This is a genomic window from Streptomyces sp. NPDC015532, from assembly GCF_043078065.1.
Classification (GTDB): domain Bacteria; phylum Actinomycetota; class Actinomycetes; order Streptomycetales; family Streptomycetaceae; genus Streptomyces.
The window spans coordinates 881,513-938,995 of the sequence record NZ_JBIBSY010000002.1 but is presented as its reverse complement, the minus strand read 5'-3'; the positions used below and the strand labels follow the sequence as shown (position 1 = coordinate 938,995).

The following is a 57,483-nucleotide window of genomic DNA, read 5'->3' as shown; positions in this document are numbered from 1 at the left end:
ATCTGGTCGAACTGATCGACCGTGCCGCGTCGCGCGGGGTCCGCGTCCTGCTCGACGGCGTCTTCAACCACGTCGGACGGTCGTTCGCGCCCTTCGTCGACGTGGCCCGGCGCGGTACCGCCTCCCCGTACGCGGACTGGTTCGTTCCCGAGGGCGACGACTTCCGGACCTTCGAGGGGCATCGTCATCTCGTCACGCTGAACCACGCGTCCCCCGCGGTCGCCGACCATGTCGCCGACGTCCTCGACCACTGGCTCGACCGGGGCGTCTCCGGCTGGCGGCTCGACGCGGCCTACGCGGTTCCGCGGCCCTTCTGGCGGACCGTCACGGACCGGGTCAGGTCGCGTCACCCCGGCGCGTGGTTCAGCGGCGAGGTGATCCACGGCGACTACACGGCGTACGTCGTCGAGGGCGGACTCGACACCGTGACGCAGTACGAACTGTGGAAGGCGATCTGGAGCTCCCTCAACGACCGCAATCCGCACGAACTGGCCTGGGCGCTCAAGCGTCACAACGCCATGATCGACACCTTCGCGCCGCAGACGTTCGTCGGGAACCACGACGTCACCCGCGTCGCGAGCCGGCTGGAGGAGCCCGGTCATCTGGCGCACGCGCTCGCCGTGCTCTTCACCGTCGGCGGGACGCCGTCCGTCTACGCGGGAGACGAACGGGCCCGCAGGGGCGTCAAGGAGGACCGGCCGGGCGGGGACGACGCCATCCGTCCCGCGTTTCCCGGCTCCCCGTCGGACCTGGGTGCCGAAGGGCTGGACGTGCAGCGACTGCACCAGACCCTGGTGGGCGCGCGTCGCCGCCATCCCTGGCTGGTCCGTGCCCAGACCCGGGTCCACACCCTCGGCAACACCGTCCTCAGCTACACCCTCGCCGCGCCCGACGCCGGCTCCACTCTCGCGGTCGCCCTCAACTTCGGCCCCGCTCCGGCCACCGCCGGTATCCCGGCCGCCCGGTGGACACCGGTCGCGGGCGACGGCTCCGTCGATTCCGCCACGGGTACCGTGTCACTTCCTCCGACGGGCTGGTTCATCGCCACGGCATCGGGACGTCACAACTGATACCGGGCGGCCGACGCTGATTTTCCGGCGGCGACCATGGCGAGGAATCGTTGGTGGTGCGCCCGTCATGACATCAGGGCGCACAGAAAACCGCCGACGTACCAAATCCGTCCTGTCGAAAAAGCTTCCGTGATGTTCAGTGCCCTGGCGATTTCATATCATTGAAATGTTCGCGGACGTTGATTTCGGACACTTGAATCACGCGGCGTCCGCGCCGAATGCGCGAGCCCATGCGTTGCGCCAGAGCGTGAGCCGGCGCCCCTGTTGTCCGCATGCCTGGACATAGGCGACGAGCAGTTCCTCCGACGGCATGCGAAAACCGGCCAGAATGTCGGCGACCGTACTGCGCGGTAATGGTCCGGCCCCGAGATCGCGGGCCTTCTTCTCCATTTCGCGCAGCGACGGCTGGCCGGCGGCGAGCCGTGCCTGGTGCATCGCTTCGAGGAGATGGGCCGGGTGGTACACGAGTTCCAGTCTCCGTTCACCGCGTGGCGCGGCCGCGACCTCGCGGCCGTCGGGACTGTGGCCCGACTGTCGCGCCGCCTGCTCCCAGCGCAGTCGGGCCTCGCGCCGGGTGGCCCCGCAGACCTGCGCGTACGCTTCCACGACATGGCGGCGGGGCAGGAAGGTGCCGCGGTCGGCCCGGGACAGGGTGACGGCGGAGCAGGCGGGATCCGCGAGCCGCAGACTCTCGGTCCGCTCCGCCATCTGTCGGTAGGTGAGTCCGGATCGTTGGCGCAGTGAGCGTAGCCATTGAGCCAGTTCATAACATTGCGCGGATTGCGGGATGGGTGTTCTGCTCCGACCCACCACTGCCCCCTGGATGTCGAGACTGCCGGACGCTTTGACGCGTTCGATGGTATGTCGATCGACGACGCCCACTGATTCTGTCGATGCCGGGGCCCGGGCATTGCGTACCACTACGAGGGCCCGTTTTGGACTTTTCTTGGGCTCACATAGATCGACGCTATGGACGGCCTCGATGAAGAGTCAAGGAGGCTTTACTTTACTTTACTCTGCATGGGGATCCCTTTCCTTTCGGTGGACTTTTGGTTCACTTTGTCCGGGAAGTGGAGTGATGGGATCCGTGCATCCACGTGGGCTTTTGCGTGAGCACCGGCTGAGCGGCCCAGTGGGTGTCCCGAATCCTGCTGCATAACGGCCTTGCTGGCCCATTCGCCGCTCTGCTGACATGGATTTGCCCGGCCGGACGTGCCGGCCGGTCCTGCCCCTGTCACCTCTGTGGAGGAATGCGATGACCACCGTGTCCCATGCTGCCCAGGCCGAAATCATCGAGCTGCTCAAGGAGATCAAGCCCGGCACAGCCGATCAGGCGATCGAGCCCGGACACTCCGTGGTCGAGGACCTGGGCCTCGACTCGCTGGACCTGCTCCAGCTCGCCCGTCGCATCAACCGCCACTTCGGCGTCGAGTTCGACCTCGACCAGTGGAACGCCGAAGCCGACGAGCACCACCACAGCATCGCCTCGATCGTGGCCGTCGTGGCCGCCGGCGATCGTGCCTGAGCCGGCCGCGGACGCCCGCGTCGCCCTCGTCACGGGTGGTTCACGGGGGATCGGCGCCGCCGTTTCGTACCGCCTCGCCGCCGACGGACACACCGTGCACCTCGTCTGCCGCAGTGCCGTGGACGCCGGACGCCGTGTGGTGAAGGAGATCGAGGCCGCGGGCGGCCGCGCGGTCCTGCACCAGGCGGACATCGGCGAGGAGGCCGACGTCGAGGACCTGGTCGAGCGGGTGACCGCTCAGGAGGGCGCACTGCACGTGCTGGTCAACAACGCGGCCGTGATCGACGACCAGCTCCTCGCGGTGACCCGCACCGACCGCTGGGAGAACGTCCTGCGGACCAATCTCACCGGCCCCTTCCTCACCAGCAGGGCGGTTCTGCCGGCGATGCTGGACCAGGGCTGGGGCCGGATCATCAACATCTCCTCCAACTCGGCGCGCACCCCGGGACCGGGTCAGAGCGCCTACGCGGCCTCCAAGGGCGGCCTCGAAGCCCTCACCCGCGCCCTGGCCGTGGAGGTCGGACGCAAAGGCATCCGGGTCAACTGCGTGGCGCCCGGCAAGGTCCGCACCGAGATGACCGCGGCCGTCGCCGACCAGCTCGGCCCGGACGGCGACGGCACCCGCTGGGGGCTGCCCGAGGACATCAGCGGACTCGTCGCCTTCCTCGCCCGTGACGAGGCGGACTACATCCAGGGCCAGACGTTCACCGTGGACGGCGGCCGCATGGTCATGCGCGGCCCGGGCCGGCGATCCCGGTGAACCGGCGGCGAACGGAGGAACAGTCATGGGGACGGTGAAGTACTGGGAGGACCTGGCGCACGCACCGGTGCGCCGGTTCGGCCCCGTGGTGTTCGGCGGCGCGCTCCTTGACCAACTCCTCGACCTGATGGGGGAGAAGCACCCGGTGCACGACAGCGACGACTTCGCCCGGGGCACGGACCGCCGGCGCCGCATCGTGCCCGGAGGCTTCATCCACTCCATCACCTCGGGCTGGGTGGTCCAGCACGGCTCCCCGGCCGCCATCGTCGGGATGCGGAGGCTGAGCTGGGACTTCGTCAGGCCGCTGTACCCCGACACCCCGTTCTGGTTCACCACCGCCACCGACCGGGCGGAGGAGATCGACGACCGGATCGGCCTGGTCGAGACCACCCGCCGGGTGTTCGACGAGAACGACCGCACGTACGCCATCGGACGCATGGGCGTCGTCCTGCTGCGGCACGCCGCGCGGCCGACCCCGACAGAAAGGGTTCAGTGATGGACAGTCGGTATCAGCCCCTCAAGGGGCGGGTGGCCCTGGTGACCGGTGGCTCGCGCGGGATCGGCGCGGGCATCACCCGCAAACTCGCGGCCTGGGGAGCGACCCTGGCCGTCAACTACGTCGACCGGGAGGGCCCGGCCAAGGAACTCGCCGAAGAACTCGGCGAGCAGGGTACGGAAGTGACCCTGCACCGCGCTGATCTGAGCGAGCCCGCCGAGATCGAGAACCTGATCGCGGAGATCGGCGAGATCCACCAGGACCTCCACATCCTCGTCCAGAACGCGGCCGCCACCAAGTTCGCCCGGCTCGCGGAAGCCTCGCTGGGCGACTGGCAGTTCGTGCAGGACACCAACGCCCGGGCCACCTGGCTGCTCGCCAAGCACGCGCTTCCGCTGATGCGTGAGCGCGAGGGAGCCCGGTTCATCACGATCACCAACTCCACGACCACGCGCATCATCCCGCGCGCCGGACTGTTCGCCGCGGCCAAGGCGGGACTCGAGGCGCTGACCGACTACCTCTCCTACGAGCTGGCGCCCTACGGCATCGTCGCCAACTGCGTGCGTCCCGGACTCGTCCAGACCGGGGTCTTCAAGGTCCGCCCCGACTTCGCCCACGGCGTCACCAAGGAACTGTCCGTCTCCCCGTGGCCGGGTGACCGCATGACCACGCCGGAGAACAGCGCGGACGTGGTCGCCCTGCTCTGCCTGGAAGAGGCGTCCTGGATCGCCGGACAGACGATCACGGTGGACGGTGGATACCGCCTGTGGGGCGGCATCAGCGGCGGAGGCCGGCGTGCCGAGTGAACGCCCCGGACGGCAGGACCGTCCCGACGTCGTGGTCACCGGTATCGGCGTGATCTCCCCGGCGGGCGTCGGTACGGGCCGGCTGTGGGAGGCCATGGCTGCGGGCAAGACCTTCTTCGACACCGGCGGCCACGACGGGCCCGCCCCCGCCCTCCCGTGGCCGTCCGCCTCCGTCGACACCACGGAGATCACCTGGCCCGCCGGCCGCGACTGGGCCGATGCCGGCAAGTACGCCAACCAGTCGGCCCGTTGGGCCGTCGCCGTCGCGGGTCAGGCCCTGGCGCAGGCCGGGATCACCGGTGACACGGAGGACGTGCGCGGCGGCACCGTGATGGCGGTGGGCAGCAGCAGCGACGAACTGAGCGACGTCATCCCGCGACTCGCCTCCCGCTTCCGCGACGACCCCAGGCCTCTCGCGAAATTCCTCCACGACGAGGTTCCCGACTACTCCTACATACGCGGCATCCCCTCGCAGCTGGGCCAGTTCGTCTCGATGGCCAGCGGATTCCGGGGCTCCAACGTCGCGGTCTACGGCGAGTCGGCGGCCGGCGGCACCGGCGCACTCGCCCTGGCCGTACGGCTGCTGGAGAGCGGCGAACTCGACCGGGTGCTCGTCGTGGGCGTCGGAGCGCCGCTGACGACCACCGCGATGGCCGCCTTCGACCAGGACGAGCCCCTCGGCACCCGCGCCACGGCCGGCGCCGGACCCTTCGACGCCGACAGGTCGGGGACCCTGCTCGGCCAGGGTGCCGCCGCCGTCCTCCTGGAGCGTGCCGACGCCGCGCGCGGCACGGCCCGCGCCCGGCTCGCCGGCTGCGAGGTGCTGGTCGCCGCCGACGTCACGGCCTCCGCCGAACGCGTCGTCGACGCCCTGCTCGCCGACGCGGACACCACACCCACCGTCTGGTGGGCACACGGCGCGGGCTCCATCCGTCTCGACCGCGTGGAGACCCGGGCGGTACTGCCCCGCGCGGGCAGCCTGCCCGTCACCGGCTCGAAGGGCACCATCGGCAACGCCTTCGAATGCTCGGCGCTCATCGACACCGCACTGGCCGTGGAGAGCCTCGGCCGCGGAGCACTACCCCCCGTGGGCCTGCTGCGCCGCCCCGACCCCGGACTCGGGGGTCTCGATCCGGTCATGGGGGAGACCCGCCTCCTGGGGCCGGCGCCGACAGCGCTGATCACGGCCTTCAACCAGGGACAGCACTCGACGGCGGCGGGAGCCCTCGTCATCGCATCGACGCACGGGACCTCGGCCGACGACGGGAAGGCACGGACATGAGCGACGCCATCGTCATCACCGGCATGGGAGTGATCACCCCCATCGGCGGGGACGTCGAGACGTTCTGGTCGGCCAACCTCGAAGGCCGCTCCGGAGTGGTCAGGGAAGAGCGGATGGACACCAGCGGACTGCCCTGCGGCTGGACGGCGGGGCTGATCCCCGAGGACGTCAAGGCCAAGGTCGCCGCCGAGCACGGCGCACCCGACAGGTCCTGGGGCGACTCCCTCATGCTCGCCTCGGTGGACCAGGCGCTCGCCGACGCCCGCCTCGGCGAACTGCCCCCGCGGGAGGGGCCGGCGGCACTGGTCTACGCGCGCGTGTGGCCGGGCCCCACCGGCTCGTTCCCGCAGGACTACGTCACCCACATGGAAGACCTCGCCGAACGCTACGACCGGATCGGCAACGAACCCGCGGCCGTCCTCGAATCCCTGCGCGCCAGGCATCTCCCGCCCGAGACACGGGACTTGTCGGCGTATCCGACCGAGATCGCCGACCGCCTCGGGACGGCCGTCATCCCCGTACGACTGGAAGCCACGTGCTCCGGCGGCCTGCGCGCCATCGCCGAAGCCGCCCGGCTCCTCCGCTCGGGACGCGCGCGGTACGCGGTGGTGTCGGCGGCCGTCTCCCGCAACACACCGTACGTACTCTCCCAGTACGGCCAGCTCATGGCCCTCTCGCGCTGGAAGGGCGACCCCGCCCTGGCCTCCATGCCCTTCGACAGGCGCCGCACGGGCATGGTCATCAACGAGTCGGCGGGCGCGCTCGTCCTGGAGACGGCCGGGCACGCCGCCCGGCGCGGGATGACCGAGCCGTACGCGGTCATCCGTGGCTGGGGGCTCGCGGTGGACACCCGCCACATGACCGCTCCCAGCGTGGACATGATCGAACGGGTCATGCGGACCGCCCTCGAACAGGCCGGCGCGCACCCGGACGACGTGGACGCCATCAACGCCCACGGCACCTCCACCCGCCTCAACGACGTCACCGAAGCCCGGGCGCTGCACCGGCTCTTCGGCGAACGGACGGCCGATCTCGACGTCAGCGCCGTCAAGTCACTGACCGGGCACGGCTCCGCGGCCTCCGGCGTGGTGGAGACCGCGGCGGCGGCTCTCACGATGTGCCGGGGGATCATCCCGCCCGTCGCGACCTCCACCGAGCCCGACCCCGCCTGTGCCGTGCGCACCTCCCTCACCCCGGTACGGCGACCGGTCGCGACCGTGCTGAAGAACTCCTTCGGTTTCGGCGGTCAGTACGCGTCGATGCTCTTCCGCCGACCGGCCACGCCCCGGCCGGCACCCCAGCCGGTGTGAGCACGATGGATGGGCTGGAGTACGAGACGAGCGACCCCACCCGACCGCACCGCGGCACCGTCGTGTGGCTGCACGGCATCGGCCAGGCACCGGGCGACCTGATGGCCGTGACCCAGCGGTTCCGGCTCGCCGAGGCGGGAGTGCGCGGGGTGTTCCCGCGCGCGCCCGTCGCGGCGCCCAGCCTGCTGAGCGGGCTGGCGGTGCCGTGCTGGTTCCCGCAGAACCTCCTCGCGCTCGACCGGCTCGACGTCGAGGGCCTGCTCGCCGCGCACCGGCCGCTCGCGAAGCTGCTGGAGGCGGAGGCCGAACGGATCGATGCCGGGCGGATCGTGCTCGCGGGTTTCTCCCAGGGCGCCACGGTCGCCCTGACCATGGCCCTCACCTACCCCCGACGACTGGCGGGCGTGGCACTCTACGCGCCCTTCATGCCCCCCGATCTGCCCGCACTGCTGCCCACCGGCCGTCCGTCGCCCGCCAACAGCGCTCTGCCGGTCTGGATCGGCCACGGGGCACGGGACTGGGTCGTCCCCGAACGCAGCGGAGCCGGGCTGAGGGACCTGCTCACCGGCTGGGGACACCCGGTGACCTGGCAGCGCTATCCCGGCGGACACGAACCGTTCGCCGGAGTACGGGCATCGCTTCCCGTCTACCTGAGCGACGTCCTGGACGTCCACGTGCCGAGGGTCCCCGGGGCGGGACCGGCGGCACGCGCCCGCTGACCGGGGCCCCAGGCGCGCACCCTCGCACCGCCCGGACGTCCGGGGCCCGACCTGACGCGCGCGGAACGGCGCCGGTGACGACATCACCCGAGCCGACAACGTCCGGGACAGGGACGGGAGTTCGCATGGGAGTGCGGTGGCGCGGGGATCGCCAGACCTGTCCGTGAGGGGGAAGGTCATGGCAGACTGCTCGGCGTCCAGGGGGTCGATGAGGCGTGAGACGTGAGCGCACCGCGGTCTGCTCCGACCGCTCGCGATGCGGTGCCGGGCGTACGACTGTGCCGTCCGTGCCGGATGAACGGCCGAACCTCCGCGTCTTACAGGTGAGTCGGGCCCGCGTTGCCCGGCCGCACCCGAGAAGGTCCGGGTCCCTCTCCCGCCTGCCACCCCCTGCTGTCCGGACACCGTCGGCGTCACCGGCCTCGCCTGCGCCGGTACGGCGAGGGCCGAGCGCGCGTGGCCCTGTGCGGATCGGAGTCGCGTCGCACCGCGACGAAGTCCGCCTGTACCGCGCGGTGTCCGGCCGGACGACCGCCCAAGCCATACCCACACGACGTACCGGGGAGTTCCTGGTGGACGTCCGCAAGGAGACAAAAGCGATGAAGCACGCCGTGAACGCCGCCGAGGAACTGGGACCCCATGGGTGGAGCAAACCCTGGAGCGCCAGCGACGGCGGTTGCGTCGAGATCAAGAAGCTCGGCGGCGGCATCGTGGCGGTCAGGCAGGCGACGGACCCGCACGGCCCCGCCCTCATCTGTGCCTCGTCGGTCATCGCCGAGTTCGTGGGCGGTGCCAAGGAGGGACGAGCGGACTTCCTCGTCGCCTGACACGGGTCCGCCTGACGGCAGTTCCGGCCACCACCCGATCAATCCCTACGATCACGCCCGTACGGGCGGAGGACCGAAGTGACAGACGCAGGAACAGGCGCGGACGCGATCGACACCAGCAAACCCCAGTCGGCGCGCATGTACGACTACTTTCTGGACGGCAAGGACAACTATCCCGTCGACTGGGAGGCTGCCGAGCAGGTCATCTCCTTCTTCCCCGCGGTCAAGGAGATGGCGCGGACCAACCGGGACTTCATGCATCGTGCCGCCCGTCTGCTGGCACGGCGGGGCATCCGCCAGTTCCTGGACATCGGCACCGGAATTCCCACCGCGCCGAACCTTCACCAGATCGTCCAGGCCGTCACGCCCGCCGCGCGCGTGGTGTACGCCGACAACGACCCCATCGTCCTCCGGCACGCGGAGGCGCTGCTGCACAGCGACCCGCAGGGACGCACCGCCTACATCCAGGCGGATGCGCAGGAACCGCAGAAGATCCTGGCGGCGGCACGGGAGACCCTCGACTTCGATCAGCCGGTCGCCCTGTCCATGATGGCCCTCCTGCACCTGGTGGGGGACGAGGACGACCCGTACGGCATCGTGACGGAACTCCTCGGATCCCTCGCTCCCGGAAGCTACGTGGCCCTGTCCCACGCGACCGGGGACTTCGACCCCGAGGCGTGGGAGCGGGTCGTGGAGGTCTATCGCAAGGGGGGAACAACGGCTCAGGTCCGATCACGCGCTGAATTCGCCAGATTCTTCACCGGACTTGAGCTTCTCGACCCCGGCATCCAGCTCGCCGCCGAGTGGAATCCCGAGGGAGAGCGCGTGCACACCGGGGGCGATCGGATCCCGCTGTACGTGGGCGTCGCCCGCAAGGCCTAGGGGCAACGTCCGACCCCTGAGCCGGGGGTGACCGGGCCCGCGGCAGACAGGGAGAGGCCGAACACGTCTGCCGCGGCCGGGGCGGCCTGGCGCGGTCCGTTCCGCCGACGCCTGACAGCCTCTCCCGAAAGGCTTCGGAATCGGGCATGATGGGGCATCCGTACCGGTCAAGCGGCTCTACGCCGTTCTCGCACTGAACCGTTCACCGTTCCCGTACGTCGAGTGAATGTCGCCCCGCCCTGCCCGTGGGCACGCCGCCCGGTCACGTCCGCCAGACGTGGGCACGGAGGCACCGCGACAGCGGCAATGTCGTCAACCTGGGAGGAAGTCCAGTGGCGCCGGTGCTTGTCGGACGAGAAGGATTACTGGCCGGAGAACGGATACCGGTGATCGGCACCCGGGTCACGTTCGGACGCAACCCCGAGAACACCGTCGTCGTCTCCAGTCTGAGCGTCTCGCGCTTCCACGCGGAGATCGTCCTCGACGACACCCAGGGCTACGTCCTGCGTGACTGCGGCAGCAGCAACGGCACGCTGGTCAACGGCGAGGAGATCGACTCCCGGCTCCTCGCACCCGGGGACGACATCACCATCGGTGACCAGGAGTTCCGCTTCGAGGTCGCGGACGCCATGGAGACGATCATGGCGCTCTCCCTGCCCAGGTCACTGACCCGCGGTGACGAGGAGGTCGAGCGTGGGCCGGTGCTGCGGGTCACCATCGCCGGCGGCGGTCCCGTCGGCCTGTCGCTCGCGTTGCTGCTGGAGCACTTCCTCGGCGCCCAGGTGAACATCACCATCTATGACGGCCGTTGGCGCAAGCAGGGTCGCAAGATCGTCTGGAAGGACGCGAGCCAGGGCAACGTGCGGCGCCAGCAGGTGGTGACCGTACAGAGCCGCCAGTACCTCAGCCTGCCCGACGAGGTGCAGGCCCGGCTCTTCGACCCGGACAGCTACACCGAGATGTGGCCGTCGGGCCCCGACTCCATCGGCGATCACCATCCGCGCAACATGCGCATCGCCTACATCGAGGACCGGCTCCTCGAGGTGGCGAACGAGAAGCGGGGCCGCATCCAGCTCGTTCCGGCCCGGTTCGGCGTCGATGAGCGGCAGGAGGCGCTGGCCACCCAGCACGTACTGGCGATCTGTGACGGCGGGCGGTCGCACACGCGCGAGCACTTCGCCGCCAAGTTCGGCAAAGCGGACGAGTCCATCTACTCGCTGAACGACCGTCATCTTCAGGACGTGGTCCTCGGTCTGCGGGTGAAGTCGGGTCTGGCCGACCCCATGGCCGTTCTGCTGACCGTCGGGCAGAACCGCTTCCTTCTCAACTCCCTGCGCGGTGAGGGCTTCCTCAACATGCGCCTGACGGACGCGGAGGCCGCGGAGGTCGTCGGCATCGATCCGGTCCGCCGCGTCTTCGAGGAGTGCATCGCCTCGCGGCCCTGTCTGATGGGGCGCGACGAGCACGGCGACTTCCGGTGCTCCACGCACAGCACGCTGTTCCTGCCGGCCCTCATCAAGGGCTCCGCCCTGTGGAAGCGGGTGGGTGAGGGGCTGCGGCTGTTCGGTGTCGAGCCCGGTGACCTGAGGGCCGTCACCTCGTTCCGTCTCAGCATGGTGCAACGCCCCCGCTTCACCGCCGAGTTGCTGCCGCCCACGGCCAACTCCACCGGCACGTACGGCTTCCTGCTGGGTGACGCCGCCAACGCCATCCACTTCTGGCCGGGCCGGGGACTCAACAGCGGCCTGGCCTCGGCCGTCTCGCTCGCACGGTCCCTCAACGGCGCGTGGAACGGCAAGCCTTTCCGGGACGCGGACTTCCTGCGCCACGAGGCCGCCATGTCGATGCTCCAGTACCGCCACAAGAGCCGCGCCTGGAAGGCGATGGTGACCACGGACGACGAGGGGGCCACCTGGGCCATCAAGGACATCATCGCGCACGGCATCGATGGGATCGCCGAGGATCCGGATCGCGAGGCCGACACCGCGACGCTGCTGGAGCGGCTGCGGGGCATCCGTTCCCGGCTGGCGAAGCGCATGACCGGCATGCCGGACGACGAGGCGATCCTGGAACGGCTGGGGACCCTGGAGGACAGGACGCTCCGCATGCTGGTCCTCAGCGGCGCCTGGGACACCCTCACCATGGGCGGCGAGGAGGTCGACATCGACATCTTCTACGGCCCGGACTCCGCCGCCGCGGCGGCGGCCGTCGAGGCGCTCGATCCGGCCGCCCCCTCCGATCCGGCAATGGCCTCCGATCCGGCCGTGGCCGCCGGCTGACGACCGGCGTCCGGACCACCGGCCGCTCACCGGCCGGCGGACGGTGAAGGTAAAGTGAGCGCTCAGTCCCTTCTCACCAGCGGCTTGAGGGCAAGACCCATGCGGGAGCGAACGAGCGTGCCCAGCGAGCGAGAGCCGGGCGCCCCGGTGGTCGGCCGATCCGCCCAGGCCGCGGCGACGAGACAGCAGATCGTCGAGACGGCCAAGGGACTCTTCGCCGGCCGCGGCTACCAAGCGACCTCGTTGCAGGCCATCGCGGACGAGATGGGCCTCACCAAGGCGGCGGTCTACTACCACTTCCGGACCAAGGCGCAGATCCTCCAAGCCTCGCTCGATCCGGCGGTGGAGGAAATGACCGTGCTCCTGGACGAGTTGGCTGGCATGGCGTCACGGCAGGAGCGGCTGGACGCGTACGCGGTCGGCTGGGTCGACTTCCTGGTGCGGAACCGCGAACTCGGAACCATGCTCCTGCACGATCCCGAGATCCGGGCCGCCAGCGTCTACGCCGAGAACGACGGGCGCAGGCGGCGCATTCTGCGGGTGCTGTTCGGCGGCTCGCCCACGCCCGCTGAGCGCATGGCCTACGTGATGTGCGTGTGGATGCTGGAGGGTCTCGGTGAACTCTCCGATCTCCCGGACGACGACCTGAGGGCCACCCTGCTCCTGACCGTCCGAGGCCTCCTCGCCGTGCCGGGGACCTCGGACGCGGGGCCCGAAGGGTCCGCGGAGCCCGGCGAGGCGTGAGGCGGCGCCCGCGGCGGCGGGCGGACGAGCGAGGGACGGCGGCCGCCACCGGAACCGGACTCCCCTCGGCGACGGCACCGACGTGGAGCCCCACACGGCCATCCGCTGCCGGGCGGTGGAGGCGTTTCCGTTTGGCTAGCCATCGGCTAGTGAGTGGCTGTTGACTGGTAAAGTGAGGGTCCGGGCGGCCGGTGCTGCCACCCCCGAGCTGTCCCCCTGGAGCCCTGACCGCGATGACGACGACCGCCACGACCTCTGCCGCCCCGTCCGAGCCCGAGGAGCCGCACCCGGTCTGGGGCGTGCTCACCGAGCGGGCGCGAACCGGCAGCCGCCCGGGCGCGCGCGCCGACGGGCACCGTGTCGCTCTGGCCATCGAGGGCGGCGGGATGCGCGGCATCATCGCCGGCGGGATGGCCATGGCCCTCCACGAACTCGGACTGACCAACAGCTTCGACGCCGTCTACGGCGCCTCCGCCGGTGCCGCCTCCGCCGCGTGGCTGCTGAGTTCGAGTCCGGAGTCGCTGCGCTTCTGGGCGGTCCCCAAGTACGCCCGGACGCTCATCCGGCGTTCGAACCCGCTGCGCGGCAGACCGCTCGTGGACCTGCACGCCTTCTACGAGGTGCTCTACCGCTACGGCGACCAGGACTGCGCGCCGATGGACTTCGCCTCGATCCTCGCGAGCGACATCGAGTACCACCCGCTCGCCACCGACGCCGAGACCGGGGAATCGACCGACCTGCGGCCCTTCATAGGCGACGCCGCGGAACTGCGCCTCGCGCTGCGGGCGAGTGCCTCCCTGCCGCTCCTCGCGGGAGAACCGGTGACGATGCGCGGACGCCGCTTCTACGACGCGGGCGTCTCCGAATCCGTGCCCTACCGAACCGCGCTGGCTCAGGGGGCGACCCACGTCATGGTGCTGCGGTCGCGGCGTGCGACCGACGTCGCGCGGCCGTCACGCTCCGCCTCGCTCATCGCGAAGACGGTCCTGCGGCGCGAGCCCGCGGCCCTGCGGCAGGTGTTCCTCGACCGCGAGACGCGCCTGGCCGAGGACGACGCCCGCCTGACCGACCACGCGGCCGTCGTCTCGATCCGCCCCGCCCCGGAGTCTCCGGCCGTCGGTCGTCTGGCGCGCGAGGGTGACCTCCTCGAAACCGCGCTGGAAGCCGGACGCGCCGCCGTGCACGACACCTACGGCCACCTGTACGGCACCGGTCAACGTCCGGGGGCCGGCGGCTGACGCGCGAAGCCCACTTCGTACGGCCTGTAGTGGGGCGTTGGGGCAGGAACCTGGCCCCCTCCGCGGAGAGCCCGGCGGTCGCCGGCCCTCGGGAGGTCGGGGAACTGCCCGGTGAGGCCGGCCTTTTCGCATACTGAGGGGCATGGCCATCTATGACACGCTCGGCGCGACGTACGGCCGGACCCGGCAGCCGGATCCGCGGATCGCCACGCAGGTGCATGCCGCGCTCGGGGACGCCAGGACGGTGATCAACGTGGGAGCGGGCACCGGTTCCTACGAGCCGGAGCAGACGGTTCTCGCCGTCGAGCCCAGCCAGATCATGATCGCCCAGCGCCCGCGAAGATCCGCGCCCGCCGTGTGCGCGGTCGCCGAACGTCTTCCGCTGCGCGACAACGCAGCCGACGCCGTCATGGCGCTGCTGACCGTCCACCACTGGACCGATCTCGCCGCGGGGATCGCCGAACTCCGCCGGGTCGCGCGCCGCCGTATCGTCATCCTGACCTGGGACCAGGAGATCTTCCGCGAGAAGTTCTGGCTCGTACGCGAGTACCTTCCGCAGGCCGCGGCCTTCGACGACACCCGGGCCGTCCCGATCGACCGGCTGGCCACCCTGCTCGGCGGGGCACATCAGGAGCCCGTTCATGTCCCGCACGACTGCACGGACGGGTTCGGCGCGGCGTACTGGCGCCGCCCCCACGCCTACCTGGACCCCCAAGTGCGCGCGGGAATCTCCATGTTCGCCCAGACCGGACAGGACGCCCTCGCTCCGGGCCTGGCGGCGCTCACCGACGACCTCGCGACCGGCCACTGGCACCGGAGCCAAGCCGATCTCCTCGCGCTCGACACCATCGACGTCGGCTATCGACTCCTGGTGGCGGATGTCTGACCTTCGCGGGCCACTGACTTGTCTCTGCCGCTGCCCTGGCGGACGTACATGAGCTACGATTGATCTTGAGCTGATCGGCGGACGTCATGCCGGTTCGCGATGCGTCGGTGGTCCAAGGAAAGACGCCCCGCTTCCTGCGGGGAAATGCAGGTGCAAGGCCTGCCCGGCGCTCCATGAAGACCCTGTCCCGTGCCGTACGGGACAGGGTCTTTTTATGCGTGGCCCACGTCCATGTCCCGGCCGCACAGGGGCGAGACCGTCGAACGGCCCGGCGCGTTGCCGGTCGGCGATCAACACCCTCTATTCTGCCGCTGGTTCGGACATTGACGCGGGCAGGGAAGAGGCGGGGGAACGCACATGACGTATCGGCGCGCGGTGATACCGGCACTGGTCGGAAGTCTGCTCTTCACGGTGTTGCTGTGGTGGGCGGGAGCCAGCGCCCAGGCACTGCAACTGCGGGGAGCCAACCGGGTGTTCGACGCCCAGTCCATGAGCGAGCTCCGGCTGTGGCTGGCACCCTGGTCGTACGACGGTTTCGCGGACCCTGCCGCGGGCGGGGGAACGGCGCCGAGCGGAGGATCCGAGTACGCCGACCTGTACACCACCGCCATGCAGATCAGATTCGCGTCGGTCTTCGCGTTCTTCCTCGCCGGCGCGCTGATCCTGGTCCGCAGGATCCCGCCGACGCGGGGCCGGACCCTGGCCACGGTGCTCGGGCTGTGGGCCTGGGCCCCGATGGCGGGAATGCTCGCCGTCACCGTCTCCGCGCCGTGGCTGATCGCGTCCTATGGGCATGGCAGCTTCCGGGTGCTGCCGCGACTGGCGTCGGTGGTCGTGTCGAGCGGACCGGTCACGCTGCTCGCGGGCCTGGCGACCGCCCTTGTCACGGCGCTCGTCGCGTGGGCCACCACCAAGGGCGCCGCCCCGGCACCCCGGCAGAGCGTGCCACCGCGCGCCGCCCGGCTGGCCGCGAGCGTGGGAACCGCGGTGATCGCCGTGTCCCTGGTGATCCTGTCGTACCAGTCGGTGGCCGCCTGGATCCAGACCTCGTTCGACGGCGGGGGACTGCTGTCCGAGCCGGGCGAACTGCTGCGCGCGTGGCTGCTGCTCGGCAGCTGGACGAGTCCCGCGGGCACACCGCTCGGAGACTGGCTGCTGTACCGAGCCGCCGACGCGATCGTGCTGGCGGTGGTGTGGTGGGTGCTGCGGCTGCTGCCCGGCCTGCTCACCCGGACCACGGTGCCGGCGATGGCCGTCGGAGGGGTCTGCGCGACCGTACTGGCGCTGTTGGCCGGCCGGGTGGTGCGCATCGCGTTCGACGACGCGTTCACCGTACGCGGGCCGGTGTCCTTGATCACCCAGCTCGACGCGGGTGTCCCGGCGGCCCTCACCTTCGGGCTCGCCGCGGGGACGGCCGCCCTGGTGACACTGCGGCTGGTGGGGAGCCGCGACCGGGGCGAGGCGTCCGGGTCGACGGCCGATTCCGGCGTGCCCCTCGCCGACAGCCCCCGCTCCGAGGAGTAGAGGAGCAGCGGCGTTCATGGACGGCTCGGACGGACTCGTTCCGGTGCTGTACGGCCGTTTGACCACCCGTCGCAGGCGCTCCGTGTGAAGATCGTCCCGAGCATCGGGCCGGAGCCGGACGGTGCGGTGCCGTTTCGTGCCGGGGAAGAGAGCAGCGGATGAGCGCGCGTTTCGAGGAGATCGACTGGCGGCCGACGCCCATGGGCGAGATCAGCCTGCGTCGCCGGAGGGATCCGCTCTCGGGCGACGACGTGTACGAGGTGAAGCTCGGCGACGAGTACCTGATGTCCAGCCTCTTCACCACGGGGGAGGTCGAGCTGACCCGGATAGGTCTGGCGGAACTGCCCGAGGCCCCGCTCGACGTCGTGGTGGGCGGGCTCGGCCTCGGGTACACGGCCAGGACGGCCCTGGACGATCCGCGCGTACGCTCGCTCATCGTCGTCGACACCCTGGCCGAGGTGATCGACTGGCACCGGCGCGGACTCGTGCCTCTGGGCGCGGGCCTGGCGTCCGACCCCCGGTGCCGGCTGGTGCGTGGGGACTTCTTCGCCATGACCACCGGCGAGCCGCGAGGCCTTGACCCCGACGCCCCCGGCCGCCGTTTCCACGCGATCCTCCTGGACGTCGACCACTCGCCGCGCCATGTGCTGCACCCCGACCATGCCGTCCTCTACACCCGGACCGGTCTGACCGCCCTGGCCGAACTGCTCCAACCCGGCGGCGTCTTCGCCCTGTGGTCGAACGACCCGCCGGACCAGGAGTTCGCCTCGGTGCTCGCGGAGGTCTTCACGGACACCGCGGCGCACGTCGTGGACTTCGACAATCCGCTGCAAGGCGGGACGGCCGCCAACACCGTCTACGTCGCCCGAAGGCGCGACGGCTGACACCGCACGGACCGGACGGCCGCCACCCCGGGAGGGGCTCTCAGGGCGGAACGGTCCCGGGGACCACCGGAAGCAGTACCCGGTCCTGGTCCGGCAGCGCGCGCGGGACGCGTTCCAGGACGCCGCCCGCGAAGACGTCGTACAACGGCAGCGTCTCCAGGTGCACGTAGCCGATGTGGCAGTCGCACACGGTCAGCGGGCAGGGGCGCGGGGCGAGCGCGGCACGGTAGGAGCCGTCGTACAGGCGGCCCAGTTCGGTCCGGACGAAGTGGCAGCGGCTCACCTTTCCGTCGCCGTCCACCGAGATGACGGACTCGCCCGTGCGGCAGGGCAGGCCGGCCGACCGGTGCGGGTGGCGGCTGAAAGGGAAGAGCGGGTCGAGCGCGGTCCACTCGGCCGCCTGCTCGTCCGTATAGGTGTGTCCTTCGGCGGCGTTCACCCACAGGTACACGTGCTCCGGGAGTTCCGCGCGCAGTCGGCGCGCGGGTTCCGCGTGTTCGGGCAGACCGACGACGCCGACACTGAAACGCACCCCCAGCTCGCCCAGCCGCCGGGTCTTGGCGACGAACCGTTCGTGCGGCGTCTGTCCCGGGTGGTAGGTGCACCACAACGCCACCGTCTCCCGGTCCGCTTCCTCCAGCCAGTCGGTGCGGCAACTGAGGTTCGTCTGGATGGCCACACGGCTGATGTGCGGCTGGTGCGACAGTTCCACGAGGGCGCGGCGGTACCAGGAGCGGACCAGTCCCTCGCCCCACGGGGTGAACAGCACCGACAGCCGGTCCTCGCGCTGCTCGCCCGCCCACGCGGTGAACCGTTCCAGCGCCGCGCGGTCGGCCCGCAGCTGTGCGGGGGTGTCGCGTCGCTTCGCGAACGGACAGTACGGACAGTCGTAGTCGCAGGAGGCGAGCGGGCCGCGGTACAGGATCGTCAGGTCCACCGGAGCCTCACTTCGTCTCGTAGGCGGCCATGGCGTCCCGAACGGCCGGGGAGAAGAACTCGGGGCCTATCGCGTCCGAGTGGGCGAGACCTTCCGCCGAGAGACGCAGCCGGTCCTCGTCCCGGTCCGCCAGCCATCCCCGTGCGGCGAGTGCGCCGATCTCGGACCGGAAGTCGTCGTACGGATCGGATCCGAAGCGCAGCCGGTAGTCCGCCACGGGCAGGCCCTCGGCCTGGAGGAGGGACTGGAGCAGATGCCGGCGCCGTGCCTCGTCCTCGTCGACACGGCGGCCGTGCAGCGCGTGCGAGAAGTCCTCGGTGGCGGTGTAGTCGTCGATGATTCCGCGGATCTCCCGCATCGACACCGCGTAGTCGAAGGAGTAGTGCAGCGTGGAGGTGTACGAACGGGCACCGCAGCCGAGACCGATCATGCCGTCGGTCTGGCAGGCGTAGTCGTCCGGTCCCTGCGGCGGGGCGTCCGCGCGCCGGAACATGCGCATCGACACCTGTTCGTAGCCGTGTGCCAGCAGGTGGTCGCGGCCCTCCCGGTACCGGCGCAGCCGTTGCTCGTCCCAGTCCCGGTCGGCCGTCCGCGCGTCGGTGTGCCGGCCGAGGCCGGTGAGGGGACGGATGTAGAGGGGGTACAGATAGATCTCCTCGGGCCGCCAGGCCAGGGCCGCGTCCAGCGAATGGCGCCAACTGGCCGCGGTCTGACCGTCGATGCCGTAGATCAGATCGATGTTGAGGACCGGGACGGCCGCTTCGCGGATTCGTCCGAGCGCCGCCTCCACCTCGGAGCGCCGCTGCGGCCGGACGGCGGCACGGGACTCCTCCTCGACGAAACTCTGCACCCCGAGGCTCAGACGGGTGGTGCCCCGCTCCACCAGCACGGCCAGCCGGTCGGCCGTGGCCGTGGACGGCGAGGCCTCCACGGACAGCGGGATCGCGCGGAGATCGGCGCCCATCTCCTGTTCGGCGATGTCACACAGCCGTTCCAGCTCGGCGGCCTCCAGGAACGTCGGCGTGCCGCCCCCGAACGCGGCGTTGGCGAATCGGGGCGTCTCCTCGTCGCCGAGGGCCTCGCGCATCGCGGCGGCCTGGCGCCGCACCGCGTCCAGATAGCGTCCCGTCAGGTCACCGGGAGCACCGATCCGGGTGAACAGGTTGCAGAAACCGCAGCGGATTTCGCAGAACGGGATGTGCAGATACAGCGACAGCGACCGCCGGGACTCGCCCGTCCACAGGTCCTTCAGCGCGGGGCGCGGGACGAGGGGCCGGTAGGCGGTCTTGTGGGGATAGGCGTAAGTGTAGCTCTGGTACGGGCGTGGCAGGCCGGTCGGGGCGGCCGCGGGGGCGAGCGTCATACGGTCGGCTCCAGGAAGAAGTGGCTGTAGGGCACGGTCCACACACAGTCGTGACCGAGACGGTGGCCGGTGTAGCCGTCGTCTCCGTAGGCCGTGCCGTGATCGGAGCAGACGATGGCGAAGCAGCGTCGGCGTGAGCTCATCGCGCGGAAGAGCCGTCCGACATGAGCGTCGATGTACTCGAGGGCCGCTGCGTGGGTGACCCGGCTGTCCCCGGTCTCGCGCGTGGCACCGGGCAGGTGGAACCAGTTCGGCTGGTGCAGCGCCGAGGCGTTCAGGAACAGGAACAGCCGCTGCTCCGCGGGAAGTTCGGCCACGACCTTCTCCGCCCGCGCGACCTGGGCCTCGAACGACGTGGGCGAGGCCACTCCGAACTCCGGCTCCCAGTGGCTCTCCTGGAAGAGCCCGGGCAGGACGCCGCCCAGCGCGCCCTGCTTGTTGAAGAAGCCGACGCCCCCGACGCACACCGTGCGATAGCCGTGCGAGGCGAGGCCGGACACGAGGTCCGGGGTGTCGAAGACGAACGTGCGGTCCGCCGTCGTCTCGCTGCCCGCGAACCGTGCCGCGAACAGCCGCGGGTGCGGTCCCGGTGCCGCCGGGGTGGGCAGGAAGCCCGCGAACATGGCCTGGTGGGAGGCGTAGGTGAAGTTCCCGGGCGCGTGCCGCCGCTCCCAGGTGCCGCCGGGCAGATGGGCGGTCAGGTTCGGCAGACGGCCGGCCGCCGCGAGTTCGACGGCCACGTCGTGGCGCAGGGTGTCGAGGGTGAGCAGGAGCAGGTCGTCCCGGCCCACCACTTCGGTCATGTCCGGCGTCTGGGCCGGCCCCGGGACGGAAGCGGGCGTGGCCGGTGTGCGGTCGGGATCAGGCTGAGGCATGTGCGGTCCTGGCAGGGGTGTCGAGCGGGGGCGCCGGTCGTACGGGGAAGTGTCCGGGGGGCAGGGAGCGGAGTGCCGCGACCTGCGCGGCGTACGTGTCGAGGCCTTCCGCGCCGCTGCCCGGCAGGCCGGTCAGGCGGGGGAGCAGGTCGCCGAAGGCATTGACCTCCCCGACGGCGAACCGGCGCCAGCCGACGGCGGGCAGCAGATCGACGCCCACGCACAGCGTGCCGGGGAAGCAGGCGGCGGCCCGTTCGCTGACGGCGAGGGCCTCCGCCCACCGGTCGCCGGCCAGCGCGCGGACGGCCGCGAGATCGCCACGGGCACCGCCCAGGTGCAGGTTGGTCAGGGGAGAGCGGCTCGTCCGCACCACGGCGTGCGTCGCGCGCCCGGCCACGACCACGACACGCAGGTCGGCCGACCTGCTGCCGAGCGAGGCCTTCGGCAGCCAGCGCTCGATGTGCAGTCCGTCCGGCGCGAGCGTGTCCACGATCGCGGCGATCTGCGCCTCGTCCGTGTAGCGGTGGATCCGCAGGGAGTTGTGCAGTTCGCCGGCCGCCGTGCGTTCGACCGAGGTGGTGGCCCGGATCCGGCCGGAGGCGGTCGTCTCGACGGCCAGCACACCCGACGCGGACGAACCGTGCGCGAGTTTGACGAAGACCCGCCGCAGCCCGCCTTCCGCCATGAGGTCACGGACGTCGCTCCAGCCCCGCACGGCACGGAGGGCTCCGGACGTGGGGGACCGTGGCACCGGCACACCCGCCGCGTCGAGACGGGCGTGGCACAGCCTCTTGTCGAAGAGCACGGCCAGATCCGCGGGGTCGTCGAGCCGCCGGCCCCCGCGCAGCGAACCCACGCCGTCCAGGAAACCCGCGTACCAGCGCGCCGAGCCCTCCACCCTGGTCGGCTCGTCCACGCCGCGCAACAGCCGGTCCACCTCGGCGTTCTCGCCCGGGGAGTCCAGCCGGACGACCTCGTCGTCCGCGAACGCGTGCCCGCCGTCCCGCAGCACGTCCCGCCACTCGACCACGCGGGGCGTGCCGCAGCCCGCCTCCTCGGCCGCCGTCCTGAACAGAGCCACCCGGCGGTTCTCCCCGTTGGCGACGACCGCCCACTTCACCGGCACGCCGTCCGGCCGCAACCCGCCCATCCCGCCTCCTCGTTCCTTCCTCCTGCGCCGGCCGCCGCTACTCGCCGACCGCGACGAAACGCCAGACCGTGCCGTCCTCCTCCTCGTCGGATTCCGCGTCGTCCTGGTCGGCGTCGACGGTGACGCCGGCGGGCTCCAGCGTCTCCAGCAGGCGCGTCCGTACGCCTGCGCCGAGGTAGTTGTGGTGCAGGTCGAGCACCTTGAGATGGGTCAGCGGCTGGCCCGACAGCAGGGCCGTGGCGCCGTCGTCGGTGAGCACACCCATGGAGACGTCGAGGTGCGTGAGGCGCGCCACGACGGGGGCCGAGGCCAGGGCCGTGCAGATGGCGTCCTGGATCTCGCTGTTGCGCAGGGCGAGACGCGTCAGCCCGGGCAGCCGGGTGCCCGCGAAGAACGGCTCCAGGTCGGCTATATCGGCGTCGCCCCCGTACTCGGACGTGCCGAGCCACAGGTCGAGTCCCTCCAGCGCGGGCAGGTCGCTGGCGGCGATGCCGCGCACCGCTTCGACGGGCAGGCCGCCGGTCTCGACGGTCAGCGTGCGCAGCCGCTCGTGCCGGACGGCGGGGAACACGAGTTGGTTGCCGCCCCGGACACCGAATTCCTCCAGGTCCGGGAAGGCGTCCAGCAGCGGCGACACATCGCCCTGGACGATCCAGGAGATCTCGCACTCCTCCATCACGATGTCCGCGAGGAACAGCCCGCGCAGCGCGGTCAGCCGGTCGCGCGCGGCCACCAGCGCCGCGATCACCGTGTCAGGACCGGTGTCGTACACCTCGCTCCACGCGCCGACGATCAGCGCCCGTACCTTCTCCGCGTCCACGGCGGCCAGGAAACGCGCGAAGGCGTCCTCCCACTGCTCCCCGCTGTCGTAGGCGTCCACGGCGATGCGCCAGGCGACGGATTCGGGCGAGGGAAGCGACGCGGCACGGGGTGACGTGTCATCGGCGTCCGGGAAGGTGAAGGCCGGCAGGCCGTGGAACTCCTCGAGGTGCCCGTTGATGGTCATGCGCGCCCGCTCCTTCGTGCTCGTTGCGGTGGATCGACGGTCGTGGTGGAGAGTCCGGAGCGCGCGGTCCGCACCCAGACAGACGAGTTCTACCAAGCCCCACTGACATCGCGGCCAGCCGGGTCGGCATCTGTGGACGGGACGCGGCCGAACGACCGCCGGACGCACGACCCCGAGCGGTCCGGCCGGAGTCAGGTGACCCGCCGTCGAGGGCATGACGCCTGGTCACCGGGGGTGCGTGGGAGGTCCGCAGGCCGATTGTCAGTGGTCGCCTCTACGGTTTTTCCCACGGCACATCCCGTGCCGCGCCGGGAGGGAGACCCATGTTCCGCCAAGGAGACGTGCTGATCGCGCCGTTGGACGAGACGGCCGTGCCGGACCACGTCCGCGACGCGGCGTCCGAGCCCCGCGACGGTCGCGGACGACTCGTGCTGGCCCTCGGCGAGGTCACCGGGCACGCCCATGCCGTGATCGGTCCGGGGCGGCTGATACGGGAGGGCGGGGTGTTCGGCCCGATGCTGCTGCACGTTCCCGACGGGGCGCGGGTCGTGCACGAGGAGCACGGGGCGATCTCGCTCCACAAGGGCTGGTACCGCGTGATCCGCCAGCGTGAGTACGTGCCGGGCTCGGTGCGGATCGTCGCCGACTGACGGATTCGCCCGTGGTCCGGCCCGGGGTGCGCAGCGGTGCGCGCCGGGGCGTTCGACGGCGGGACCGGGTGGCGTCGCGGGTGGCGTGCCGCTCGGGCACAGCGGAAATCGGAGAGGAACGTTTGATGGAACAGGGAAGTTGGCGTGCCACCGCGACACGGACGGGGGCCGGTGACCGGGCGGCGGCCGAGGACGGCGTCAGGCTCGCCTACCGACAGGCGGGGCTGGACGAGCCCGAGCGCATCGTCTGGGCGCGGTCACCGCATGAGGCCGTACGCATGCTCATGGGCACGGCGCCCGTCGACGGCGCGGTCCTCGGGGACACCGGCCCCGGCGTCCGCGGTGCCGTCGTCGCGCTGCCCTGGGCGGCGGAACGCGCGCGAGCGCACGAGCGGCTGGGCCCCGAGGGCTGGAGCGGACACTGGCGGGCCACGGGGGCGGTCCTGTGGGAGTCGGCCCGTACCCTGGCCGACCGGGTGCGCGCGGGCATCGTCGAGGACCTCGCCGCCGACCGGGACGAGGAGAGCCGGGTGCGGTTGCTGCTCCTGGACGCGACCCTGGGCCAGCACGACGCGGCCTGGCTGTGCGCCTTCGACCCCGACGGAACGAGCGCCCTGGCCGGGATCGCGGCGGTGGCGCGCGAGGCCGGCTGGTGGTGGCCGTACGAGAAGGTGGCGGTCATCAGCGAGCGGCCGCTGAGTCTGCACCGCGACGAGGCCGGACGCCTGGACCGGGGAGACGGGCCGGCTCTGCGCTACGCGGACGGCTTCGAACTCTTCGCGTGGCGGGGGATGCCGGTCCCACGGGAATTCCTCGACGAACTCACCGCGCTCACGCCCGAGCGGATACGCGGCGAGGAGAACGCCGAACTGCGCCGGGTCATGCTGGAGCACTACGGCTACGACCGGTATTTGGACGAGTCGGGGGCCGTTCCCGTCCACCGCGACGAGACGGGGGTGCTGTGGCGGGTCGAACTGGTGGGGGACGAGGACGTGGTCATGGTCGAGGTCGTCAACTCCACACCCGAGCCCGACGGTACGAGCCGTACGTACTGGCTGCGTGTCCCGCCGACGACGCGTACGGCTCGTGAGGGCGTGGCGTGGACGTTCGGCCTCGCCGCGGAGGCGTACGAACCGTCCCGGCAGACGTGAGGCCGAACGGCGCTCCCTCGGCGGCGCGGCGCGGCTCAGGGACGCTGCCCCCAGGCCGTCATCATGCCGGGTCCGAGTTCGGCGAGCCGGGGTGAGGCCAGGTAGGCCACCGCCTCGTCGATGACGGCGGAGTCCACGTGTCCGGTTTCCTCGAGGGCGGGCCGCATCCGGTTCCACGTCTCGGACCAGAAGCGGGCCAGCGGGCCGCCCGCCACCAGCGGTGGGCAGAGCAGTTCGCCGGCGACGTTCTGGAGCCCTTCCTCTCTCAGGAAGTGCGGATACGCCGGGATGTCCGACGTGTCGGTGCCGATGGTCGAGCGCAGCGCCTGCCACATGGCATCCATGGTCCGCCGGTAGGCCGACGAGGTGTCCAGGGGGTTCGGCACGTCCACGGCATCGCCCAGCACCAGCCAGCCGCCCGGGTTCAGCCATCGTGCCAGTCGTGAGACGAGCCGGCGGCGTTCCGGCAGGTGCATGAGAACGAACCTCGCGTGGATGAGGTCGAAGCTGCCCAGGTCGAGGCCCTCGTCCCGGAGATCAGCGGTGACCACCCGTACCCGCGGACCCGTGAGGGAGTCCAGGCCGCCGGTGTCCCGGTCCAGCGCGACCACCTCGGCGGCTCCCGCCTCCTCCAGCATCCATCGGACCACGGTTCCGGTCCCGGCTCCCACCTCCAGGCAGCGGCCCCCCTGCCCCGCGCCCAGCGCGCGCAGGCGGCCTGTGGTGACAGGGTCGTAGACCAGCGCCGCCGCGTCGATGCGCTCGGCCTCCTGCGGGTGCTCCGGCTCGAAGAGATCTTCTCCGTAGTGGCCGCCGGAGGCCGGGGAGCCGGTCATGACCGGCTCCCCGGCCTCGGTTCCGCGGTGGGTCTCCTGCCTGTCCGCACCATGAGAACCTCGTAGCGTCGAAGAACGATTTACAGCCAGAGTGGCAGCTTTCGGTCGCCTCGGCAGAACGTCACACACAGGATCCGCCGACCTTTGTAGCGGCTGTGACCCTTGAAACCCACCTGTAACGCTCATAGCATGATCGAACTCACGACGATTGCCCTGATCGTCCGTCCTTCACTAGAAGAACACGCTGTCTAGCGCGAAGGGTGAGCTACATGACCAATACCTAACAAATCGGCCAAACAGTTGATATCTATAGCATCCCGAGTAATTTCACGAATAAAGAACATAACTGAATTCGATGAGCAGCGTCGGCCACGGGTGATTCTGTGGGCCGTCGCGGGCGCGGTGACCCTCGGCTTCCTCGTCGCGATGGAGATCATCGCGCGCCATTACGGAATGCCGGGACCGATCACCAACCAGGCCAGGGAAGTGATATTCACTCCCACCTCAGGACCACTGCTGTACGCCGGTCTGGCATTGATGATGGTCGTCCTCTCCTGGCGGGAAAGGTTCATCGCGCTGGGAATCGCGGCCGGCATCGACGTCGTCTTCTTCCTGGTGCGCTGGGTGATCGACGCCAAGATGATGTTCGGCAACGGCGCATTGTGGGTGATTCTCGGTTACGCGTTCATCGCCGTCACGCGCCGCACGGGCAAGGAACGCCTCCTGCTCCTGAAAGGCGTCGGACTCGGCCTGCTCCTGGTTGCCGGTCACAAGACGGGCGACACCTGGCTGATGATCACGTCGGAGACCCGTCCGTCCGTCCTCGACCCGTACGTGGCCACGGCCGACCACGCGCTGGGCAACCCGTCCTGGGTGATGGGCCGGATCGTCGAGGCCACCGGACCGGTCGGCTACCACGCGCTCCATCTCGTCTACGGCCAGCTCCCGCTCGCCGCGGCCGTCTTCGCGCTCTACCAGCTCCGCAACGTGGCGACGGAGCGCCGCTTTCCCGGCCATCATCTGGTGCGCACCTTCCTGGCCGTCGGCCTGGTCGGGCCCGCCATCTACATGATCTTCCCTGTGGTCGGGCCGGTCTTCGCCTACGGCGCAGAAGGCGGGCAATGGGCGACGGCCAACCTGTGGCCGCACACGCCACTGCCGATCGGCGCCCCGCACCCGGTCCCGTTCGACGAGATCACCCCACGCAACTGCATGCCCAGCCTTCACACGGCCTGGGCCACCACGCTCTTCATCCACACCCGTGAGGGCTCGCGGCTCCTGCGCTACGCGGGCACGTTCTGGCTGATCGGCACGCTCACGGCGACACTCGGATTCGGGTACCACTACGGCGCGGATCTCGTCGCCGGCGTGGTGTTCGCGCTCACGATCGAGGCCGCCATGCGCTCGTTCGACCGAGGCTGGGAACGGGCGGGGACCACGCTGGTGGTCTACGGCTCGACGGTTTTCGCCGTGCTTCTGGTGTCGTACCGCTATCTGTCGGTCGATATGGCCAGACATCCCTTGGTGTTCGGACCGGCACTCCTTCTGGCGATGGCCTCGGTGATCTACGGATATCTGCGGACCACCAGAATGTGGAATCCGCGGACCGCGCCCGTGCAGCAACCGGAACCGCAACTCGTGCAGGTATGACCGCTTCCCGCCGCCCCGGGCGGGAGCCGGTGTTCCGGCCGCGCCCGGGGAGAGCGGATTTGCCCTGGAGCGCACTCGAAGGTGTTGGGTTGCATGAGTGGCACCGCGGAGACGTGGTGACCGAGCGGACGACACGTTCCACGAGGAGCACTCCATGACACAGAAGATCTGGTTCATCACCGGCGCCTCCCGCGGCTTCGGGCGGGAGTGGGCGATCGCCGCGCTGGAGCGCGGCGACTCGGTGGCCGCGACGGCGCGCGACCTGTCCACGCTGGGCGATCTTCGGGAGACCTACGGAGAGCGGCTGCTGCCGCTTCAGCTCGACGTGACGGACCGCGAGGCCGATTTCGCCGCCGTGCGACTGGCGCACGAGCGGTTCGGACGGCTCGACGTGGTCGTCAACAACGCCGGCTACGGACACTTCGGGATGATCGAGGAAATCACCGAAGCCGAGGCTCGCGCGCAGCTGGAGACCAACCTCTTCGGTGCCCTGTGGGTCACCCAGGCGGCACTGCCGTTCCTGCGCGAGCAGGGAAGCGGCCACATTCTGCAGGTCTCCTCCATCGGGGGGATCAGCGCCTTCCCGCTGGTCGGCATCTACCACGCCTCGAAATGGGCTCTTGAGGGAATGACCCAGGCGCTGGCGCAGGAAGTGGCGGCGTTCGGCGTCAAGGTCACACTCATCGAGCCCGGCGGGTTCGCCACCGACTGGGCCGGCTCCTCGTCGAGCACGTCCGAGCAGCTCCCCGCGTACGCCGAGTTCCACAAGGAAGTGCAGGAACAGCGGCGCAAGCGCGTCGGCACCCCGGGCGACCCCCGCGCGTCCGCCGCGGCCGTGCTGGAGATCGTGGACGCGGACGAGCCACCGCTGCGCTGCTTCTTCGGCGCGGCGCCGCTGGGTATCGCGAGGGCGGACTACGAGCAGCGCCTGGCGACCTGGGAGAAGTGGCAGCCGGTGGCGGAGCTGGCCCAGGGCTGAGCGCCGCCCGTGAGCGACTTCGCTCGGCCCCTGACCCACCGGCGCGCCGGTGGGTCAGGCGCGGTGGCTCTGGTAGTAGCCGCCGACCAGCTCGTGGTAGTCGACGTCGCCGACATGCTTGGCCCTGTCGAAGTCGGGGGATTCCCTGATCTGCTCCTGGGTGAGCGCGACGTAGATCTTCCGCTCGGTCCGGTCGACCCGCTTCACGGTCCCGGCGGGCAGCAGGACATGCCTTCCGAAGATCCACACGCCGATGTCGACCACGAGATACGAGGAGCCGACGTCGTCCGCGTGCTTGTCGACCTTGCCGATGGCGCCGTCGAGGGCCTCGACCTTGTACCCGATCAGATCCGTGCCGGAGACGTGTCCGGCGGCCGGGTGATAGCCCCAGATGCTGTCAGTCATGAACGGCTCCCTCATCCAGAATCCGCGCTCCTCCGCGGCGGAACCGGGGAGTCGCGCAGGCTCAATCCACGGTAGACGAAGCCCGCGCGGGACGGCGGACGCGGCCTGCCGGACGTCCCGCGTCCGGGCCCGGGTACGGTTCGCGCCGTGGACATGAACGGGTGGCAGTCGGGGCACCAGGTCGCCTACGGCTGCGGGGCGTGGGAACGCGCCCGTCACCAGGCACGCCTGTTGGTCGCCTGGTACGACGAGCGCGATCACGGCCTCGGGACACCGGGGCCCCGGCGGTTCTCCGCGGATCCCGGTCCTCGGGTGAAGTGGCCGTGGGGGAGCGCCCGGCACGACACGCTCGGTCTGCTGCTGTGGCGAGCGGCCTACGACCCGGGGATCCTGGTCGACCAGGTCCTCCTGCCCGACGCCCTGCGCCACTGCGCCGAGGGAGCCGAGCCCTTGGACGCCGGACCCGTGCCCGAGGCTGCCCGCAGCGCCGGGATCGGAGTCGGCAGCGCGGCATCGGTGGCCGGAATCAGACACGTACTACAGGCGCACGTCGAGGCCGACCTTCCACGGCCGCGCCCCGCCGGGGCGCGACTGACGCTCGGCTATCGCGTCCGGGAGTCGCGGGCCACGCCGGACTGGGATCTCGGCGACTGGCCGACGGCTCTCACGCGGGCCCGCCAGGCCATGGGCCGGGCCGACGATCTGCGGGAGCGGGGGACATGGAAGCCCACCGACGATGAGCGGTCCGCCGGCGCACGCATCGGCCGTGGCCTGGAACGGCCGGCCCCCTCGCCCGCCGCCTCCGGGCACCCGGCACCGAGGTGGCTGGAGCGGGCGTCACGCCTGACCGCCACAGCCGACACGCTGACCGCCACGGCCGCCACACTGCTCGGCGCCGGGCGGGACCACGCGAGGCAGGACGATGCCGGGCGGGACGACGCGAGCCCCCTGGCGGCGGTCCTCGGCACCACGGCCGACGCGTGCGCCAGGCTGAGGGCCGACACCGAGGAGATCGGGCGGCTCCGGGCGGCCGAGGAGCCGTGTGCGCCCTCGGACCGGGCGGCCTGGGAGCGGGCCTGGGAACTGTCCCACGTACCGGGCGCGCTGCTGGAGCAGACCGAGGAAACGGAAGACCTGGTGCGGGCGCTGGCCGTCTTTCTGTGGATCCTGGCCGTTCGCTGACCGAGAAGCACTCCGGGCCGCCCAGGCGAGTGGGCCGCCCGGCGTCAGTAGAAGTCGCCCCGCTGCTGCGCGGGGTTGACGGTGTCACGCCGCTGCTGCAACCGTCGGGCTGCCCTTGAGGCCGATATCTCCCGCAGGTGCGCCTGGCTCTGCAGCGTCATCATCGACCCCAGGGCGTGGCGTTCGGTCATGGGGTTGTCCACACAGGACTGGTACATCACGGCGGCTCGCTCGTTGTCCTGGTAGAGCGTGCGGTAGATCTCGGCGGCGCGGTACTGGGCGTAGGGGTGGTTGCGTGCGGCGGCCGCGAGGAAGCATTCCAGGGCGTGTTCCGCCGGGGTCCGGCTGACCGGGATCAGCCGCTCCAGGTAGAAGTCGCCCAGGACGAGCATCGCTTCGGGTTCGCCCAGTTCGGCCGAGGAGCGATACCAGCGGGCCGCATCGTCCAGCGACTCGACGATGCCCGCCTGAGGGCAGCCGTGGTGGTAGAGCGAGGCGAGGTAGAAGGCCGCTCGCGGTGAACCGCTGCTGTGCCGCAGCCGTGGCACCGCGCTCGCGTACCGCCCCTGCGTGTAGTCGATGTGCCCCAGCAGTTCGATCGCGGCGCTGTGTCCGGTGGACGCCGCGGTTTCCAGGAAGTAGACCTCCGCACCGGGGTGCTGCCCGCTGTTCCAGCAGTGCAGGCCGATCCGGTAGTACTCCTCGGCACTGGTCGGCTCGTGCCCGTCCACGGTGAAGTTGGTCCCCTGCCACTGCACCATGTCGCAGCCTTTCGCGTCGTCGCTGCCCCGGCGGACACGTGCGGCTCATCGCTCCGCGGCCTCGCGAGGAGGCCTGGACCGACGACGGGACAACCGGTCGTTCCAGCTGTTCCCGTACGTCGTCCCGGTGCGTCGGGGCTCAACAGATGGTACGGCTCGTCAACCGGCACAATCGTAGGCCTGGTTGTCCGAAGGACCGCCTGCTGTCCGGAGCGGATCGCCAATATGGCCCGATTTCGGCGGCGGCGGCAGCAGCAGCGAGGGCGGAAGCAGGGCGTAGAGGGCAGGGCGTCGATGGCCGGGTCTGTACGGCCTGGGGGACGAGGCGCACCGCCGGCCTCTGTCGATCGCCAGGCTTGCCGGGCCGAGTCCCGTCCCGAAGGCCCCTACTCCACGGCCTGCTCGGTCGGCGCTTCCCGGCGTTCCGGGGGTACGCGTGCGGCCACGGCGTCGAAGAACCGCCACCCGTCGACGTGGCCGGCGTGGCCGAAGTGTCGGCCGTCCGCCAGAGCCTCTTCGATCAGCCCCCGCACGGTCGCGGGCCGGTGGAGATTGAGATATCCGCCGTGCACGCGGCTGACGCCGCCTTCGTGCGCTCCCCAGCCACCGCCGCCCACCACGCGACCGGGACCCGAGCCGAAGACGATGCGGATCACGCCCGGAGTGCCCTCCCGCGCCACCACGAGAACCTCCTGGCACGAGCGTCCGACCGCACTGCCGGGGGCAGAGTCCGCCGCATGGCGATGGCTGACCCACCACCGGTATCGCTCGGAGCCCAAGACCAAGTGCCGATGTCGACGACGTCCCATACCGGCACGTTAGCAACGTGCCCGGCCTCCTCGGCTTCCGCGAGCGCCCGGGGCAGCCGGCCCTCAGAGGGCGGCTGATACGGCGCGCGTGGTGGCGGGGCGCATGCCGCGTCGGTCGGCGAGGAGAGCGAAGGCGACGCCGATGCCGACCCAGACGGTGAGGGTGAGGGCGGGAAGCCCGGCGCCCGAGCCGTCGAAGAAGGCGTTCGAGCGCAGGAGGCTTCCGGAGGCGCCAGGGGGGAGCAACTGTCCCAGGGCGGCCCAGCCGGTGGGGAGCCAGTGGGGTCCGGTGGCCAGGCCGGAGAGCGGGTTGCCCAGGAGCATCATCAGCGCGCCGCCGAGGGCGAAACCGGCCATACCGAGGAGGGCGTGGAGACCCAGGAGGGTGGTGGACAGGGCGGCCGTGCCGAGGATGAGGCCGAGTGCGGTGAGCCAGTAGTTTCCGTCGACCGAGTGGGTGGCGAACTGGAGGACGGCGGCGATGGCGGCACCCGCCACCAGGGAGAACAGGAGGGCTCCCGTGATGCGGGTGCGCAGTCCGCGGTGTCCGGGGAAGACGCTGCCGAGGATGAGGACGGGGAAGATCCCGCCGAAGATCATGGGCAGGAGCGCGGCGGTCAGTCCTGCGCCGCGGGGGTCGTCCTTGGTGAAGGGCACCAGGTCGTGGATGGTGGCCCGGGTGGTGTGCTGTGCGGCGACGCTGTCGCCCAGCGCGGTGAGGGCGCTGGTGGCGGAGGGGCCGCCCGCGGTGGCCGTGTAGACGTCGACATCGTGAGCGGTGACAGCGAGGCCGCCGGCTATGTCCCGGTCCTTGACCGCGGTCTGGAGCGCGGCGGTCGTCGGGTAGAGGCGGACGTCCCATGCGTCGCCGTCGGCGCTCTGCCGGAGGGCCTTCGTGGTCTCTTCCGGGCCGACGACGCCGACGGGGACGCGGCGCGGGCCGCTGTGGAGCGAGGGCAGCGCGAAGGCGCACAGCATGGTGGTGATCATTGCTGCCAGGCCGAGGACGACCAGGGTCAGCTTGCGTCCCGTGGTGGGCTGGGTGGGGTTCGACATCGTGGGTCCTTCATTTGCTTCGGAGCGCGAAGAGGGCCGCGCCCTTGGTCGACCGGGCCGTGGGAGGAGGGCCGTACGGTCCTGCGAGCCGGATGCGGCGGGCGCGGACGGGCGCCCCGGCGCCCCGGCGTCCGGGCGTGCCCGCCGGACGCCGGGGCGGCCCCGGCGTCCGGCCGGGGAGCTCAGGCGCGTCCGGCCGGGGAGCTCAGGCGCGTCCGGCCGGGGAGGTCAGGCGCGGGAGGCCGCGGCGGCGACGATCCAGTTCCTGAACTCGACGGCGTAGTGCCGCAGGTGGTGGTCCAGGACCTCGTCCGGGCATGTGACGGGGAAGTAGACCGTCAGGTTCGCGGTGAAGCCGTCGGCGGTGTCGCCGAACTGGATCAGCGCCCGTCCGACGACGGTGCCGTCGGCCAGGAACAGGTTCGAGGACATCTTGCGCGGAAAATCCGACTCCGGGAGGAGCTCGTCCGCGTCCGCGGCCCAGGCCAGAGCGTCCGTTCCCCAGCCGCCCATGTAGAAGTCGGCGACGTGGGGGCCGATGTTCTCCACCACGCGCGCTCCGATGGAGTCGGTGCCCATCACGTAGTGCTCGGGGTGCGCCGCGAGGAGTGCGCTCTCGTCACCCGCGAACGCCTTGTCCATCCAGGCGAGGAAGGCGCCCGAGGCGAGGCCCTTCGTCGCGAGCACGGTGGTGCCCGCCTTGAAACTGCCGCCGGAGGTGCGGGCGCTCTCGCGAAGGAAGGCGTTGCCTTCCTCGATGTCCGTGGCCAGGAGGTCGAGGAGCCCCTGGCGGCCCAGCAGCGTCCGGAAGCGCTCCAGGGCGCGGCGGGCGTAGAAGAGCTCGAAGTCGTCGATGCTCCCGGCGCCGGTGGGCCCGGCCTCGAGCGTCACGGTGACGGGCGGAAGGGTCTGGTTGTCGGTCACGGTCGAACCTCCGATAGGATGTGAATGTGAATTCACGTTCGCATAATGAGGGTACGCCGAGGAGTGCGCCGGTTGTCAAAGGGACCTGTCGAGAGCGCCGCCGATACCATGCGGGACATGATCGAGGAGCCTGAGCGCCCAGCGTCCTACCGGGAGCCCCGGCAGGCCCGCAGCGCCGCGACCCTGGCCCGTGTCCTGCGGGCGGCCGAGGAGATCGCCTGCACCTCCGGCCTGGAGGAGATGACGATCGTCGGTGTCGCGGAACGCGCCGGGGTCTCCGTCGGCACGATCTACCGCCGCTTCGAGGACAAGGAACAGCTGATCACCGCCTTGTCCGAGCGGATGCTGGAACGCCGCGAGGAGTACGTGGCCGAGCGGCTGCGTGCGGCCGAGCCGTCGCTCTCCGGCGTCATGGACGCCTACGCGCACGCGCTGCTGGAGTCCTTCGCCGAGAGCAGCAGCCTCTTCCCCGAACTGCTGCGCACGCGGGGGACCAGGTCACTGGACCGAGGGGCCCGCACCATCACGGAACTTCACCGTCTCCTGCTCGAAGCGGCAGCCCCGTACGCCGACCAGATCCGCCGCTCCCAGCCGCGGACGGCGCTCGACACCGCGGCCCGCGCCATCCTGGGCGCCTGCTTCCACAACTCCGTGCGCCCCGACGCCGTCACCGACGAAGCGGACAGGCGCCGGTACGCCGATGAGCTCAGCGACATGGCGGTCGCCTACCTTTTCACTCCCGACCGGCGCCGCGGCGCCGACGCCTGAGCCGAACGCGCTGCCGCACGGTTCTCACGCCACGGACGTCGAGTTCAGCGCCGGCCGCCGTGGCGAGGCTCCACGCACTCGGCGAACGGCGGGTCGAACGCCTGCCCCTCGTCATCGGTCACGACGTGGTCCGGTTCGCTCTGCGAGGCGGCGGCCCGCGACCGGATGAGAGGTCGGTGACAGGCGCGACACCCGGCGACAGAGCCGCGGCCACCTGGGCGGCTTCGTGGCAGGAACACGCCCCGCCGGCGATCACCTCCAGCGGAGGACCTGAGGCAAGCCTCAAGCCCCTGCGGAGCGCGCTCCCCGGACGGGGCGTCGCACCGCGCGACATCCAGTACGCGGTGTTCGGCCCTGACCTCTGGCAGGCGGACCTCGACCGACGAGCCCGCCGCGCCGCCACGGACACCCGGGCCTGCCGTACGGGCTTCGCCGCTGAACGGCCGTGCGCGGTAAGGGTGTTAGCTTCTCCCTCGTGGCAGAACACCAGGACCGGACCAGGACGGCCTACGACGGGGTCGTCGAGCTCTACGCGTCGTTGTTCGCCGATCGGCTGGAGACACGGCCGTTCACGCGGGCCATGCTCGGCACCTTCGCCGAGCTCGTGCGCGAGACGGGAAACCTGCGGGCAGCCGACGTCGGGTGTGGTCCCGGACATCTGACGGCCATGCTGCACGACTTGGGTCTGGACGCCTTCGGGCTCGACCTGTCCCCGGCCATGGTCGACCACGCCCGGACGTCCCATCCCTCCCTGCGGTTCGACCAGGCGCGGATGGAGGCTCTGCCGGTCGAGGACCGTGCGCTCGGCGGGGTGCTGGCCCACTACTCGATGATCCACACCCCGCCCGAGGAGTTGCCCGCCCTGCTGGCCGAGCAGGTGCGGGTCCTGGCGCCCGGGGGCCTGCTCCTGGTGTCGTTCTTCGCCACCGAGGGCGCCGAGCCCGTCCGCTTCGATCACAAGGTGACGCCCGCCTACAGCTGGCCGGCCGACCGGTTCGCCGCGCTGCTGGCCGGGGCCGGGCTCGTCACGGTCGCTCGGCTTCTCCATGACCCGGCCTCCGAACGGGGTTACCTCGACGCCCACTTGATGGCCCGCCGCCCCTAAAGGGTGTTGCACAAGGTCCCTCTCGGGCAGGTCGGAGTGGTGCTTGACCTGGTGTTTCACCCGGCGAGGGCGAGGTTGTGCATGGTGGCGACGGCCTGGACGGCGTGGTGGAGGCCGTCGCCCTTCTGACGGCAGTCGCGGAGGATCTTCCAGTTCTTCATGCGGGCGAAGGTGTGCTCGACGCGGGCCCTCACCCGTCGGTGTTCGGCGTTGTCCTCCTCCTGCCCGCGCAAAAGGGGCCGTCCGGCCCTTTTGCGGTGCGGGACGATCAGCCCGGTGCCCAGGTAGGCGCCGTCCGCGAGCACCGTCACTCCGGCCGCCGCCACCGGCAGATCCGACTCGCGCCAGACGTGGGCGTCGGCCTTGTTGCCCGGCGCGGGCCGGGCCGAGGCGATGACCAGGCGCGTGTCGGCGTCGATGATGACCTGCACGTTCGCCGAGAACCGGTAGTTGCGGCTCGAGGCGCCGATCTTGCGGTCACGGACCGGGATCAGGGTGCCGTCCACGATCCACAGGCGTTCGATGTCCGCCGTCGGCCGTGGCGCGGGCTGCAGGGCAAGCAGCGGGCCAAGCCGCTGGACGACCCGGCAGACCGTCGCCGAGGAGATGCCGAACAGCGGGGCGAGCTGGCGCATCGTGAGGTTGGTGCGGTAGTAGACGGCCACCAGCAGCACCCGGTCCGCCAGCGGCAGACACCAGGGCCGACCGCCGCCAGGCCCGTTCCCGCCCCGCTCCCGCACCACCTTCACCAGCCTCACGAACCGGTCCATCCGCAGCCCGGTGAACGTCTCCACCCACAACGGATCAGCCCTCAACACCCCACCCATACAGGAGAAATGCCCTGATCATGGGCTTGTGCAACACCCTTTAGGCCGTGTCCGCAAAGTCGCGCCTGCCCGGCGACGCCTGGCACGCTCCCCCAAGCTCTTCGAGCAGGGGGCACCCCCACTCGCCGCACCGGGCGAAGACCCAAGTACGTCCAGTACGAGGGCCTGCGCCCGGCACGCCGAGAGCACGCTCCCCCGAGCTCTCGGCTTCGCTCGAGCAGGGGGGACCCCCATGACGCCGCCGGACCCGCCCTCCGGGCGAACGACGCGACTTTGCGGACACGACCTAGGGCGACCCGACCCGGCGACCGCGTCCTCCCACGCGATGGACCGCCCGTCCGGCCGCCTGTGAGTTACCTCACCCGCCATTCTCGGCGGCCGGAGGTGAACTGCCTGGCCAGCGGCACGTAACTCCCCTCGGGTGGAAGCCTGTTGGCCGGATGCGTCAGTGATCTGTCATTGCAGTCAGTCGGAGATCCGATACAGGCTGTGACCGTGTCAGAGCGACGTGTTGTTGTGGTGGTGTACGCGGGCGCCATGGCGCTGGACATCACCGGCCCGATTGAAGTGTTCGATATCGCCAACAGGCTCCTCGACCCGGGAGCCGCCCCCTATCGGATCGAGCTGGTCTCCGCCGACGCGCCACTGGTGCGCACGAGTTCAGGAGTGGTCCTGGGAGCCCAGCCGCTGGAGACGGGAGAGGGACCCGTCGACACGCTCCTCGTACCAGGTGGGTGGAGTGTCGGCGAGGCCCTGCGGGATCAGGCGCTGGTCTCGTGGATCGGCGCCGCCGCGGCCCGGTCGCGCAGGATCGCCTCCGTCTGTGGCGGATCCTTTCTGCTGGCCGAGGCCGGCCTGTTGGACGGCAGACGCGCCACCACGCACTGGGCGTACAGCGAGGCGATGGCCTGCCGCTATCCGGCGGTGACCGTGGACGCCGAGCCGATCTTCGTCTGGGACGGTCCCTTCGTCACCTCGGCGGGCGTGTCGACCGGGATCGACATGGCGCTGGCGCTCGTGGAGGCCGATCACGGAGCGGCACTCGCCTTGGAGACGGCACGGTTCCTGGTGCTCTTCCTCAAGCGGCACGGAGGCCAGTCCCAGTTCAGCGCGATGCTGGACGCCCAGTTGGCCGACCATCCGCCGATCCGGACGGCGCAGGAGTGGATTCTGGAGAACCTCCACAACCCGTTACCCGTGGCCGAGATGGCCGAGCGGGCCAACATGAGTCCGCGCAACTTCGCCCGGGTCTTCCGGCGTGAGGTGGGCACGACTCCCGGCCAGTACGTCCAGCGCACCCGGATAGCCCGCGCCCGCGAGCTGCTGGAGACCACCGATCTGCCGATCGGTCAGATAGCCGGCCGCTGTGGATTCGGCGCCCCCGAGACCTTCTTCCGCTCCTTCGGGCGAACCCTGGGAGTCACCCCGAAGGAGTACCGGCACCGCTTTCAGGTCATCACGCCGTCCGGCCTCGTCGACCGGCACCACGAGAGGGAGGGGAGCCCCGTATGACCACCGCGGCGGACGGACCCGAAGCCGGGACGGTACGGATGGCCGACTACCTGGCCGGCGAGCTCGCCAGGGCCGGAGTCACCCACATGTTCGGTGTCGGCGGCGCGAACATCGAGGACCTGTACGACGCCGTGCACCGAGGCGGAACCGTCCGCGGTGTGGTCGCCAAGCACGAGTTCTCGGCCGTCACCATGGCCGATGCCTACGCCCGAACCACCAGGCGCCTGGGGGTTGTCGCCGCCACCTCGGGCGGTGGCGCGATGAACCTGGTACCGGGCCTCGCGGAGGCGTACGTCTCCCGGGTGCCGCTGCTCGCCCTCGTGGGCCAGCCGCCGACGGCCCAGGAGGGCCAAGGCGCGTTCCAGGACACCAGCGGCAAGGGGGACTCCTTCGACGCGAGCGAGGTCTTCACCCCGATCTCCCGGTTCTGCGCGTGGGTCGAGGACGCGGACTCGCTCGTAGACCTGTTGCCGCGCGCGATGGCGGCGGCGCGGACCGAGCCGCGCGGTCCGGCGGTGCTGCTGCTGCCCAAGGACGTGCAACAGGCCCGGATCCGTCCGCCCGGCCATGGTCCGGCCCCGACAGGGGCCATGCCGGCCGGGGCGGCGGCGACAGGGACCGTACCGACAGCGGCCGGGCCTCCGGAGAGCGCGCTTTCACGGAGCGACACAGGCATACCGGCCCCGACCGCCCCGACCGCCCCGACCGCCCCGACCGCCCCGACCGCCCCGACCGGCCCGACCGCCCTCCCCGTACCGCCGACGCCGACGGCATCGGGGGCGCCGCTCGACCAGGCCACCCTCGCCGAGGTGTCGGACATCCTTCGCGGCGCGGACACCGTCCTCGTCATCGCCGGCGAGGGTGTCGCCGCGGCGGACGCCCGGGCGGAACTGTCCCGGCTGGCCCGGAACCTCGGGGCGTGGGTCGCGGTCACCCCGGACGCCAAGGACGTCTTCGACAACCGTGATCCACGGTTCGCGGGCGTGGCCGGGGTGATGGGCCACGCCAACGTCGAACACTGTCTGCGGCGGGCCGACGTGTGCCTGCTGGTCGGCACCCGGCTGCCGCTCCTGGCGCGCGGGGGCCTGGAGCGGGCGCTGGCCGCCACCGCAGTCGTATGCCTGGACTCCGAAAGGCCGTTCGTGGCGGGCACGGCGCTGGTCGGGGACGTGCGGGACGCGCTGCGCGCCGTGACCGGGCGGATCGCGTCAGGCCCGCGGGCCTGCCCCGGGCACTCCGGCCCCGTCCCCAGCCCCGTGGCGGGCCAGGACGCTCCGGCCGTTCCCGGGCGGATCGTCCGTTACCCCCAGGCCTTCGCCGCGGTGGAGGCCGCGCTGCCCGAGGACGCGCACGTCTTCGTGGACGCCGGCAACACCGGTGCCAGCGCGGTTCACCTCCTCCCGGCTCCGCGCCACGGCCGTTTCGTGGTGGCGCTCGGCATGGGAGGCATGGGCTACACCTTCGGCGCGGGCATCGGCGCCGCGCTCGCCACCGGGCGACGCACCTACGTCCTCGCCGGTGACGGGGCCTTCTTCATGCACGGGGCGGAAGTGCACACCGCCGTGGAGCACCGCGCACCCGTCACCTTCGTCATCTTCAACAACAACGCCCACGCCATGTGCGCGCTGCGCGAGGAGTTCCTCCAGGGCGGCGTCCGCGACGACGACGTGTTCGGCCGGACCGACATCGCCGCCGGGGTGGCCGCCGCCTTCCCCTCCCTCGACGTCACCGGCGCCGAGAACGCGGCGCAGTTGCGCGCGGCGCTGCTGCGCGGCAACACGGGCGCCGGCCCGGCGTTCGTGGCGCTGGACTGCGACCCGAGGGAGATCCCCCCGTTCCTGCCCTTCCAGCCCTTCGCCGAAGCCAACGGCAGTGCCGGCCGTGCCGGACACGAAGACCACAAGGAGAATGCGGATGAGCGACGAGTCGTCCACGCCGGCTGACATCCCGGGCCTGATGCGGATCGAGAACCCGGGCAAGGACGAACTGACCGCCCACTGCGTGGAACTCACCCACGCCGTCTACCCCCACCATCAGGTCTACGGGCAGTACTGCACCATCCACGAGTACGTCGACTGCCCGCCGGAACTGACCTACGACTACCTCAGCCAGGGTCACCACCTGGAGGAGTGGACCTGCAGCCTGCGGGACTTCGCTCCCTCCGGCACGCCCGGACTGTGGGTCGGCCGCGACCGGCTGGAGGACGACACCAGGATCTACTGCAAGGTGGTCGCCAACCCCGAGGCCATGACCGTGGATTACCACTGCTCCTGGGACCAGGGCGACAAGCTGTGGATGATCTACCTGATGCGCGTCGTCCCGGCCCCGCTCGTGCTCGACAGGCCGGGGTCGCTGATCACCTGGACCAACTGCCGTCATCCCTACTACGACACGAACCCGCACCCCGGTCTGGCACCCCACCCCGGCCGGCCCTGGGTGGGCGACTACTGGGACCTGTTCTACGCGGGGCACACCGTGGAGATGAACAACCTCAAGGCGATCCTGGAACACCGCCACCGCAACGGTCAGCCGGTCAGCGTGAGCCCGGCGAGGGAGGTGGCCCGGTGACCACGGTCAGTCTCACCGACGTGGCGGGCTACCTTCCGGGCGATCCGGTCCCCGCGCGGTTCTACACCGAGTACCCGGGAGCGGAGGACAAGCTCCGCGGCCACCCCATGTTCAAGGTCCCGCGGTCACGGCACCACGTCGCCGCGGACGAGACCAACACGGACATGATCGAACGCGCCGTACAGCCCCTCATCGAACGGCACGGCAGGGAGGAGATCCGGGGCGTCGACGTCCTGCTGGTGCACAGTCAGCTGCCGGATCTGCCGTTCGTCGGCGCGGGCACCGACGTGGCACGCCGGCTGGGCCTGAACCCGGAGTGGCTCGTCGATGTGGCCAACGCGGGCTGCGCCTCCTTCGTGTACATGTTGAAGCTGGCCCGGCAGATCCTCACCACCACCGACGCGCGGACCGCACTGATCTGCAACGCGCAGAGCGCCGCCGGCCAGTGGTTCACCCAGTCCGAGGTACGCCGGCTCGCGCAGGCCGCCATCCCGGGCGACGGCTGCGGGGTGGGATGGGTGACGACGTCGGCGGGCGCCCCGGTCCTGGACGTGGAGACCCGTCATATCGGCGCTCACGCCGGCGACATGACCTTGGCCGTCGACGACGGCCGCAAGTACTGGGAGCCGGGGGAGTCCCAGCTGCGGATCGGGTTCACCGACGCCAGCGTCGCCAAGGTTCTGGCACGCGGGAACCGTCTGGTCCCGGAGGTGATCACGGACCTGTGCCGACGGCTCGGGGTGGCGACCGCGGACATCGACGCCCTCGTCACCAATCAGCCGAACCGCACCTTCCTGCGCAACTGGAGGGAGGCGCTGCAACTGCCCGCCGAACGGCACCTGAACACCTTCGACCAGTGCGGCAACCTCTTCGGAGCGGCCATCCCGGTCACCTTGGACCAGGCGATCGCCTCGGGCCGGGTCAAGGACGGCGACCTCGTGGTGCTGGGCGGATTCGCCCACGCCGGCGACTTCGCGGGGGCCGCCGCCGTGCGCTGGTCCGGCGGGCGGGGGTGACGTCCCGGCCGGTGACCGGGGACTGCCGGGCGGCGGCGGACATCTGCCCGTCGTACGAGGTGATCAGCCGCCGATGACGCCGTCAGCGTGACGTTCGGCCGCGAACGCAACCGATGGGGCCCTCACGGAGATCTGGGCAAGTGACGCACAACACATCGGTGAGGAGACAGAGATGACCCCCTGGAGCAGTGAGAGCCTCGGTTCCTGCGCGTTCGCCGACCCCTATGCCGTACACCCCCGTGAGACCACCGTGCCGGCTCAGGCGCAGCCCCGCGACGACGGCGACTTCCTTCTGCCGCCCCCCAACCCCGCCCACCGTCTCGGCTTCACCCTCGACCCGCGGGACCAGCGGCGCCTGGCCCTGCACGCGACCCTCACCGCCGCCGGCATTCCCCCCATGCCCGAGGACCGTGCGGTCATCGACCAGATCAGCGCGCTTCCGGAGGACGTCAACGAGGTCCTTCAGCGGTGGCTGCACCACGCCCTGTGACACCGGTCAGGACGGCGTCGTGGTCCCGGGCGGGTACTTCCGGCAGCGGAGACGGTCGGAGATCATGAACCATGGGCCTCGACGACTGGTACTTCACCGAAGACATCGACGACTTTCTCGCCGGAGCGGGAGACTTCCTGTGCTCGCGCCCCGTCCTGCACAACACGCCCCTGACAACGCTCGCGAAAATGCGGGCGCAGGGCGCGGGCGCACCCGGCGCGGGAGCCACCGTCTTCGGCCGACTGGAGTCGGGGGGCGAGGTCCGGGCCATCCTGTACCGCACCGCGCGCGGCCGTCTGACCGTGACGGAGCTCGCCCCCGAGCAGGCCGACACCCTCGTCCCGCGGCTGACCGGCCTCGGGCACCACATTTCAGGCGTCATCGCGGACCAGGACACCGCCAGCGCTCTCGCGGAGGCGTGGCGGCGGCACAGGGGTGGCGCGGCGCCGGTACGCGACTGGTGGGGCCGTCTGTACCGGCTCGGCACGCTCACCCCGCCGGAGCCGCTGCCGGCGGGCCGGGGCCGGCCGGCGGGCGAGCCGGAGCACGAGCAGGTGATCCGCTGGTGCCGTGCGTTCGCCGCGGACGTCGGGGAGACCGTGTCCATAACCGCCGAGTCCTGGGCCGGCACCCGCTTCGCCGAGAAGCGTTACACCTTCTGGGAGACCCCGGACGGCACGCCCGTCTCCATGGCGGGCGCGAACCCGCTGGTCGGCGGCCAGGTCCGGGTCGATCCGGTCTACACCCCGGCGGTCCTGCGGGGGCGCGGTTACGCGGCCGCCGTGACGGTCGAGGTGAGCAGGGCCGCGCTGGCCGCGGGCGCGAAGGAGGTCGTGCTGTACACGAACCCGGCCAACGAGACCAGCAACGCCCTCTACCGACGCCTCGGATACGTCCCGGTCACCGACTTCACCGGCTACGCGTTCCCCGCCTGACGCCTGACGCCTGACGCCTGACGCCTGACGCCTGACGCCTGACGCCTGACGCCTGACGCCTGACGCCTGCCCGGCCGGGCGTGACTCCGCCCGTCCCGGTTATCCTGCCTCGTTCCGAACGAGCCAGGAGGACCCGCACCATGAGCAGCACCATGCCGTCGTTTCCCGAGCGGATCGAGCTCTCGGGGGAGGGGCTCGTCCTTCGCGACTGGACGGAGGCGGACCTGACGGCGATGCCGGCGCTGTTCGATCACCCCGACGTCGCGTACTGGACGCCGATCGTCTCCCCCTTCGACGAGGCCGCCGCCCGCGCCCGCCTGGAGCGGGACCGGCAGTTGCGCGCGGAGGGCACGGCCGTTCTGCTCGCGATCACGGTCGACGGCGGAGCACCGCTCGGTGAGGTGATGCTGCGGCGCGCGCCCGAGGGCACGGAGATCGGCTACGCGGTCGGTCCCGCGCACCGCGGTCAGGGGCTGGCGGTGCGGGCGGTACGGGTGATGGCCGCGTACGCCTTCGAGCGGCTGGGCGCCGAGCAGGTGATCCTGGAACTGGAGGCCGAGAACGCGGCCAGTGTCGCCGTGGCCACCAAGGCGGGCTTCGCGCTCCTCGACGTGCCGCTGATCACGGGCGAGGAGAAGGGGCGGCCCTTCACCCTGCAGACGTGGGGGCTGCACCGCCCCTGACCGGCACGCCTCCTGGTCGAGTGGTCGGTCCCGGCGGGAGGCGGCTTCTCGATCGCAGGCCGGCTCCGGGCGTACGGGCTCCTGGCGAAGCCTGCGCTCCAGGTCCGCCTGCCTGCCTCCCGTCGCGCGCCCGGCCGGTGGACCCGGAGACCTCAGGTCGTCCGTACGTCCAGTTCGCGCAGTTCGGCCGTGGCCTCCGCCTGCCGGGGGCTGTTGAGCTCGCGGAGTGCCTCGTGGGCGGCGAGCAGGGTGCTGCGAGCCTCGTCGTGGCGGGCCAGGTGGCGCAGCACGATGCCGAGGTCGAGGCGGGTGCTTTCGGCCCAGGCGGCCATCTTCATGGTCTCGAAGATGTCCAGCGCCTGCTGGAGCGGTCGTTCGGCCTCCGGCCAGCGTCCCAGTGCCGCAAGGTCGTTGCCCATGTGCTGCCGGGCCGAGGCGAGGTACACGGTGATCAGCTCGGTCGGGCGTCCGGGCACCTCCGCCTGGCAGATCGTCTCGCTGCGCAGGTGGATGGCCAGCGCCTCCTCGGCGCTGCCGGACCGACGCAGGTAGCCGCCCAGCGCGTTCAGGATGGTGAGTTCGGCGAGGCGGCCCTGCACGGAGGTCTGGTCGGCGAGGCAGACGGCGGCCTCGCGCAGCCGGGCTATGGCTTCCTCGGCCTGGCCGGTGCGCTGAAGCGCCGATGCCCCGTAGCCCAGCGCCCAGCCCATCTGGAGCCGGTCCCCGATCTCACGAGCCACCTCCAGAGCGGCGTCGGCGGTGACGAGCGCGGCGCCCGGGTCGTGGACGCAGACGTTGTACGACCAGGCCAGGAAGTTCAGCTGGACGGCCTCGTCCTGCCTGCTGCCCAGCGCGCGGGCCGCCTCGACCCCGTGCCGGAACAGCTCCACCCACAGCTCCCAGTGCTGGTTGAACTCGGAGAACCAGTGCATGGCCCTGGCCGTGTCCATCACCTGCTGGTGGTGCCCCCTGGCCTGCGCGTGCCGCAGGCCCGCGAGCCACTGGGCCCGCTCGGTCTCCAGCCAGACGCGGGCCTGGTCACGGTCGGCGGGTGCGCCTGCGGGGTCCGGATCGCCGTGGGGCGCGTCTTCCTGAGGCTCGGCGTCGAAGCGCAGCGCGGCCGCCGTGGCCCGGCGCAGCATCCACAGTGCCGTCCGGTCCAGTGCGGCTCGGGACACCTCGGTGCCGTCCTCGGTGGCCAGTTGCTCGCGGGCGAAGAGCTTCAGGAGGTCGTGGAAGCGGTAACGCTCGGCGGAGGCGTCGGACTGCAGCAGCCCGGCATCCGTCAGTTCCTCGGCGTACCGGGCCGCCTCGTCGACGGGCAGGCCGGCCAGGAGAGCGGCGCTCTCGGGGCTGAAGTCGCCTCCGGCGGCCAGCGAGGCCCGGCGCAGTACGGTTCTGGCGGCCGGGGCCAACTGCCGGTAGGACAAGGCGAAAGCGGCTCGTACCTGAAGGTCGCCGACCTGGAGTGTGTCCAGGCGACGGCCTTCCTTGGCCAGTTGGGCGACCAGCTTGCCGATGCGCTCGTGGGGCCGGCCGGCGAGGCGTTGTCCGGCGATCCGTACGGCCAGGGGCAGGTGTCCGCACAGCTCCGCGAGATCGCGGGCGGCCTGGGCCTCCTGCCGTATCCGCTCGGGGCCGACGATACGGCTCAGCAGCTCCACCGCCTCCTCGCGGCGAAACAGCGCGAGGTCGCTGCGGTGGGCCGATTCGAGACCGGCCAGGGCGTGCCGGCTGGTGATGATCGTCAGGCAGCGCCCGGCGCCGGGGAGCAAGGGGCGGACCTGGTCCTCGCCCGCCGCGTTGTCCAGTACCAGCAACAGCCGCCGGTCGTGGAGCACGGACCGCAGGAGTCCCGACCGGTCGTCGGTCGCGGCCGGGATCGCGTGCTCGGCCACGCCGACGGCCCGGAGCAGGGACGCGAGGGCGTCGCGCGCGGGGGTGGGCTCCGGGTCCATGCCGTGCAGGTCGAGGACCAGTTGTCCGTCCGGGAAGTGCGGCGCGAGATGGTACGCGGCGTGTACGGCGAAGGCGGTCTTGCCGAGGCCGGGCTGTCCCGACACGACGCTGACCGCGGAACGGCCGGCGTCGGCGCGCTCGACCAGGGCGAGCAACCGGGCCAGAGCCGGACCGCGCGAGACGAAGTCACCGACGTCACGCGGCAGGGCCAGCGGGCCGTTGGCACGCGGCCCGGCGGCCGGGCGTCGGCGCGGGCGCGTCCGTCCTCGGCCGGCGGCCCGCTCCAGCTCCGCGGCGGTGTCGTCGTCCAGGTCCAGCCCGGCGGCCAGGGCTTGAACGGTGCGCCGCTGCGGTCCCCGGGAGCGACCGCGTTCCAGATCCGCCAGCGCGCGCACGCTCACCCCGGCGGTGTGGGACAGCCGCTCCTGGCTGAGTCCGGCGCGTGTGCGCAGGGTCAGCAGCAGCCGTCCGAACTCCTCCGTGGCCGGTTCGGCAGTGCCCATGTCGAATCTCCCCGTTTCGCGCTGTCCGGCCTCGAACTCCCCCTCCCGGCAGAAGTATGACGGGCCGTAATCCCGCCGGAAGAACTGCCTGGTGCCGCTCGGAGCCCGGCTGATCAACTTGACCCGTTCGCACGAGGGGTCCGGACCTGCGGATTCCCCGCACGGCCCGGGCGCGGGGTCGGTGGCAGTGCTGAGCCCGGCGGGTCGAGCACCGGGACGATGTGATGTGGATCATGCCGTCGGTGTTCCTCCACGGAGCGGAATCCGTGGAGCGGGCCGACCACCTCACCCGCCGCCGGGCGGGCGGTTCTCCGACCACCCCGCCGGTTCGCGGGCCGGTACGTCCCCACGGCCGGGCGCGCCCGCCTCCCACGCGCGACGACCACTCGCCTTCGACCCGAACCCCTGGGGGAGACTTGCGCTTATTCGTGAAGCCTTCACCGTCGCGGCGGCCACGTCGGTGGCCCTCGTGGCAGGTATGACCGGCCCCACGACAGCGATCGCCGCGCACACGACGACCGCACCGCACGCCCCGCGTTCCGACGGCAAGCAGCGGATCCGGCTCATCACGGGCGACCGTGTGGTGGCCGACGCCAAGGGCCAGGTGGTGGGTTTCGAGGCCGCCGAGGGCCGCGAGCGCATACCCGTGCGGGTCCAGCGCATCGACGATCACACGCTGGTGGTGCCCAGCGACGCGCAGCGCCTGATCCCCACGGGGAAACTGGATGTCGCCGAGCTCACCGACCCGTTGCTGCGCGCGAGCCAGGACGACGGGCTCAAGCTGATCGTGCAGTACGAGGGGGGTGCCGGTACCGCACGGGCCGAGGTGCGTTCGGCCGGTGACACCCGGCTGCGGCGCACGTTCCCCACCCTCGACGCCGACGCCATCCGTACGCCGCAGGATGACGTGGCCACGGTGTGGGAGGCGCTGACGGATCAGCGGAAGAGCGGCGTGCGCGCCACCGCCTCCGCCATCATCGCGGGCATGGAGTGGGCCGCGGACGAGGGCGCGGACGTGGTCAACCTCAGCCTGGGCGGCCCGGACTCCCCGGGCGTCGACCCGCTGGAGGCGGAGGTCGACAAGCTCTCCGCCGAGAACCGCGACGGCGTCAAGGTCGGCGAGAACGCCGACCCGCTGAGCGGCGCGAAGCCGTTCACCGTCGAATCCACCGACGCCGAATACCGGCTGACGACCTCCGTCGAGCGCTCGGAGAAGGTCGCCGCGGCGTCCACCCGCATCGACGCCGGCTTCACGTTCCGCTCCCGGCAGGTCGCGGCCACCACGGCGCTGCCGGTGTCCACGGTCCGCTTCGCGGCCCCCGTCGACCTGGCCTCGCGCGCCCCGGCGGACGCGTCGGCCACGATCCCCGTGACCGTGCAGGGCTCGGCGGCCGGGAAGAACCTCAAGTCGCTGATCGTGTCCGTGAGCTATGACGACGGGACGACCTGGCAGCTCGTGAAGGTCGAGAGCGGCAGGATCTCCGTGAGGAACCCGGCGAAGGAGAAGGGCATCTCCTTCCTCGCCGAGATCACGGACAAACAGGGCAACAAGTCGACACTGACGATCCACAACGCGTACTACGGCAAGTGACGTCGCCCCGGTGACACAACGCGCATGACGACGACGTGCTGGAAGGCGTCCGAGGACACCTTCCAGCACGTTCGTTCACCGACCCGGTTCCCCGGGGTCGGCACTAACGATTGACGGATCGCATGCCCGCCTCGTCGTACCGCTCACCCGACGCCTCGGGCAGCTCCGCGTCGATGCGGGCCAGGTCCTCCTTGGTCAGTTCGATGCCGACCGCGGCAGCGTTCTGTTCCAAGTAGGTGCGGCGCTTGGTCCCCGGGATCGGTACCAGGTCCTCGCCCTGGGCCAGCACCCAGGCGATCGCCAGCTGGGCCGGGGTCACGTCCTTCTCGGCGGCGATCTCCTTCACCTTCGCCGCCAGCCGCAGGTTCGCCTCCAGGTTGGCGTCCTGGAAACGGGGGTTCTCCCGGCGCCAGTCGTTCGCGTCCAGCTCGTCCGGCGAGCTGAACCGCCCGGCGAGGAAGCCGCGGCCGAGCGGCGAATACGGTACGAAGCCGATCCCCAGCTCACGGCAGGCGGGCAGCACCTCGGCCTCCACGTCCCGTGACCACAGCGAGTACTCGCTCTGCACCGCGGTGACCGGGTGGACCGCGTGGGCGCGCCGGATGGTCTCCGCGCTCGCCTCGCTCAGGCCGATGCACCGCACCTTGCCCTCGGCCACCAGTTCGCCCAGTGCGCCGACCGTCTCCTCGATGGGTACGTTCGGGTCGACCCGGTGCTGGTAGTACAGGTCGATGTGGTCGGTCCCCAGGCGTTCCAGTGAGCCGTGGACGGAACTCCGAACGTGTTCGGCCGAGCCGTCCTGCGGGCCGACCGTGCTGATGTCGCCCGGTACGGCGTTGTCCATCCGGTAGTTGAACTTCGTCGCGATCACGTACTCCTCGCGATGCCCCCGGACGGCCTCGCCGACGAGCGACTCGTTGGTGAGCGGCCCGTACATCTGCGCGGTGTCGAGGAAGTTCACCCCGAGGTCGAGGGCGCGCCGGATGGTCGCGACGGCCTCCTGCTGATCGGTGGATCCGTAGAAGGCGGACATCCCCATACACCCGAGGCCGATGGGTGATACCTGAAGGTCTCGCAGACTGCGCTTCTGCATGTCGTGTCCCAGCCTTTCCCTGCACGCTCGTTCGTCGTCCGAGCGCACGAAGCCCCTCATCGACCCAGCGGCGGATTCCAACGCCAGCATCTCGTGGGAGGCGGCCGGCGACACGGGCCACGTGCGCCGTGATGTCTGCAACGCTACGAGTTCGAGCGCACTCCAGCGCAAGTCGATCGATGCGCGGGGCGGGGATGGGGTCCGGTGTCGGACCCGGGGCGTCGGGGAGGTGTGCTCCGCTTCGCGCCCGGCTCATTCGGTGCGGTGAACGAATCCGGCCCCTTGGTGCGGCGTCACGCCGCCCCAAGGGGCCAGAATTTTCGTAGCGGGGACAGGATTTGAACCTGCGACCTCTGGGTTATGAGCCCAGCGAGCTACCGAGCTGCTCCACCCCGCGTCGACAGACTCATCCTAGTGCATCGGCGGGGGCCGCTCGTACGTCCGCGGTGATGGCGTGCCGGTGTGTGGTGACTTGTCCCGGTCCGATCCGATGGCTCGTGGGGCTGCTCGGGGCCTGCTCCGGACCGGCTCGGCCGGGGATATCCGATGGTGCGCGGGGCGACTGGGCGGGATCATGAACGGCCGCCGTCCCGTGCGAGGGGGGCGGCCGTTGACCGCACCCCTTGGAGGCTTCCTGCATGACCGTTCTGCCGCTGATCCGACGTGTGCTGGGCGACGGGCCCTTCGCCGGGATCGGAACGCCGACTCTTGCCGTCACCGACGATCGCTCGCGGAGGGTCGCCGTGGCCGGGGACGTCGGGGCGCTTCAGTGGAGTGGCTCCGGGACGGCGGACTCCCGCTGGACGGGGCACCGCGTCGGCGTCCACGACATGGACACTCTGTGGTGCGAACACCTGGTGAGATCCAGATACCCCGTGCTGTCGTTCGCCTTCCACCCTTCCCTTCCTCTCCTGGCCGTCGGCACGGGCTCCTACGACGGGGGCTACTCGTTCGAAGGCGAACTCCTTCTGCTCCACCTGGACTCCGGCACCCTGGTGTCCGCGCTGCGGTACGGGCGCGAGGTGCTGGACGTCGCATGGCAGGGCGAGCGGGAACTGCGTCTCGTCCTGGCTCCCTGTGACGACTGGGAGAACCCGGACGCGCACGAGCAGGGGCACACGGTCGTGGTCTCCCGCCCCGACTGGGCGGCGGTGGGGCCGAGGGCCGTCGAACCGGAGGAGCTCGCGGCGCCCCCGCGGCCGGCCGCGCGGCCTGATCACCGAGCACGGACCCGTCGCCGTCTCACGGACCTCGCCGCGGAGGCCGGCCGGCAGTGGTCACCCCGGCGACGGGTGTGGGCCGTCGAGAGCGAGGCGGACGGCCGTGTGCTGGCCGCCCTGGACGGGGTCCTGGCGGAGTCGTGGCTGCCGTCGGGAGAACGGGACTGGGCGGTCGAGGACGAGGAAGGCGGCCGCCAGCTGGTCCGCGCTTCCGACGGGACATCCGTGTGGACCAACGCCGAACGCCGCCTGCGGTGGCGGGACGGAGGGTGGCGGCGGGACGCGCCCCGGATCGCACGCGTGGCGATCGGCACCGGGGAGGTGCTGGAGACGGTGAACGCGAGCCGGTCCGGTGTCCTGGTCGCCGGCGGCGGCAGGGTGGTTCTGAGGCCCGCGGGCCACGCGCGCAGGCGTCCGGAACCGCTGACGATGTTCGACCTCGACGCCCGGGAGGAGGGCCCGGAGGCCGGCTCCTTCGACCTGTTCAACCACGCGTTCCCGGTCAGGCGGGCGAGCCGTGCGTACATCCTGGTGGGCACGCGACCGGAGGCGCCGCACAAGGACAAGTGGATCGTCGCCGTGGGCGCCGACGGGGCGGCGCGGAGGCTCTTCCCGCACTCCTGGGAGCCGCGGGAGCACCACTTCGGCGGTCCGGCGGCCGAGATCGGGCGGTGCCTGGTGTACGCGGGCGCCGTCCACGACGGGGCCGGACTCCAGCCCGGTGGCGCCTACGTCGTACGGCGGTCGCTCGACGGCGCGGTGCGCTGGCAGCACCGTACCGATCATCCGGCCACGGCCCTCGACGTCGACGAGGACACCGTCTACGTCGCCTACAACTCGGGCGCCCTGACCGCGCTGGACGCCGACGACGGCACGGTCCGATGGCACACCGAACTGAAGATCGACGGAACCCCGACGACGGCACTCTCTCTCGCGGTGACGCCGCACGGGCACCTGCTCGTCGGGACGGTCGACGGCCGGATTCTGGAGTGCGCGGTCCGGCCGTGAGGACGGTGGCGCCCGGGAGAACGAGATCCTTGCGCAAGAAATCGACTATGGCTTGCAGGATCTATACTGAAAGATGGAAAGACGTGTCCGATGTCTTGTCCGGGTGTCCCGTCGCGCCCTAATGTCCCGGTACGCAGCGGCACGGCCTGTTCCCTCGCGCCGCCGCGCACCGAGCCAGTCCTCGGTGTCCTCCGCTCCGAGAGAAACGAGAATCTGATGGCGCGGTACACCATCCACGCGGCCGCGGAGCGGGTCGGCGGCCGCGCGCGAAGACCGGTCAGGGCGGTCGCGGCGGTGACCGCCGCCGCCGGACTCGTGCTCGTGCTCGGTGCTCCGGCCCCCGCGGCCTCCGGGCGCGGCGGCGGCTCCCCGGCGGTGACCCGGGCCGCGCTCGATCCCCCCCTCGTCGCGGGGCGCGGCGCGAGGGTGGACTTCGGCGAACAGGAGGCGGAGAGCGCGTCGACGAACGGAACCGTCATCGGCCCCGACCGCACCGCCTACACCCTGCCCTCCGAGGCGTCCGGCCGCTCGGCGGTGCGCCTGAAGCCGGGCCAGTACGTCGAGTTCACCCTGCCGCGCGCCACCAACGCCCTCACCGTGCGCTACAGCATCCCCGACGCCCCCGAGGGCGGGGGCATCACCGCGCCCCTCGACGTCTCCGTGGACGGCGGACACCGCACCACGATGACCCTCACCTCGCGGTACTCCTGGCTCTACAACCAGTACCCGTTCAGCAACGACCCCCAGGGCGACCTGCTGCACCCCGACTGGTGGATCACCGAGTGCGGCTGCGTCCCCGCCGCCACCACCCCGACGCCCACCATCGGCAAACCGTTCAGGCCGAGCCACTTCTACGACGAACAACGGCTGCTGCTCGGCAAGCGGTACGCGGCCGGCGACACCGTCCGCCTCACCGCGCCCAAGGGCAGCACCGCCGCCTGGACCGTGATCGACCTGCTCGACACCCAGCTCGTCGCCGCGCCGCACGTCGAGGCACACGCGGCGAACATTCTCGCGTTCGGCGCCGACCCCACCGGCCGCCGTGACGCGGGCGACGCCTTCGACCGGGCCATCGCCCACGCCAGGAAACGGCACCTCGCGGTGTACCTGCCGCCGGGCACGTACCAGGTGAACCGGCACATCACCGTGGACGACGTGACGATCGTCGGGGCGGGAAGCTGGTACACGGTCGTCAAGGGTCACCAGGTCACCCTCGACACCCCCGCGCCCGACGGCTCGGTCCACACCGGCGTCGGCTTCTACGGCAAGGACGCGGCGGACGGTGGCAGCCACGACGTGCACCTGTCGGGCTTCACCGTCGAGGGCGACGTCCGCGAACGCGTCGACACCGACCAGGTCAACGCCGTCGGCGGCGCCCTCAGCGACTCGACGATCGACGGACTCCACCTCCACCACACCAAGGTCGGCATGTGGTTCGACGGTCCGATGACGCGGCTGCGCATCACCCGCACCACGATCACCGACCAGATCGCGGACGGCGTCAACTTCCACACGGGCGTCACCGATTCCAGCGTCTCGGACACCTTCGTCCGCAACACCGGCGACGACGGCCTGGCCATGTGGTCGGAGAAGACCGGCAACGCACGCGACGTCTTCGCCCACAACACCGTGCAGAGCCCGGTCCTCGCCAACGGCATCGCTCTCTACGGCGGCACCGACAACACGGTCACCGGCAACCTGATCGCCGACCCCGTCAGGGAGGGCAGCGCCATCCAGGCCGGCTCCCGCTTCGGCGCCGAGCCGTTCACCGGACACCTCTGGATCACGGACAACACCACGGTCCGCTCAGGACCGTTCGAGCTGAACTGGAAGATCGGCCTCGGCGCCCTCTGGTTCTACGCCCTGGAGCGGGACATCGACGCCGACATCCAGGTGACCGGCGACCACTTCCTCGACAGCACCTACAACGCGGTCATGCTCGTCTCCGACTTCCCCGTGAAGGACAAGTACGCGATCCGAGGTGTCCGTTTCAAGGACATCCGCGTGGACGGCACCGGCACCTCAGTGCTCAGCGCCCGCTCCGCCGGCTCGGCGTCCTTCGAGAACGTGGACGCCCGGAACGTCGGCGCGGTCGGCGTCAACAACTGCGGAGCCTTCAACTTCCCCTCCTCCGGCTCCGAGTTCGCGGTGAGCGACCTCGGCGGGAACGACGGAGGCGGCACGACAGGCCCCTGGCTGGCGTCCTGGGAGCTGCCGAACACCATCACCTGCGACGACCGGCCGACGGTGGTCCAGCCACCGGCCCCGGCGCCCTGGTGAGGAGCGCCCGCCCCTTCGGCGTCGCACCGCCGCGCCGGAAGCACTGACGGACCAGGCGGCGGCCGATCCCCATCGGCCGCCGCCCGCGTGCGCCGGCACGCACTGTCATGCGTATGCCGGAGCGGAACGACGACACGGTCCGCCGAGAGCCGGGCCGGGCGAGCCGTAGCCCGGGAGGGCGGTGGCCCCTGCCTGCCCCTTCCCCCGCCCCTGCCCGGAGGAGGCCGCGGCGGCAGCGGCTATCCTTGCTCCTTGCTCACCGGCCGGGGCGGACCGCCGCAGCCGGGGGACCGGGTCCGGCCCGATGCCGCACACCGCGGGGCGATCTTGGAATGGATGCCCTCGCGTCGTTGCTGCACTCCCTACGGGCTCACCCTCTTCCCGGGGGTGCTCCGGGTCACGACGCCCGGCGCGACGGGACGTGGGAACCGCGGGCGACCTCGCATCGCCCCGCTCCCCGGTCCCCGGCCCGTTGTCTTCGAAAGGTTCTCCTGCACCATGCCCTTGGCTCTGCTCGCCCTGGCTGTCGTCGCGTTCGGCATCGGCACGACCGAGTTCGCCACGATGGGGCTGCTGCCCCAGATCGCGGACGGGATCGGTGTGTCCGTACCGCACGCCGGCAACGTCGTGTCGGCCTACGCGCTCGGTGTCGTCGTCGGCGCGCCGCTCCTGACGGGTATATGCGCGCGCGTCCCGCACAAGCGGCTGCTGCTGCTCCTGACCGGGCTGTTCGTGATCGGCAACACGGCGTCCGCCGCCGCCCCCGACTTCGGCACCCTCTTCGCCGCCCGTTTCCTGGCCGGCCTGCCGCACGGCGCGCTGTTCGGTGTCGGCGCCGTCGTCGCCTCGCGCCTGGTCGCACCGGAGAGGGCCGCACGCGCCGTCTCGAAGATGTTCCTCGGCCTGACCATCGCGAACATCATCGGCGTTCCGGCCGCCACTGCCCTCGGCCAGCACCTGGGCTGGCGCGCCGCCTACGGCGCGGTCGCCGTCATCGGACTCGTCGCCATGGCCGCCCTGGCCGCCTTCGTCCCGCACCAGCCGCGCGGGGGCCAGTCCGGCATCCGGCACGAGCTGCGGGCCATGGGCAACAAGCAGGTCGCCATCGGTCTGGCCACGGCCGTCGTGGGCTTCGGCGGATTCTTCGCCGTCTACAGCTACCTCGTACCGATGCTCACGCACGTGACCGGCCTCTCCGGCTCCTCGACCACCTGGGTCCTCGCGCTCTACGGCGTCGGCATGACGCTCGGCACCCTGATCGCCGGACCGCTCACGGACCGCGCCCTGCGCCCGACGATGTACTGGGGGCTCATCCTCCTCGCCGCGGCCCTGGTGACGTTCTACTTCGCGGTCCACAGCACCGTGCCCGCACTGGTGACGATCACGTTCATCGGCGCGATGGGCTCGCTCATCACCACTCCGGTCCAGATGCTGCTCATGGCCAAGGCGAAGAACGCCCCGACGATGGCGGCGGCCTCCAACCACTCGGCCTTCAACCTGGCCAACGCGGGTGGCGCCTGGCTCGGCGGCCTGGTCATCTCGGCGGGCTGGGGCTGGGCCGCGCCCAACCTGGTCGGCGCGGTTCTCGCCCTGGCCGGTCTGGGCCTCGCCTTCACGGGCGGATTCATGGAGCGGGGCCACAGGCGTTCCGCAGTGATCACGCAGGCGTCGCCGGTGGCCGAGCGGGAGACGCCGGTCCGCGCCGCGGACTGACCGGTCGACCTGGACGCGGTGCCTTTCCCGGCAGCGCGTCCGGCAGACCGGCGTGGCTACTCGGCGGACCTGCCGGCGCCCTCCACGGCCGGGCCTGCGGACGGGGCCGGTCCGGCGTGGCCCGTCGCGGCGGCGGCGCCGGAACCGGCGGCGGTGTGGTGCGACGGCGTGGCCATCCCGCACGGCGTACAGCCGGCCGCAGGCTCCGGACGCAGCGGTACGCCGTTGGCGCGCAGTACGTCGCGGAGATCGAGGATGAGCGGGAACACCTCGTGGTTGTGGTCCTCGCCCTGTTCGTCCCAGGCGCGCTGCTCGGCCTCGACCGCCATCCGGTCCTGGGCGAAGACCCGCTCGGTGAAACGGCGGATGAGCGGCCAGGCGAGATGCAGCGCCCCGGGAACCGACGGCTTCGCGATCGTGAGCAGGCCGTAGGCGTGGTTGATCCGCTGCTCCGCGTCCTCCGGAACGTAGGCGGCCCACAGCGAGAACACCGGAAGGTCGCTGCCCTCGGGGACGTCCCGCAGGGTCTGGTACGGGTACTCGGTGCGGATCGTGATGACGTCGGGCCGGTCCTGGCCCCCGATCCCCTCCGCCGACAGCAGCCCCGCGCCCCGGTCCTTGCGGCCTCCGGCGGGGACGAAGAGATAGCGGGCCTCCACGTGCCGCGGCCCGGCGTCGTACCCCAGCAGTTCCGGCCGGATCCGGCCGAGCACACTGCGGTGCAGGAACTGATGGTTCATGTCGAGCAGGTTCTCGTGCATGAACGAGTAGTGGCAGCGCACGGTGCGGGAGAACGTCATGGTGCGGTGGGTCGCGGAGTGGTACTCCGGCAGGAACGGGAACGGCGCCTCCTCGGCGAGCGCCGGGTCCCCGGGGAACACGAAGACCAGGCCGTAGGCCTCGCGGACCGGATACGAGCGCACCCCGCGCGGCGGCCGCTCACAGCCCTTGGGCAGGTAGGGGATCTGCGAGATCCGTCCGTCGCCCCGATACGCCCACGCGTGGTAGCAGCAGCGCAGGATGTCGCCCTCGACCACGCCCATGCTCAGGGGCACCTGACGGTGCGCGCAGCGGTCCTCCAGCGCGTGGACGACACCGGTGCGCCCCCGGTACAGCACGATCCGCTCACCGGCGAAGACGGCCGCGAACGTCCGGTTGCGCCGCACCTTCCGCGAGGTCGCCACCGGGTACCAGTGGTCGGGGGAGATGCCGACACGGCGGAGGTCGGAGACCGTTCCGGGCCGGGCGTCCGGACGGCTGTCCGAGTGGCGCGGCACCGAAGCCTCCGGGCGGGAGGCGGAAGGGCGGTCCGGTCCGGGGCGGTCGTGCCGGGCCTCGGTCATGTGCGGTGCTCCCTTGCACTCGGGGCGCGGGTTCGCGTCGTGCGCCGGCGAGGAGACCGCGCGGCGGGCTCGGGGTCCGCGACCCGCCACGTCGCCACCCCGTCCAGGGAACTCACCCCGCGGCGGTAGGCGGTTCGGCCCCACCGTGGCGAGGCCCCACCCACCCACGGTCACCGCGCGCGCGACGGCCGTCAACCGCGGGGGTGCGTTGGTGTTACGCCCGCGCCGCTCACACGGTGGGGACGCGCAACGCGAGCAGGGCGATGTCGTCGACGGCGTCGGGACCGGCGATCCGGTCCGCGATCTCGTTCAGCAGCGTGTCCAGGGGACGGCCGGCGTGGGCGGCCAGCAGACGGCCGGCCGCGTCGATGGCCAGGTCCATGTCCTCGTCGGTGCGTTCGACCAGCCCGTCGGTGTAGAGCATGAGCAGGCTGCCGGGTGCCAGGAGCACCCGGTGCTCGCGGCGGGGCGGCGAGTCCAGACCGGTGAAGAGCATGATGTCGTGCCGGGTCAGACGGTGGACCGTGCCGTCGGGCCGGACGACGAGCGGGGGCGGGTGTCCGGCGTTGGACCAGGTCAGCTCCCAGCCGCCCGCCTCGGCCGGAGGGCAGGGGCGAAGGTGGGCGTGGATGAGGGTGCCGCTCGCGTCGAGACCCAGGGCGGCGTTGGCGTGCTCCAGCGCGCTGACCGCCTGTGCGGGCCCGCCGCCCGCGTGGTCGATGTCGGCCTGGCGGAGCATGCTGCGTACCTGACCCATCTGGGTGGCCGCCCGCATGTCGTGGCCGGTGATGTCACCGATGGACAGGACCAGCACGGCCGGTGCGCCGGAGTCCTCCCCGCCGCGGGCCGCGTCGGGCAGCAGGAAGGCGTCGTACCAGTCGCCACCGACCAGATCCGTGCGCGCGGCCGCCCGGTACAGCGCGGCCAGGTCCAGCCGCGGCACCGAGGGCACATCGGTGAGCAGGGCCTCCTGCATCTCCCGGGCCACGTCGACGCGGCTGTCCACGAACAGCGCCCGTTCCACGGCCCGCGCGGTGTACCCGGCCAACGAGGCGAGCACCGCCTGCTCCACGACGTCGATCTCGTGCCGGTGGTCCCAGCCCAGTACCAGCGTCCCGAGCGGGAGAACCGTCCCCGGCAGCGGTACGCACACCGCGGTCCGCAGCCCCAGTGCCTTGAACGTCTCGACCGCCTCCGGCGCGTAGTCGCGCTCCAGCTGCGCCGTGTCCGTGACGGTGATCATCCGGTTCTCCCGGGCCGCCCGCGCGGTCGGCCAGGCGGCGTCGAGCGTGTACGTCTCGTACGTGCGCTCCATCGACGTGCTGCCCAGTACGTCGACCATGCGCCGCAGCCGCTTCGTGGCGCCTGCCTCCACCAGTACCAGCCCCACGTACACGGGCTTGAGGTCGCTGCTGACCAGGTCCCGCACCTGCTCCCGGACGTCGGCCAGGCCGGTGGTGTCGGCCAGCGCGTCCGCGGCCCGCAGCAGCAGCCGGGAACGCTCCAGCGCGGCGCGGTGCCGCCGCGTCGCGTCGTCGGCGTCGGCCCGCGCCCTGGCCTCGTCGGCGCGGGCCTGTTCGTGGTGACGCGAGACGATCCGCAGCCGCAGCTCCGCGCTGCACGCCGCCGCCAGGTCCTGGAGCAGTTCCAGCTCCCGCGCGGTCCACTCGCGCGGACGGGTGTCGATCGCGCACAGCGACCCCAGCACATGCCCGGCCCCGTCGGTCAGCGGCATTCCCGCGTAGCCGACGACCCCGAGGTCGGGGACGGCCGGGCTCGCGCAGGACAGGGGATCCTGGCGGGTGTCGGTGGTTGGGGACCCCCGGGCCCGCGGGGGGACGGGGGCGGGGGCAGGTATGGGACGGGGGGGGGGGGGCGGGTGTGGCGCGAGGGGCGGGGGGCC

At 71.4% G+C, this 57,483-nt stretch carries 51 protein-coding genes and 1 tRNA gene (1 of these 52 running past the window's edge); 34 read left to right on the top strand and 18 right to left on the bottom strand.

The window, feature by feature from the left end; genetic code table 11:
- Window positions 1–1,070: the 3' portion of an alpha-amylase family glycosyl hydrolase gene (locus tag ACF07B_RS10850; RefSeq protein ID WP_392178644.1), read on the top strand. It extends 247 nt beyond the left edge of the window; only the last 1,070 of its 1,317 coding nucleotides appear in the window; its start codon lies beyond the left edge, outside the window; its stop codon occupies window positions 1,068–1,070.
- A 198-nt stretch (window positions 1,071–1,268) separates the two neighbouring features.
- On the opposite strand, the gene ACF07B_RS10845 is transcribed toward ACF07B_RS10850, so the two are convergent.
- On the bottom strand, window positions 1,269–1,880 hold the full coding sequence (locus ACF07B_RS10845; RefSeq protein WP_392178761.1) for a helix-turn-helix domain-containing protein: 612 nt from the start codon (window positions 1,878–1,880) through the stop codon (window positions 1,269–1,271).
- 445 nt (window positions 1,881–2,325) lie between these two features.
- Between ACF07B_RS10845 and ACF07B_RS10840 the strand changes: the two genes are divergently transcribed.
- From ACF07B_RS10840 to ACF07B_RS10770, 15 genes are all read left to right on the top strand, one after another.
- Window positions 2,326–2,595 carry a phosphopantetheine-binding protein gene (locus ACF07B_RS10840; protein ID WP_392178643.1) on the top strand — a complete coding sequence of 90 codons (270 nt, stop codon included), beginning with the start codon at window positions 2,326–2,328 and terminating at the stop codon, window positions 2,593–2,595.
- Window positions 2,588–3,355: a 3-oxoacyl-ACP reductase family protein gene (locus tag ACF07B_RS10835; protein ID WP_392178642.1), complete on the top strand. Its 768-nt coding sequence runs from the start codon at window positions 2,588–2,590 to the stop codon at window positions 3,353–3,355. Before ACF07B_RS10840 ends, ACF07B_RS10835 begins: the two co-directional genes overlap by 8 nt.
- A gap of 25 nt (window positions 3,356–3,380) precedes the next feature.
- Window positions 3,381–3,851: a hypothetical protein gene (locus ACF07B_RS10830; protein WP_384239558.1), complete on the top strand. Its 471-nt coding sequence runs from the start codon at window positions 3,381–3,383 to the stop codon at window positions 3,849–3,851.
- A complete protein-coding gene (locus ACF07B_RS10825; RefSeq protein ID WP_369482769.1) occupies window positions 3,851–4,657 on the top strand; it encodes an SDR family NAD(P)-dependent oxidoreductase in 807 nt (268 codons plus the stop codon). The genes ACF07B_RS10830 and ACF07B_RS10825 overlap by 1 nt, the downstream gene beginning before the upstream one ends.
- A complete protein-coding gene (locus ACF07B_RS10820) occupies window positions 4,647–5,939 on the top strand; it encodes a beta-ketoacyl synthase N-terminal-like domain-containing protein (RefSeq protein ID WP_392178641.1) in 1,293 nt (430 codons plus the stop codon). Before ACF07B_RS10825 ends, ACF07B_RS10820 begins: the two co-directional genes overlap by 11 nt.
- A complete protein-coding gene (locus ACF07B_RS10815) occupies window positions 5,936–7,249 on the top strand; it encodes a beta-ketoacyl-[acyl-carrier-protein] synthase family protein (protein ID WP_392178640.1) in 1,314 nt (437 codons plus the stop codon). Before ACF07B_RS10820 ends, ACF07B_RS10815 begins: the two co-directional genes overlap by 4 nt.
- A 5-nt stretch (window positions 7,250–7,254) precedes the next feature.
- A complete protein-coding gene (locus ACF07B_RS10810; RefSeq protein WP_392178760.1) occupies window positions 7,255–7,968 on the top strand; it encodes an alpha/beta hydrolase in 714 nt (237 codons plus the stop codon).
- 599 nt (window positions 7,969–8,567) lie between these two features.
- A complete protein-coding gene (locus ACF07B_RS10805; protein ID WP_392178639.1) occupies window positions 8,568–8,795 on the top strand; it encodes a DUF397 domain-containing protein in 228 nt (75 codons plus the stop codon).
- Between the two features lie 78 nt (window positions 8,796–8,873).
- Window positions 8,874–9,677, top strand: a complete 804-nt coding sequence (locus tag ACF07B_RS10800; RefSeq protein ID WP_392178638.1) for an SAM-dependent methyltransferase — start codon at window positions 8,874–8,876, stop codon at window positions 9,675–9,677.
- Window positions 9,678–10,009: 332 nt separating this feature from the next.
- A complete protein-coding gene (locus ACF07B_RS10795) occupies window positions 10,010–11,956 on the top strand; it encodes an FHA domain-containing protein (RefSeq protein WP_392178637.1) in 1,947 nt (648 codons plus the stop codon).
- Window positions 11,957–12,073: 117 nt separating this feature from the next.
- Window positions 12,074–12,700, top strand: a complete 627-nt coding sequence (locus tag ACF07B_RS10790; protein WP_392178636.1) for a TetR/AcrR family transcriptional regulator — start codon at window positions 12,074–12,076, stop codon at window positions 12,698–12,700.
- 233 nt (window positions 12,701–12,933) lie between these two features.
- On the top strand, window positions 12,934–13,938 hold the full coding sequence (locus ACF07B_RS10785) for a patatin-like phospholipase family protein (RefSeq protein WP_392178635.1): 1,005 nt from the start codon (window positions 12,934–12,936) through the stop codon (window positions 13,936–13,938).
- 142 nt (window positions 13,939–14,080) lie between these two features.
- On the top strand, window positions 14,081–14,824 hold the full coding sequence (locus tag ACF07B_RS10780; RefSeq protein WP_392178634.1) for a class I SAM-dependent methyltransferase: 744 nt from the start codon (window positions 14,081–14,083) through the stop codon (window positions 14,822–14,824).
- 357 nt (window positions 14,825–15,181) lie between these two features.
- Window positions 15,182–16,348, top strand: a complete 1,167-nt coding sequence (locus ACF07B_RS10775) for a hypothetical protein (RefSeq protein WP_392178633.1) — start codon at window positions 15,182–15,184, stop codon at window positions 16,346–16,348.
- 158 nt (window positions 16,349–16,506) lie between these two features.
- Entirely contained in the window at window positions 16,507–17,232 is a 726-nt protein-coding gene (locus tag ACF07B_RS10770) for a spermidine synthase (protein ID WP_392178632.1), read from the top strand.
- Between the two features lie 40 nt (window positions 17,233–17,272).
- Here ACF07B_RS10770 and ACF07B_RS10765 read toward each other — a convergent pair whose 3' ends face one another.
- The 5 genes from ACF07B_RS10765 to ACF07B_RS10745 are packed head-to-tail and all read right to left on the bottom strand — an operon-like array spanning window position 17,273 to window position 22,563.
- Entirely contained in the window at window positions 17,273–18,169 is an 897-nt protein-coding gene (locus ACF07B_RS10765; protein WP_392178631.1) for an STM4011 family radical SAM protein, read from the bottom strand.
- 7 nt (window positions 18,170–18,176) lie between these two features.
- Window positions 18,177–19,532, bottom strand: coding sequence for an STM4012 family radical SAM protein (locus tag ACF07B_RS10760; RefSeq protein WP_392178630.1), 1,356 nt, complete (start codon window positions 19,530–19,532; stop codon window positions 18,177–18,179).
- Window positions 19,529–20,335, bottom strand: coding sequence for an STM4013/SEN3800 family hydrolase (locus ACF07B_RS10755; protein ID WP_369482803.1), 807 nt, complete (start codon window positions 20,333–20,335; stop codon window positions 19,529–19,531). The genes ACF07B_RS10760 and ACF07B_RS10755 overlap by 4 nt, the downstream gene beginning before the upstream one ends.
- Window positions 20,336–20,393: 58 nt before the next feature.
- Window positions 20,394–21,557, bottom strand: a complete 1,164-nt coding sequence (locus ACF07B_RS10750; RefSeq protein ID WP_392178629.1) for an STM4014 family protein — start codon at window positions 21,555–21,557, stop codon at window positions 20,394–20,396.
- 37 nt (window positions 21,558–21,594) lie between these two features.
- Entirely contained in the window at window positions 21,595–22,563 is a 969-nt protein-coding gene (locus ACF07B_RS10745) for an STM4015 family protein (RefSeq protein WP_392178628.1), read from the bottom strand.
- A 323-nt stretch (window positions 22,564–22,886) separates the two neighbouring features.
- On the opposite strand from ACF07B_RS10745, the gene ACF07B_RS10740 reads away from it, so the two are divergent.
- A complete protein-coding gene (locus tag ACF07B_RS10740; protein ID WP_362396173.1) occupies window positions 22,887–23,213 on the top strand; it encodes a hypothetical protein in 327 nt (108 codons plus the stop codon).
- A 122-nt stretch (window positions 23,214–23,335) separates the two neighbouring features.
- A complete protein-coding gene (locus ACF07B_RS10735; protein WP_392178627.1) occupies window positions 23,336–24,364 on the top strand; it encodes a DUF6745 domain-containing protein in 1,029 nt (342 codons plus the stop codon).
- Window positions 24,365–24,399: 35 nt separating this feature from the next.
- Here ACF07B_RS10735 and ACF07B_RS10730 read toward each other — a convergent pair whose 3' ends face one another.
- Window positions 24,400–25,200 (bottom strand): methyltransferase domain-containing protein, encoded by an 801-nt coding sequence (locus ACF07B_RS10730; protein WP_392178626.1) that lies wholly within the window; start codon window positions 25,198–25,200, stop codon window positions 24,400–24,402.
- A gap of 378 nt (window positions 25,201–25,578) precedes the next feature.
- Between ACF07B_RS10730 and ACF07B_RS10725 the strand changes: the two genes are divergently transcribed.
- Window positions 25,579–26,850: a phosphatase PAP2 family protein gene (locus ACF07B_RS10725; RefSeq protein WP_392178759.1), complete on the top strand. Its 1,272-nt coding sequence runs from the start codon at window positions 25,579–25,581 to the stop codon at window positions 26,848–26,850.
- A 154-nt stretch (window positions 26,851–27,004) separates the two neighbouring features.
- A complete protein-coding gene (locus ACF07B_RS10720) occupies window positions 27,005–27,829 on the top strand; it encodes an SDR family oxidoreductase (RefSeq protein ID WP_362396161.1) in 825 nt (274 codons plus the stop codon).
- A 54-nt stretch (window positions 27,830–27,883) separates the two neighbouring features.
- On the opposite strand, the gene ACF07B_RS10715 is transcribed toward ACF07B_RS10720, so the two are convergent.
- Window positions 27,884–28,234: a PRC-barrel domain containing protein gene (locus tag ACF07B_RS10715; RefSeq protein WP_392178625.1), complete on the bottom strand. Its 351-nt coding sequence runs from the start codon at window positions 28,232–28,234 to the stop codon at window positions 27,884–27,886.
- A 147-nt stretch (window positions 28,235–28,381) separates the two neighbouring features.
- On the opposite strand from ACF07B_RS10715, the gene ACF07B_RS10710 reads away from it, so the two are divergent.
- Complete coding sequence (locus ACF07B_RS10710) at window positions 28,382–29,416, top strand: hypothetical protein (protein WP_392178624.1); 1,035 nt, start codon at window positions 28,382–28,384, stop codon at window positions 29,414–29,416.
- Window positions 29,417–29,460: 44 nt separating this feature from the next.
- Here ACF07B_RS10710 and ACF07B_RS10705 read toward each other — a convergent pair whose 3' ends face one another.
- The 4 genes from ACF07B_RS10705 to ACF07B_RS10690 all read right to left on the bottom strand — a co-directional run bounded on the left by ACF07B_RS10705 (window position 29,461) and on the right by ACF07B_RS10690 (window position 32,966).
- A complete protein-coding gene (locus ACF07B_RS10705) occupies window positions 29,461–30,177 on the bottom strand; it encodes a tetratricopeptide repeat protein (RefSeq protein WP_392178623.1) in 717 nt (238 codons plus the stop codon).
- Window positions 30,178–30,563: 386 nt separating this feature from the next.
- Window positions 30,564–30,860, bottom strand: coding sequence for a hypothetical protein (locus ACF07B_RS10700; RefSeq protein ID WP_392178622.1), 297 nt, complete (start codon window positions 30,858–30,860; stop codon window positions 30,564–30,566).
- A 189-nt stretch (window positions 30,861–31,049) separates the two neighbouring features.
- Complete coding sequence (locus tag ACF07B_RS10695) at window positions 31,050–32,042, bottom strand: hypothetical protein (protein WP_392178621.1); 993 nt, start codon at window positions 32,040–32,042, stop codon at window positions 31,050–31,052.
- A 228-nt stretch (window positions 32,043–32,270) separates the two neighbouring features.
- The gene (locus ACF07B_RS10690; RefSeq protein ID WP_392178620.1) at window positions 32,271–32,966 is read right to left on the bottom strand and encodes a hypothetical protein; all 696 of its coding nucleotides are present in this window, start codon (window positions 32,964–32,966) and stop codon (window positions 32,271–32,273) included.
- Between the two features lie 117 nt (window positions 32,967–33,083).
- Between ACF07B_RS10690 and ACF07B_RS10685 the strand changes: the two genes are divergently transcribed.
- Together ACF07B_RS10685 and ACF07B_RS10680 are read left to right on the top strand one after the other, a co-directional pair.
- Window positions 33,084–33,734 carry a TetR/AcrR family transcriptional regulator gene (locus ACF07B_RS10685; RefSeq protein WP_392178619.1) on the top strand — a complete coding sequence of 217 codons (651 nt, stop codon included), beginning with the start codon at window positions 33,084–33,086 and terminating at the stop codon, window positions 33,732–33,734.
- 475 nt (window positions 33,735–34,209) lie between these two features.
- A complete protein-coding gene (locus ACF07B_RS10680) occupies window positions 34,210–34,839 on the top strand; it encodes a class I SAM-dependent methyltransferase (RefSeq protein WP_392178618.1) in 630 nt (209 codons plus the stop codon).
- A 56-nt stretch (window positions 34,840–34,895) separates the two neighbouring features.
- Here the strand turns inward: ACF07B_RS10680 and ACF07B_RS10675 are convergent, their stop codons facing one another.
- Window positions 34,896–35,666: a transposase gene (locus ACF07B_RS10675; protein WP_392178617.1), complete on the bottom strand. Its 771-nt coding sequence runs from the start codon at window positions 35,664–35,666 to the stop codon at window positions 34,896–34,898.
- A gap of 495 nt (window positions 35,667–36,161) precedes the next feature.
- Here ACF07B_RS10675 and ACF07B_RS10670 point away from each other — a divergent pair, with 495 nt between their 5' ends.
- From ACF07B_RS10670 to ACF07B_RS10640, 7 genes are all read left to right on the top strand, one after another.
- Window positions 36,162–37,178 (top strand): GlxA family transcriptional regulator, encoded by a 1,017-nt coding sequence (locus tag ACF07B_RS10670; protein ID WP_392178616.1) that lies wholly within the window; start codon window positions 36,162–36,164, stop codon window positions 37,176–37,178.
- Complete coding sequence (locus tag ACF07B_RS10665) at window positions 37,175–39,121, top strand: thiamine pyrophosphate-binding protein (protein WP_392178615.1); 1,947 nt, start codon at window positions 37,175–37,177, stop codon at window positions 39,119–39,121. The genes ACF07B_RS10670 and ACF07B_RS10665 overlap by 4 nt, the downstream gene beginning before the upstream one ends.
- A complete protein-coding gene (locus ACF07B_RS10660; RefSeq protein WP_392178614.1) occupies window positions 39,093–39,746 on the top strand; it encodes an SRPBCC family protein in 654 nt (217 codons plus the stop codon). Before ACF07B_RS10665 ends, ACF07B_RS10660 begins: the two co-directional genes overlap by 29 nt.
- Window positions 39,743–40,762, top strand: coding sequence for a 3-oxoacyl-ACP synthase III family protein (locus tag ACF07B_RS10655; RefSeq protein WP_392178613.1), 1,020 nt, complete (start codon window positions 39,743–39,745; stop codon window positions 40,760–40,762). Before ACF07B_RS10660 ends, ACF07B_RS10655 begins: the two co-directional genes overlap by 4 nt.
- A 172-nt stretch (window positions 40,763–40,934) precedes the next feature.
- Window positions 40,935–41,252 (top strand): hypothetical protein, encoded by a 318-nt coding sequence (locus ACF07B_RS10650; protein ID WP_392178612.1) that lies wholly within the window; start codon window positions 40,935–40,937, stop codon window positions 41,250–41,252.
- A 71-nt stretch (window positions 41,253–41,323) separates the two neighbouring features.
- Window positions 41,324–42,187, top strand: coding sequence for a GNAT family N-acetyltransferase (locus ACF07B_RS10645; RefSeq protein WP_392178611.1), 864 nt, complete (start codon window positions 41,324–41,326; stop codon window positions 42,185–42,187).
- 140 nt (window positions 42,188–42,327) lie between these two features.
- Complete coding sequence (locus ACF07B_RS10640) at window positions 42,328–42,870, top strand: GNAT family N-acetyltransferase (RefSeq protein ID WP_369481271.1); 543 nt, start codon at window positions 42,328–42,330, stop codon at window positions 42,868–42,870.
- 152 nt (window positions 42,871–43,022) lie between these two features.
- Here the strand turns inward: ACF07B_RS10640 and ACF07B_RS10635 are convergent, their stop codons facing one another.
- Entirely contained in the window at window positions 43,023–45,332 is a 2,310-nt protein-coding gene (locus ACF07B_RS10635) for an ATP-binding protein (RefSeq protein WP_392178610.1), read from the bottom strand.
- 478 nt (window positions 45,333–45,810) lie between these two features.
- Between ACF07B_RS10635 and ACF07B_RS10630 the strand changes: the two genes are divergently transcribed.
- Complete coding sequence (locus ACF07B_RS10630) at window positions 45,811–46,923, top strand: hypothetical protein (protein WP_392178758.1); 1,113 nt, start codon at window positions 45,811–45,813, stop codon at window positions 46,921–46,923.
- Between the two features lie 103 nt (window positions 46,924–47,026).
- On the opposite strand, the gene ACF07B_RS10625 is transcribed toward ACF07B_RS10630, so the two are convergent.
- Window positions 47,027–48,016 carry an aldo/keto reductase gene (locus ACF07B_RS10625; protein WP_369481275.1) on the bottom strand — a complete coding sequence of 330 codons (990 nt, stop codon included), beginning with the start codon at window positions 48,014–48,016 and terminating at the stop codon, window positions 47,027–47,029.
- Between the two features lie 323 nt (window positions 48,017–48,339).
- Window positions 48,340–48,413: transfer RNA gene (locus tag ACF07B_RS10620), tRNA-Met, on the bottom strand.
- Window positions 48,414–48,654: 241 nt separating this feature from the next.
- Between ACF07B_RS10620 and ACF07B_RS10615 the strand changes: the two genes are divergently transcribed.
- The 3 genes from ACF07B_RS10615 to ACF07B_RS10605 all read left to right on the top strand — a co-directional run bounded on the left by ACF07B_RS10615 (window position 48,655) and on the right by ACF07B_RS10605 (window position 54,237).
- Window positions 48,655–50,244, top strand: a complete 1,590-nt coding sequence (locus tag ACF07B_RS10615; RefSeq protein WP_392178609.1) for a PQQ-binding-like beta-propeller repeat protein — start codon at window positions 48,655–48,657, stop codon at window positions 50,242–50,244.
- A gap of 216 nt (window positions 50,245–50,460) precedes the next feature.
- Complete coding sequence (locus ACF07B_RS10610) at window positions 50,461–52,524, top strand: glycosyl hydrolase family 28-related protein (RefSeq protein ID WP_392178608.1); 2,064 nt, start codon at window positions 50,461–50,463, stop codon at window positions 52,522–52,524.
- A gap of 498 nt (window positions 52,525–53,022) precedes the next feature.
- Window positions 53,023–54,237: an MFS transporter gene (locus ACF07B_RS10605; protein WP_392178607.1), complete on the top strand. Its 1,215-nt coding sequence runs from the start codon at window positions 53,023–53,025 to the stop codon at window positions 54,235–54,237.
- A 56-nt stretch (window positions 54,238–54,293) separates the two neighbouring features.
- Here the strand turns inward: ACF07B_RS10605 and ACF07B_RS10600 are convergent, their stop codons facing one another.
- Entirely contained in the window at window positions 54,294–55,580 is a 1,287-nt protein-coding gene (locus ACF07B_RS10600) for a Rieske 2Fe-2S domain-containing protein (RefSeq protein WP_384243412.1), read from the bottom strand.
- A 229-nt stretch (window positions 55,581–55,809) separates the two neighbouring features.
- Window positions 55,810–57,369, bottom strand: a complete 1,560-nt coding sequence (locus ACF07B_RS10595) for a SpoIIE family protein phosphatase (protein WP_392178757.1) — start codon at window positions 57,367–57,369, stop codon at window positions 55,810–55,812.
- Between the last annotated feature and the right edge of the window lie 114 nt (window positions 57,370–57,483).

Bases quoted from the DNA above. Each gene is read 5' to 3' on its own strand.
- ACF07B_RS10840 (WP_392178643.1), top strand. From the start codon at position 2,326: ATGACCACCGTGTCCCATGCTGCCCAGGCCGAAATCATCGAGCTGCTC.
- ACF07B_RS10830 (WP_384239558.1), top strand. From the start codon at position 3,381: ATGGGGACGGTGAAGTACTGGGAGGACCTGGCGCACGCACCGGTGCGC.
- ACF07B_RS10825 (WP_369482769.1), top strand. From the start codon at position 3,851: ATGGACAGTCGGTATCAGCCCCTCAAGGGGCGGGTGGCCCTGGTGACC.
- ACF07B_RS10815 (WP_392178640.1), top strand. From the start codon at position 5,936: ATGAGCGACGCCATCGTCATCACCGGCATGGGAGTGATCACCCCCATC.
- ACF07B_RS10810 (WP_392178760.1), top strand. From the start codon at position 7,255: ATGGATGGGCTGGAGTACGAGACGAGCGACCCCACCCGACCGCACCGC.
- ACF07B_RS10805 (WP_392178639.1), top strand. From the start codon at position 8,568: ATGAAGCACGCCGTGAACGCCGCCGAGGAACTGGGACCCCATGGGTGG.
- ACF07B_RS10785 (WP_392178635.1), top strand. From the start codon at position 12,934: ATGACGACGACCGCCACGACCTCTGCCGCCCCGTCCGAGCCCGAGGAG.
- ACF07B_RS10780 (WP_392178634.1), top strand. From the start codon at position 14,081: ATGGCCATCTATGACACGCTCGGCGCGACGTACGGCCGGACCCGGCAG.
- ACF07B_RS10775 (WP_392178633.1), top strand. From the start codon at position 15,182: ATGACGTATCGGCGCGCGGTGATACCGGCACTGGTCGGAAGTCTGCTC.
- ACF07B_RS10770 (WP_392178632.1), top strand. From the start codon at position 16,507: ATGAGCGCGCGTTTCGAGGAGATCGACTGGCGGCCGACGCCCATGGGC.
- ACF07B_RS10760 (WP_392178630.1), bottom strand. From the start codon at position 19,532: ATGACGCTCGCCCCCGCGGCCGCCCCGACCGGCCTGCCACGCCCGTAC.
- ACF07B_RS10755 (WP_369482803.1), bottom strand. From the start codon at position 20,335: ATGACCGAAGTGGTGGGCCGGGACGACCTGCTCCTGCTCACCCTCGAC.
- ACF07B_RS10750 (WP_392178629.1), bottom strand. From the start codon at position 21,557: ATGGGCGGGTTGCGGCCGGACGGCGTGCCGGTGAAGTGGGCGGTCGTC.
- ACF07B_RS10745 (WP_392178628.1), bottom strand. From the start codon at position 22,563: ATGACCATCAACGGGCACCTCGAGGAGTTCCACGGCCTGCCGGCCTTC.
- ACF07B_RS10740 (WP_362396173.1), top strand. From the start codon at position 22,887: ATGTTCCGCCAAGGAGACGTGCTGATCGCGCCGTTGGACGAGACGGCC.
- ACF07B_RS10730 (WP_392178626.1), bottom strand. From the start codon at position 25,200: ATGACCGGCTCCCCGGCCTCCGGCGGCCACTACGGAGAAGATCTCTTC.
- ACF07B_RS10720 (WP_362396161.1), top strand. From the start codon at position 27,005: ATGACACAGAAGATCTGGTTCATCACCGGCGCCTCCCGCGGCTTCGGG.
- ACF07B_RS10715 (WP_392178625.1), bottom strand. From the start codon at position 28,234: ATGACTGACAGCATCTGGGGCTATCACCCGGCCGCCGGACACGTCTCC.
- ACF07B_RS10705 (WP_392178623.1), bottom strand. From the start codon at position 30,177: ATGGTGCAGTGGCAGGGGACCAACTTCACCGTGGACGGGCACGAGCCG.
- ACF07B_RS10695 (WP_392178621.1), bottom strand. From the start codon at position 32,042: ATGTCGAACCCCACCCAGCCCACCACGGGACGCAAGCTGACCCTGGTC.
- ACF07B_RS10685 (WP_392178619.1), top strand. From the start codon at position 33,084: ATGATCGAGGAGCCTGAGCGCCCAGCGTCCTACCGGGAGCCCCGGCAG.
- ACF07B_RS10675 (WP_392178617.1), bottom strand. From the start codon at position 35,666: ATGGGTGGGGTGTTGAGGGCTGATCCGTTGTGGGTGGAGACGTTCACC.
- ACF07B_RS10665 (WP_392178615.1), top strand. From the start codon at position 37,175: ATGACCACCGCGGCGGACGGACCCGAAGCCGGGACGGTACGGATGGCC.
- ACF07B_RS10660 (WP_392178614.1), top strand. From the start codon at position 39,093: ATGAGCGACGAGTCGTCCACGCCGGCTGACATCCCGGGCCTGATGCGG.
- ACF07B_RS10650 (WP_392178612.1), top strand. From the start codon at position 40,935: ATGACCCCCTGGAGCAGTGAGAGCCTCGGTTCCTGCGCGTTCGCCGAC.
- ACF07B_RS10645 (WP_392178611.1), top strand. From the start codon at position 41,324: ATGGGCCTCGACGACTGGTACTTCACCGAAGACATCGACGACTTTCTC.
- ACF07B_RS10640 (WP_369481271.1), top strand. From the start codon at position 42,328: ATGAGCAGCACCATGCCGTCGTTTCCCGAGCGGATCGAGCTCTCGGGG.
- ACF07B_RS10635 (WP_392178610.1), bottom strand. From the start codon at position 45,332: ATGGGCACTGCCGAACCGGCCACGGAGGAGTTCGGACGGCTGCTGCTG.
- ACF07B_RS10630 (WP_392178758.1), top strand. From the start codon at position 45,811: ATGACCGGCCCCACGACAGCGATCGCCGCGCACACGACGACCGCACCG.
- ACF07B_RS10625 (WP_369481275.1), bottom strand. From the start codon at position 48,016: ATGCAGAAGCGCAGTCTGCGAGACCTTCAGGTATCACCCATCGGCCTC.
- ACF07B_RS10615 (WP_392178609.1), top strand. From the start codon at position 48,655: ATGACCGTTCTGCCGCTGATCCGACGTGTGCTGGGCGACGGGCCCTTC.
- ACF07B_RS10610 (WP_392178608.1), top strand. From the start codon at position 50,461: ATGGCGCGGTACACCATCCACGCGGCCGCGGAGCGGGTCGGCGGCCGC.
- ACF07B_RS10605 (WP_392178607.1), top strand. From the start codon at position 53,023: ATGCCCTTGGCTCTGCTCGCCCTGGCTGTCGTCGCGTTCGGCATCGGC.
- ACF07B_RS10600 (WP_384243412.1), bottom strand. From the start codon at position 55,580: ATGACCGAGGCCCGGCACGACCGCCCCGGACCGGACCGCCCTTCCGCC.